Source organism: Arthrobacter sp. NtRootA1, from assembly GCF_019976975.1.
GTDB classification, from domain to species: Bacteria; Actinomycetota; Actinomycetes; order Actinomycetales; family Micrococcaceae; genus Arthrobacter; species Arthrobacter aromaticivorans.
In genome coordinates this window covers 856,278-912,856 of sequence record NZ_AP024630.1, presented here as the reverse complement: position 1 = coordinate 912,856, position 56,579 = coordinate 856,278, and the positions used below count along the sequence as shown (strand labels likewise).

Sequence of the window (56,579 nt, the reverse complement as noted above, 5' to 3'; positions counted from 1 at the left end):
AGCGGACGCCTTGGCAGCATCGACGGATGCACGGTGGATTGCTTCCTCCCGCTCCGGGCCAGGATCAAGCCGGAAGGCCGCACCGAAAGCCTTTGATGCCGTTGCGTCATCGTCAGCCAGCTTCAGGGCGGTTTCGCGGAGGGAGCGGGCCCGGGCGTGCAGCTCGGCCAACTGCTGCCCGGGCGCCTCCGTATAGCCAGCAACCATGGAGGCCAAGGATGCGGCAATGGCCAGCATTACGCCGGTTCCTGCGCCTCCACCAGGTGATCCGCTGGACTCTGCCAGAGCCTTGGTCCAATCCTCAACTGTTGAGCCTTGGGTCGTGATCTCTTGTGAAGATTCCATGCAACCAAGTTTGCCTGAAACGCACACGTGTGGGTCGGCGTCGTTGTCTGATCACGTGGATACACTGGCCAGACCCTGCGGCGTCGACCTGTTAAGGAAAATTCCCCATGAGCATTGACCTTGAAGCCCTCTACCGTGACCTCCACACGAACCCGGAGCTTTCCTTCCAAGAGGTCAGAACAGCCGGGATCATCAGCGGACACCTTGAGGGCTTGGGGCTTCTGGTCCACCGCTCCGTGGGGAAAACAGGGGTTGTGGGAGTCCTGGACAATGGCCCCGGACCCGTGGTGATGCTTCGTGCCGACATGGACGCGTTGCCCGTCCAAGAGGCCACCGGGTTGGACTACGCAAGTACGGCAGTCGGCGTCGATCATGAAGGCCGTGAGGTGCCGATCATGCATGCGTGCGGGCACGACGTACATGTCAGCTGCCTCCTCGGAGCCGTGGAAGCGTTGGCCGCAAAGCGGCAGGACTGGCAGGGCACCCTGATCGCAGTCTTCCAGCCAGCCGAAGAATGGGGTGGCGGTGCCCAGGCCATGGTGGCGGGTGGGCTCTTTGACCTGGTCCCCAAGCCGGACGTGGTCCTGGGCCAGCACGTCGCGCCCTTTCCTGTCGGATGGTTCGGCATCCGTCCCGGCGTGGCCATGGCCTCAGCGGATTCGCTCAACGTGACGTTGCATGGGCGCGGCGGCCACGGCTCCAGGCCTGAAACCACCATTGATCCAGTGCTCATGGCCGCGGCAACCACCATGCGCCTGCAAGGAGTGGTGTCCCGGGAACTCGCCGCAAGCGATTCTGCGGTAGTTACGGTTGGGCAAATCCATTCCGGAACAAAGAACAACATCATTCCCGAGACCGCAACGCTTGGCCTCAGTATCCGATCCTTCAGCGAGCCCACACGGGAGATAGTCCTGAACTCGATCGAGCGCATCGTTCGAAGTGAAGCTGCCGCCTCAGGCTCCCTCAAGGAACCCGACTTCCACTATGAGGAGCGCTTCCCGCTAACGGTCAATGATGAATCGGCCGCCGGAAGGATCGCTTCAGCGTTTCGCGATAGGTTTGGCGCCGCGAGGATCATAGACCCCGGCCCCGTCTCGGGCAGTGAAGACGTCGGGGAACTCGCGACGGCGGCCGGCGCGCCGCTCGTCTTTTGGTTCCTGGGCGGGATCGAGGCCACGCACTTCAAGGACTGGGCGACCACGGGCCGCCTCCCGGAGGACGTTCCGTCGAACCACTCGCCCTACTTTGCCCCGATCATCCAGCCAACACTGGCCCTTGGCACGGAAGCACTGATCACAGGCGCCCTCGAATTCCTGGACGTCCCTAAGCAGACAGCAGGAAACCCCGCTTAACGGGCAATTCACCGCCGCGCGCGGTGAATTGCCTTAAAACGGGGTTCTGCCCAGACCGACGCCTAGACTCTTTCGCGAATGCGGTCGACCTTCGGTTCTGAAACCTCAAATTCCCTGCGGCGACGGGCCAGGAAAGTCCACAACGTTCCTTCTGTCTGCGGGCTCTTTTCGGCAGGGGCCTCAGATGCCTGATCCTTGCTGGTCTCAGGCTTGTGCATCTCGGGCGTACGCACGGAGTCCTTCTTCGTGCGCCTCTCATAGCCCTCATAGTACGAGTAGCACATACCCAACCTCCTTAGTGGCTGTCCTTTAATCGTCCTCGCACCCGGACCGTAAGTCGACTGCTAATTAATGCAACTCACCGTGAAACAAGGCCTTCAACGCGGCTGGCCGCCGTCGCTACCGCCAGCCTGGTTTCAGCCATCATGAGATCCGCATTGATGACTGCACCGGACATGTTTCCCGCCGCCGCGGCAGCCACTACCTGGCCCATGGGATCGGTGACGTTGCCCGCTACCCAAACGCCCGGCACTGATGTGGTTCCCCCTGGGGCAGCCGCTTCAAAATGAAGTCCCACTCCCTGGGGATGTTCCACTGGCTCAATGCCCAAGGATTCGAGCACCCTCGAACGCGCCTCCATGCGTGGACCAGCCACCACCGCTTCAACGGGTATCACCGTCCCGGATTCCAGGACGACGCCGCTCAGAGCGTCGTCAGTGACTTCCAATGACCGGACCTTGCCTTCCACCACGCTGATGGATCTGGCCGCCAGTTGTTCCCACTGCTCTTCAGTCGGTTCAACGACGTCGTTCAGGAACAGCGTGACGTTGGGGCTCCACTGCCGGAACAGCAGGGCCTGGTGCAAGGCCATCGGTACAGACCCCAGGACGCCGATCGCCTTGTTCCGCACTTCCCAACCATGGCAGTACGGGCAGTGCAGGACGTCCCTGCCCCAGCGTTCCCGGATGCCATTCACGTCCGGCAGGATGTCCGTCAGGCCCGTGGCCACCAGTATTCGGCGCGCCCCTACCGTCCGACCGTCCGCCAGGTCCACCTCAAAGGCGGGCTCGGAAGCATTGGTGGGATCCGGCGTCGGACGCGCCGCCACAGCCAGCCCCGAAACGATGTGGCCGCCGTAATGCAGGACTTCAGCCCGGCCAAGCGCCAAGAGTTCCCGGGGGCTGAGCCCGTCCCGGGAAAGGAAGCCGTGGACTCCTGCGGCAGGGGCGTTCCGTGGCTCCCCGGCGTCGATGACCAGAACGGACCGCAACGCCCTACCCAGCGTGACCGCGGCACTTAACCCAGCTGCGCCACCTCCCACAATGACGACGTCGTACTGTTGTTCCATTTTTGCCTCCTGTTCGCTTTGTTGCGGGGCCTGCTCTGCGCGTTATTCCCAGGTTTTGGGGCGCAAAGCGGGCCTCACAACGGCCTAATTCAATGCTCAGACGCACACATCGAAAGCAGCAACAAATTTTGCCAGTATGGCAAACTGAAGCAATGACTCCGGATTTCAGCAAAATGCTCGACGCCGTCGGCCCTCGCCTCCGGGCGCTGCGGACCCAACGCAATGTGACCCTGGCGGAGGCTTCGGCGGCCACAGGCATTTCGGTCAGCACGCTTTCCAGGTTGGAGTCGGGACAACGGAAGCCCACGCTCGAACTACTCCTGCCCATTGCCCGGCTTCACCAGATCCCCCTCGAGGAACTCATCGACGCCCCGGAAACCGGCGATCCGCGGATTCACCTCAAGCCGCACGTGCACGAGTGGGGCACAGCCTTGCCGCTGACACGTCGAGCAGGCGGAATCCAGGCATTCAAGATGGTCCTGCCGGGCGGCACGGGGAAGGAAGTTCCCGATCCCCAATCGCATGAGGGCTATGACTGGATGTATATCCTCAACGGCAAACTCCGGCTTGTCCTGGGCGAGAACGACTTCATTCTCAAAGCAGGTGAGGCTGCGGAGTTCGATACGCGGACGCCGCACTGGTTCGCCAGCGCCACCAACGAACCCGTCGAGCTCCTTACGCTCTTTGGGCAGCAGGGCGAGCGCATGCACGTCAGGGCGCGGCCCAAGAGATAGGTACCTCCCAAGCACGGATAAATGAAGGTAATTCATTTTTGCCCCTTGCATCCGGCCGTGACTACCGCCATACTAAATGAACGCTATTCATTTAGTGACTGTCGTCTCACCGGAGTACATACCCCATGATTGAAATTACCCGCCTCGAAGCCCCAACTTCCCTGGCCCGCACCGAGCCGTCCACACGCACCCCTCTGCGGGTCGGCGTCGTTCAGCACCGCTGGCACGCTGATGAAGCAGTCCTGCATGCCGAACTGAACGAGGGAATCGAACGCGCAGCCAAGCTGGGAGCCAGTGTTGTTTTCCTGCCTGAACTGACTCTCTCCCGCTACCCAGCAGACACCCGCCCGGAGAACAACCCGGCCGCAGGTATCCGCCCTTCAGACATCGCCGAAGACCTGCTCACTGGCCCAACCTTCACGTTCGCCGCAGCGGCTGCCAGGACCTACGGCGTCTCGGTGCACGCATCGCTCTACCAGCGGGCTGAAAACCCGGACGGCACGGACGACGGCTTGGGACTCAACACCGCCATCCTCGTCTCCCCCGCTGGCGAGCTCGTGGCCCGCACCCACAAACTGCACATCCCCGTCACGGCCGGATACTACGAGGACAAATTCTTCCGCAAAGGCCCGGCCGCCGAGGATGCCTATGCGGTCCACGCTCCTGCCGAACTCGGCGGCGCACGCCTTGGCATGCCCACCTGCTGGGATGAATGGTTCCCGGAGCTCGCCCGCATGTACTCCCTGGGTGGGGCCGAAATCCTGGTCTACCCCACTGCCATTGGCTCCGAACCGGACCACCCCGACTTCGATACCCAACCGCTCTGGCAGCAGGTCATCGTGGGTAACGGCATCGCCAACGGCCTCTTCATGATTGCCCCGAACCGCTACGGCAGCGAGGGCACACTGAACTTCTATGGTTCGTCCTTCATCTCCGATCCGTACGGCCGCATCCTGGTCCAGGCACCCCGCGACGAATCCGCCGTCATGGTGGCCGATCTCGATCTGGACCAGCGCAAGGATTGGCTCACGCTCTTCCCGTTCCTGGCCACCCGCCGCCCGGAAACGTACGGCCGCCTCACCGAGCCCGTGAACCCCAACGCCCCGCTCGGCTGCGCAGCAGAAGCCACGCCTTACCAGGCTGTGTCCGCATGAGCGCCTGGCGGATGCCGTCCGAGACCGCTCCCCAGGACCGCGTCTGGATGGCCTTCCCCACGGGCGGCTACACCTTGGGTGACACGGAGGAAGAGGCCCACGCTGCGCGCTCCACGTGGGCTGCCGTTGCCAACGCCATCCTTGAGTTCGAGCCGGTCACCATGGTGGTACACCCCGACGACGTCGACACCGCCGGGCGTTACCTGGACCCTCGCGTCGAGGTACTGACCGCTGAACTCAACGATGCCTGGATGCGGGACATCGGGCCCTCTTTCGTGCTTGATGCCAACAAGCAGCTGGGTGCCGTGGACTGGATCTTCAACGGATGGGGCGGCCAGGATTGGGCTGCGTGGGACAAGGATTCCCTCATCGCGGCGGAGATCAGCGCCCGCGCCGATGCCCACCACATCCCATCGGGCATCGTCAACGAGGGTGGCGGCATCCAGGTTGATGGCGAAGGCACCGTCCTGGTCACCGAGACCGTACAGCTTGACCAAGGACGCAACCCGGGCCTGACCAAGGCCGATATCGAAGGGGAACTTGCCCGCACCATCGGCGCCACCCACGTTCTCTGGCTGCCCCGCGGCCTCACCCGTGACTCGGAGAAATTCGGCACCCGCGGCCACGTGGACATTGTGGCAGCGATCCCGAGCCCCGGCACGCTGCTGGTCCACTCCCAGCAGAACCCGGAACACCCGGACTACAACGTCTCCCGGGAAATCATCGACTTCCTGCGCACTACCCATGACGCAGCAGGCCGGGACTGGAACATCATCGAAGTTCCCGCCCCGGAAACCCTTACCGACGACGAAGGGTATGTGGACTACAGCTACATCAACCACCTCGTGGTCAACGGAGGGGTCATCGCGTGCAGTTTCAATGACCCCATGGACGAGAAAGCACTCCGCCTCCTCGCCGACGCCTACCCCGGACGCCGCGTAGTCAGTGTTGACGCGCGCGAACTCTTTGCCCGGGGCGGCGGTATCCACTGCATTACGCAGCAGCAGCCTACGGCCATCTAGAAAGGGCCTTTCATGAGCCAGACAATCCGTAGCACGGCCGACGGCACCAGCCCGGCCGGCAAGTCGCACGACATCAGCGGCAAGGGACTGAAGACGGGGCAGTTGGGGCTCCTCGCCGTCGTCGTTCTTGGCATTTCAACCATCGCCCCGGCGTATACACTTACCAGCGCGCTCGGTCCAACCGTCAACGAAGCCGGGCTGCAACTGCCCGTGATCTTCCTTATCGGGTTCATTCCAATGATCCTGGTGTCACTGGCATACCGGGAACTCAACGCCGATTCCCCGGACAGCGGCACAACCTTCACGTGGGTCACCAAAGCTTTCGGTCCCTGGGTGGGCTGGATGGGTGGCTGGGGCCTGCTCGCGGCCAACATCATCGTCCTGTCCAACCTGGCAGGCGTCGCAGTGGACTTCTTCTACCTCTTCCTGGCACAGGTTACTGGCTCCCCCGAGCTCGCGGACCTCGCCTCGGACAAGGTACTGAACGTTGCCACCTGCTTCGTCTTCGTTGCCTTGGCCGTGTGGGTGAGCTACCGCGGCCTGCACACCACAAAGATCGTCCAGTACGGGCTGGTGGGCTTCCAACTGCTGGTCCTGGGCCTCTTCGTGGCCATGGCGTTCGCCAACTGGTCCACCTCCGAGACCGCCATTCCGTTCAGCTGGGACTGGTTCGATGTCACCAAGATCGAGACGTTCGGCCAGATCGCGGCCGGCATCTCCCTGTCGATCTTCGTTTACTGGGGCTGGGATGTTTGCCTCACAGTGAACGAGGAAACCGCCAACGGAAAGAAGACCGCCGGCCTCGCAGGCACCCTGACCGCCGTCATCGTGCTGGGCATTTACCTCCTAGTCACCATCGCCACCATGATGTTCGCAGGCGTCGGAGACACGGGAATCGGCCTGAACAACGAGGAAAACCACGCCAACGTCTTCACGGCCCTCGCGTCACCGGTCATGGGTCCATTCGCAATCCTGATGTCCCTCGCCGTCCTCTCCAGCTCGGCGGCTTCCCTGCAGTCGACGTTCACCTCGCCATCGCGCAGCCTGCTGGCCATGGCGCACTACGGCGCCCTGCCTGAGCGCTTCAGCCACATGAGCAAGAAGTTCTCGACGCCGGGCTTCGCCACAGTCGCGGCCGGCGTCCTGTCCGCGGGCTTCTACGCCGTGATGCACGTGATCAGTGAGAACGTGCTTAACGACACCATCCTGGCCCTTGGCTTGATGATCTGCTTCTACTACGGGCTCACGGCCATCGCCTGTGTCTGGTACTTCCGGAACAGTGTGTTCTCCAGTGCCCGGAACTTCTTCCTGCGTCTCTTCTGCCCGCTGCTGGGTGGAGTCGGCCTGTTCGTTGTCTTCCTGCAGACCGCGGTTGACAGCTGGGCCCCGGAGTTTGGAAGTGGCTCGGAAATCTTCGGAGTGGGGCTCGTGTTCGTGCTCGGCATCGGCATCCTTGCCCTGGGTGCGGTGTTCATGCTGATCATGTCCCGCGTCCGTCCCGGCTTCTTCCGCGGAGAGACCATCCGCAAGGACACCCCTGCCCTGGTGGTCCCTGAGTAGCTCCTCAACGCGACGACGCGGGAAAGCGGTCAGTTCGCCGGAAATCCGGTATATATCAAGCTGTTTGTGACAGCTGGGTGGTTTTTCTGTGGTTGATTCCGGCGGTGGGTGGTATTCCTGGCGCGGTGGGTCTGCGGTGGTATCTGTGCGGGTTGCGGGCGTAGCAGGCATCGAGGGTTTGTTGTCGTTGCCTGCGCGCCTGCTCGATCAGCCCGTAGTGGACGGTGTCGGGGGTGTAGAAGTTCAAGCCGCTGTGCCTGTGATGGGCGTTGTAAGCGGCAAAGAACTGGTCCATGTAGTCCCGGGCGTCTTGTAGGTCCCGGAACCGTTGGGGGAATCCCAGGTCGTATTTGACGGTTTTGAAGAGCGCTTCGGAGTACGGGTTGTCGTTCGAGACCCGGGGCCTGGAGTAGGACAAGGTGATGCCAAGCGCCCGGGCCAGGTCCACGGTGGTCCCGGCCCGCATGGGAGCTCCGTTGTCGGCGTGCAGAACCAAGGGCCGCTGGTGAGTCGTGTCCACGGCCTCACGTATGAATGTGGAGGCAAGGGCCGCGGTCTCGTGGTGTTCGACGCGGTGGGCGATGACCTTGCGGGAGAACGCATCGATGATCGCGTAGAGCTTGTAGGTGTGTTTGCCCGGGCCGCGGAGCATGGTGATATCCCAGCTCCAGAGCTGGTTCGGGCCGGTGGCTTCCACGACGGGTTTGATCCGCTTCGGGCTGGTGTTTCCGCGTTGAACACGCCGGTCACCGTTCTGTCCACGCGCAGCAACGAGACGGTGCGCTGTTGCGATGGAGAAGGAGCAGTGTCCGGTATCGAGCATCCGGTAATAGGCCTGGGTGACCGAAAGGTTTCCGTAGTCCTCGGAGTTCAGAGCGGTCATGAACTCCTCAGCTTCGGCTGAGGTAATCCGGTTCGGATACGCCCGGTCGGCATGGGCGATAGTGATCCCGGCCGCTGCCGGCGGGCTCAGATACCGGTACCACGTGGTGCGGTGAAGCCCAACAACCGCGCACGCCTTCACAGCTGACCAGCCAGCAGCGACCAGATTCCCGACAAAGGTCAGGGCAATGTCTTTCCAGATTTTGGGTTCAACCAGTCCGGGCGCTGCGGCTCCGGATCCTTCAGTTCGGGGTCCGTCGCCGCTGCGCTCCTGGCCATGGCATCCAAGAGCGCGGAAGCTTTTCCCAGGATGTCCACCGCGGCCTCGGACTTGGCCAGCTTGGCCTTGAGGATCTCGTTCTCCTTCAAGACCTGCTTCAGTAGCCGCCTGTCTCCTTCTCTCAAACGCTGGTCCTCTTTTCCGGTCATGGCCCGGGATCTCAACTCCCCGGCCTCACGTTGCCTGCCCCAGAGCCGGATCGTTCCATCGGTGATACCAACAGCCCTGCAGAACGCGATCTTTGATCCACGCTCCAAACACTTCTCATACTCATCCAGAATCATGTGTTTCTGGGCCAAAGTGAAGTGACTCCGCTTCGAAGCACGCAAGGGGACAACAAAATCCATGACGGACCTTTCCCCGCCCCGTGTGTCAGGCCGCTACGGACAGCAAAACTGTCACACAACAGCCTGACACACAGGGAATCTCCGGACGAGCTGGCCGCTTTCCCACGTTCTCGCGGTTAGCCGGCTAAGCAATCACCAATGGTGGGCGACGTCCACCACAAGGCGCGAACCGCCGTCGGGCCCGTCCAAAGTGAAGACACGGAACGGAAGCCGGGCCCGGACACCCAAACCGATGCTCGTGGTGCCTTCGAAGCTCCCCGCGTAAACCACCTGCCGGAATGTCTCATACCCGGAAACGTTGGACAACTCCGCCTTGGCTGCGGGAGCGTACGTGAGTTGGCCGTTCTGGTCGTAGGACGGAGCCGTCACCACAACCTGCAGGTCAGCATCACCGAGCACGGGGATTGGATAGCCGGTTGCATCCTGAATCACTACCGGGACGTACTGCACTGAATAGCCGGCCACCTTGCCGGTCATGTCGATCACCAAACGGTCGTAACAGGACTGCTGGCCCGTACGGACGTTGGTGACGTTGGCGGAGCTCATGTCGGGGTCGGCCTTGGCCAGCGAGCCCCACATGATCCCGCAATATGGCGATGCCGAGGCTGGTCCCGGTGCCACCAGACCGAGTCCGGCAGCTGCAAGGACTGCTGCCAAACCCGCTCCAAATTTCCTCATTTTTTGTGCCCCCTTCAGGCGAAGTTGATACTTCAACAGTAGGAGCGACTTGGGTGTTTGGATGGGTTGTGGCCGCTTCGGCGCACAACCGTTAAAACGACTACGGGGTGGTCACGGGAGAGTCATGGAAGCGGGGTTTTACGCCTTTTCACGGACCAGATTGTGGGTGTTCGTGCACGGGTTCGTAATCGAAGATAACGACACCTGGGCGTTACAAAGAGTTGCGGACACGCAAAAGCCCCATCCGGCCATTCATTGGCCTGACGGGGCTTGAACGTTTTGCAGTACCCGGGATTAGCCCTCGCAGTCCTTGCAGAACTTAAGGCCGTTCTTTTCCAGGGCAACCTGAGACCTATGGCGGACCAGGAAGCAGGAAGAACACGTGAATTCGTCAGACTGTTCAGGTACCACCACAACGGTCAGTTCTTCACCGGAAAGATCGGCGCCCGGGAGGTCGATGCCTTCCGCTGTGTCGTTTTCGTCGATGTCGATGACTGCAGTCTGGGCACCGGTGCCGCGGGACGCCTGAAGAGCCTCAAGCGAGTCCGCGGGAGTCTCTTCTTCTGTCTTGCGGGGCGCGTCGTAATCAGTAGCCATTGGGTTCGCTTTCGTTGCTGCATAGTGCCATTTCAGGCACCTCAGTGAAGCAGTTTAGGGCATAGCATCCGCATTGGACGAAAAGTGTGCCCAAAACAACATTCAGCAGCTTTCAAGCCAACCTTTAGGGGTTACGGCGGGCCATTCCCGAGTGGGATTGAATGGCCTGCGCACTGGCGACCCTAACTCCGCTTAGCGCCGGCAACCACGTCCAATCGGCTGGCCGCCCGTGACCCTCTCGGTCCCCAGGATCCGTTGCCGGTTCCACACAATCCAGGACGTATGCGGCCTCAATCCATTGGCCGATCTTGGAGCCAATCTTCGCGCCTTGCCTAGCCAACCAGGATGCTTTCATGCGGCAAAGGTATCCAGCAGTCATGTGGGGCCGGTTTCTGCAGCGTCACGGGCTTGTTAACTTCTGCACTTAGTCCTGCAGGGCCTGCTGCACGACGTACTCCGCAATCGCCATCGACGACGTAGCCCCCGGCGACGGTGCATTCCGCACCAAAACCGTGTTCCGGCGTCGTGAAATCACAAAATCATCCACCAAGGAACCGTCAGCGTTCATGGCCTGTGCGCGGACGCCTCGCGTGCCAGGAAGAATAGTTGCACCCTCCAACGACGGGACAAAGCGTACGGCCTCCTGAATGAACTTCTTCCTACTGACCACGGTCTGGAATTCGCGGACAGCCGAGGGCACATTCTGACGGGCAAAATTCCAGAAGCCAGGAAACAATGTGTAATTCAGGACGTCGCGCACATCGATGTCCTTCCAGGAATAGGCCTCGCGTCCGAACGAGATGAATGCGTTGGGGCCCAGCATCATTTCGCCGTCGATCCTTTTGGTCAGGTGCACTCCAAGGAACGGATGCTTGGGGTCCGGCACCGGATAAATCAAGCCCCTGACTTTTGTGCGGGTTTCCTTGCCGAGGAGGAAGTACTGCCCAAAGAACGGGACGATGCGCGGCGTTGCAGGTTCTCCAGTGGCTTTCGCCAACCGGTCCGATTGAAGGCCGGCGCAGGCCACCACAAGATCGTAGTGTTCGCCCCCGGCCTTCGTGTGGACCACGACGCCGCTCCCCTGCTGTTCCAGTGAGGTGACTTCCTGCCCAAGCCGGATCTGCCCGCCCGCTTGACGGACGTCGTCGGCGAGCGCATTGGTGACAGCCGTGTAGTCCACGATCGCCGTTTCCGGCGAGTGCAAGGCAGAAAGCCCGACGGCGTTCGGCTCCACCTCGCGTATTTGGTCACCCCGCAGCATGCGTGCGCCCGGCACCCCATTGGCCGTTGCCCGCGCGAAGATGTTCTCCAGTCGCTTCGATTCTTCGGGGGTCTGGGCGATCACCAACTTGCCACAGGCCTCGTACGGCAGATCTTTGGCGGCGCAGAATTCCTGAAGCAGGGCAACTCCCCGGCGGCAGAGCGTTGCCTTCAACCCGCCGGGCTCGTAGTACAGGCCAGCGTGGACTACGCCGGAGTTGTGGCCGGTCTGGTGCTTGGCGAGCTGGTCTTCCTTCTCGTAGACGGTGACCTGGACGCCGTCGAGTTTGTTGGCCAATTCCCGGGCCACAGCCACGCCGATGATTCCGCCGCCAATGACGGCGCAGCGCTTGATGCTTTTCGGTTTGGTATCACCGGTCACGGGAACTCCTCGTCGTTGGGGATTGGTCCGCATCACTCCACAGCATTCCATGGAGTGGTTCGCCGGGCACGTAAAAGGGGCGGCACTTGGCGTGCCGCCCCTTTTACGTGGTGCGTGGATTGCTAGACAGCGCTGGGCTGGTCGAAGCGCTGGCCGGCCGGGTTGGACGGCAGGAGAGCGAGAACCAGAATTGCAAGTCCGCCAACGAACGGAATGAGGCCGAGCAAGGCGAGCCAGCCGCTGAAGTTGCCATCGTGCAGACGACGGACCAGCAACGAAATGGACGGAATGAGTACGGCCAGGTAGAACGCAAAGATCAAAATAAGCCCGACAACTGCGCCCGGGCCGGGAACTGCCGTTCCGTTTGCCGAGACCGTAGAACCTGCAGCACCGAGGATGCCAGTAAGGAGCTGCAGTACAAAGCCGATGACACCCAACGCGAGGGCCACCCACCAGTACTCGCTGCGGCTCGCACGGCCGGTGAAGGCGGTGTACTTCTTGAAGAAACGCTTTACGGCGGCGCCGATTGGTGCGCCATAGTAAGGGGCCCACAGCGGCGGTTCGCCGGTCTGTGCGCCATACGGCTGGGTGTGCTGTGGCTGTTGCTGGTAACTCAAGGTGTTCCCCCGGGGTTAGGTGTGAATAATGCAATGAGACCTAAACTCTGTGAAGAGTCGTTGCTCATCGTAGTGGTCTCCGCGGTATTTATGCAGGTCGATGGACAAAATTAACCGGGATTTAGCCCGTTGACGGATTATTTCGGCCCAATCCCTCTCTCACATACCAACCCTTTTGCGGCGACGTTCTCTCACATACGCCCCCGATTTTGAGGCATGCTCTCTCACATAAAACCCCTCGAGGTTCGACGGCGGCACTATCCAACCGTCGCCGTCGAACCTTATGTAGTAGAACGCCCCGAACGGGTCAGGACGCGAACTGTTTCCTGAGTTCGGCCTTGCGGATCTTCCCGCTGGCAGTCCTTGGCATTTCCTCAACGAAAACCACGGACTTGGGGATCTTGTAGCGGGCAAGCCGGCCTTCCAAATACGAGCGCAGCTGTTCCTCTGTCAGGGAAGCACCTTCGAGCAGTGTCACGATGGCTCGCGGAACCTCCCCCCACTTGTCATCGGCAACGCCAATGACGGCAACACTCCGCACCTCCGGAAGTTCAGCGATCAGAGCTTCCACTTCGGCTGGATAAATGTTCTCTCCACCGGAAATGATCATGTCCTTGATGCGGTCCGAGACGAACAAGAAACCTTCGTCGTCCTGGAAACCCATATCGCCGGACCGGAACCAGGACGAACCCGCATAGCTGTCAGCCGTTGCCTCAGGCCTGTTCCAGTACTCCTTGATGACGTTGGGCCCCGAAATCTGGATCTCTCCCACGGCCCCAGCCGGAGCGAGCCCACCGATCGGATCCGCAATCCGCACATCGGTGAAGAAGTGCGGCAGGCCTGCGGAACCGGCCTTCTCCTGCGATCTGGAGACTGGCAGCATCGTGGCGCCGGGAGCTGTCTCGGTCATGCCGTAGCAACTCGTGAAGCCAATGCCCCGCTCTTCATAGGCGTCCAGTACCCTCTGCGGAACAGCGGAACCACCACAGGTGAGCTTGTCCAGGGAGCTGAGATCCGCCGTCGACCATTCCGGATGGTCGCAGAGCATCTGGAAGGTGGTGGGGACCCCATTGAGGGTAGTGACTTTGTGCTGCCCGATCAGCTTGAGGACGCGACCGGCGTCGAACTTGGTCTCGAGTAGCACCGTGGCGCCTTTGAGGAGCATGGGCAGCAGACCCATGTCCAGGGAGGCTACGTGGAAGAGAGGGGAAATCATGAGCGCGACGTCGTCCCGGTTGAGGTCCATGTCCACCACGGTGTTGATGCAGTTCCACGTGATATTGCCGTGCGTCAGCAGTGCACCTTTCGGCTTGCCCGTGGTGCCCGAGGTGTAGAGAATCATGGCGCCGTCGTCCAAAGTCACGGCCACATCCAGCGGCGTCGCAGCTGCCGCGTCAATCACCTCGCCATAGTGCTCGACGCCGGATGGCAGCTTAACGGCGGAACCTTCCGAACCGCCGTCGGGCGCCACCACAAAGCGGTGTGTGACGGCAGTGTCCACCACGGACGCCGCGGCTACGGCTTCCAGCGACGCTGCGCTGATCAAAAGACGCGCCCCCGAATCCTGCAGCTGGAACTGGAGCTCAGGGGCGGTGAGGCGTGTGTTCAAGGGAACGAAGATCGCACCGACCAGTCCGCAGGCAAAGAAGGTCTCCACAAAGGAGGGGTGGTTCTCGCCGAGGTAGGCCACGCGGTCCCCCTTGGCCACGCCCCTGGCAACAAGAGCGTTGGCCAAGCGGTCCGTACGGTTGGCGAGGTCGGCATAGCTCAGTGCCTGGCTGCCTGAGACCAGAGCCGCTTTGGGGCCCGACTTGGCACGGCGCCGGTGCAGCCAGGATCCAACTCCGTTGTTGTCCATGGTGCAGTACTCCTAACTGACCGAAGAAAGGTCGTTGTTCTTAGACTCTCGCGTGAGCAGGATGAAGACAATCGACACCACTGACATGGCAGACAGGAATACCACCACAGGGATGATGCTCTGGCCGGAATCCTTGTAGAGGCCCGCAACGATGCCGGGCGTGAAGCCAGCGCCGATCAGGGTGGCGAGCTGGTAACCGACGGCTGCACCGGTGTAGCGGTTGGTGGTACCGAACTGCTCGGACACAAACGCAGCAAGGGGTCCATAGAGGGATGAGTGCAGGATGAGTGCCACGGTGAATGCAAGGAAGATCAATGCGATGTTGCCGGAGCTGAGCATTCCGAACATCGGGAACAGGTACAGGATGAACAGGGCCAGTCCGGTGACCATGATCGGGCGGCGTCCGAAGCGATCGGACAATCTTCCGCCCAGTAGGACGAAAAGGATGGAGATGGCCGAGGCTCCCGCGAAGGCATAGAGCACGCCCTGCTGCGGTGCGCCCTTGGAGACCGCGTAGGTCACGGAGAATGTGGGCAGTACTACTTGCAAGCCGAATCCTGCGGCGCCGGCAAACATGATCATGATCAGCGCCTTGGGACGCCGCAGCACTTCCAGCAGAGGGATTTTACGCTTGGTGCCCTGGGCGCTTTCCTTGGCGACGGCTTCGGCGAAGATCGGGCTTTCGGAAACACGCAGCCTGACAAACATGCCAACGATCAGGAGCACGAAGGACAGGAGGAACGGCACACGCCAGCCCCACGCGAGGAACGCGTCCTGAGGAAGGGCGGAAAAGATGCCCATGACGACGGTGCCGAGGACGGCCCCTGTTGGCGCTCCTGCGTTCACGAACGATGCCGCGAAGCCGCGCCGCTTGGGGTCGGAATGTTCCAGCGCCATCAACGCGGCGCCACCCCATTCGCCTCCGACCGCAATGCCCTGGCAGACGCGCAGGACCACGAGGAGCACGGCGCCCCAGGGACCGATGACGTTGGCCCCGGGAATCAAACCGATCAAGGTGGACGCAATGCCCATCATCGCCATGGAAACGATCAGCATTCCCTTGCGGCCGATGCGGTCACCGAAGTGGCCGAAGATGATGCCGCCCAGGGGCCGTGCAACGTATCCTGCAGCGAAAGTGGCGTAGGCGGCTACGACGCCCACCCATTCGTCTGTACCGGCAAAGAACACTTTGGGGAAGGCGACCGCCGCGGCGGTGGCGTACAGCAGGAAGTCGTAGAACTCGATGGTGCTGCCCAGATAGCTGGACAAGATGACCGTACGCGCTTCTTTACGCTTCGCGGCCGTGCTCGCAGTTGCGAGTGCAGTGTGTCCTGACATGGCTGTTCCTTGGGAGAGGAGGGATTTGGTGTGGTGCTTTTGCTTATTTGTAGAAGCGTGCGAGGAATTCGGCCACGACGGCGGGGCGCTCCTGGCCTTCGATTTCGATGGTGGCGCTGACCTTGATCTGGGCGCCGCCTTTGACTTCGGTGACGTCGGCGATGGTGCCGTTCATACGGACCTTGGAACCGACCTTGACCGGCGAAGTGAAGCGGACTTTGTCCAGACCGTAGTTGACCTTGGTGGTGACACCGTCGACGTCGAACAGCTCACCCCAGAATGGGATGATGAGGGACAAGGTGAGGAAGCCGTGCGCGATGGGGGCACCGAAAGGGCCGTCCTTGGCGCGTTCGGGATCGGTGTGGATCCACTGCTGGTCGTCAGTGGCGTCAGCGAACAGGTTGATCTGTTGCTGGGTGATTTCGCGGTAGTCGGTGGTGCCGAGGTCCTTGCCGGACATGGTGAGCAGGGTGTCGAAATCGACGACGAGGTTGGGCATCGGTTGCCTCCTGATAGTTGTGTTTTGGTTTAGCGGGTGAAGGCACTGTCGCCGGTGAGGGCGCGGCCGATGATGAGGGCGTTGATTTCGTGGGTGCCCTCGTACGAGTAGACGGCTTCGGCGTCTGCGTGGAAACGCGCGACGTCGGCGGCGAGCGTGATGCCGTTGCCGCCCACCACTTCGCGTGCCAGGGCGACGGTTTCGCGCATCATCAGGCTGGTCTGCATCTTTGCCAGCGCGGAGTCCTGGTCCCGGTAGATGCCCCAGCCCTGCTGTTCGGTCAGCCTCACCACCAGCGAGAGAGACGCGGTGATGTTGCCGAGCATCCGGGCAAGTTTCTCCTGGATTAACTGGAATGAGCCCAGCGAACGGCCGAATTGTTGGCGTTCCTTGACGTAGGCAAGCGCGGCTTCGAAAGCACCGGCTTGGATGCCCGTGGCGATCCACGCAACGTCCGAGCGCATGGCCCGGAGCATCGCTGCAACGTCTTTGAACGAGTTCACGTTGTGCAGGCGCATGGCCTCCGGGACCCTCACGCCGTTCAGGGTGATATGCGCGTTCTGCATCATCCGCAAAGAAGTCTTGCCGTGGATCTTCTCAAGCCTCACGCCGGCAGCCTGCCGGTCCACGAGAAACGCTTTGACCTGCCCGTCGGCGACGTCCCGGGCGAACACGCACAGCACATCGGCCGTTGAGGCGCCCCCGATCCACCGCTTGGCGCCGTCGAGGACCCAGGTTCCGCCGTCGGCCCCTGTACCGCCGGCCTCTCCTGCAACGCCTGCTTCATAGCGTGCGGTGGTGGAGAGCCCGCCGGCGATGTCCGAGCCGTGTTCCGGTTCGGTCAACGAGAACACACCCTTGAGCGAGAAATCCACAACCCGGGGCATCCACTCGCGCTGCTGTTCCTCCGAGGCGCCCACCCGGATCGCGGTCCGGAACAGCCCGGCTTGGGCCGTGTACCAGGTAGCCAGCGAAGCGTCAGTGCGGGCGAGTTCGAAGATCCGGAACCCCTGGTAGATCCCCCGTGCGGCCTCGTCCAAAGGCTCCATCAAGTCAAGATCGATCAGCGGCTGCGCCAGTTGTTCGGGGAACTCGCCCCGTTCCCAGTACTCGGCCAGCAACGGCTTCGCTTCGGCGTCCAGGAAGTTCCGGAGCTGGGCCAAGACGGCGCGCTCCTCGGCGGTGAGGAGGGCTTCGGCGTCATACCAATCCGCCGCAGAATACAGCCGTTGGTCCAAGACGGTCGTGCTCATGTCAACCACCCAATCCGAGCAGCCGAACCGCATTTTCCTTGAGGACCTTCGGGCGGACCTCGTCCTTCAAAGGCAGGTCAGCAAACGCGCCCAACCATTTCTGCGGGGTGATCAGCGGGAAGTCAGTGCCGAATAAAACCTTGTCCTGCAACACGGAATTCGACGCTTTCACGAGGGACTCCGGGAAGTACTTGGGCGACCAGCCGGAGAGGTCGATGAACACGTTCGCCTTGTGGGTGGCGATTGAGTTCGCTTCATCCTGCCAGGGCACCGAGGGGTGGGCCATGATGATCTGCAGGCCCGGGAAGTCCGCGGCAACAGCGTCCAGCAGCAACGGGTTGGAGTAGGCCAGCTTGATTCCGTACCCGCCGGGAAGTCCCGCGCCCATACCGTTCTGGCCGGTGTGGAAAATGGCCGGCAGCCCCAGCTCCTGCAGCGTCTCCCACAACGGGTAGAACTGCTCGTTGGACGGATCGAAACCCTGCAGCGACGGATGGAACTTGAACCCGCGGGCACCGAGCTCCACGGCTTGATGCTTCGCCCCCGCGATCGCTTCCTCCCCCGTTCGCGGATCCACGGACCCGAACGGAATCAACACATCATTGTTCCGTGCTGCACCCGCAATCAGTTCCGGGATGCTGTTCGGCTCGTGCTTGAGCTGGGTCCGCGCGTCAACCGTGAAGACGACGGCGGCCATGTTCAGCTCGCGGTACACCTCCGCGATCCTGTCCAGTGACGGCGTCCTGTCCTCGGACTTGAAATACTTCGCCGAGGCCTCCGTCAGCGCTGCCGGGAGTGAGCCGTGACCGCAACTGTCCACTTCCAGATGGACGTGCATGTCGATCGCGTCCAGCGCCGAAGGGTCGACGCCCAGTTCGTAACGGGCCATGATCAGCGCGCCTGTGCAGGTTCTGGCTGCAGCTCCGCCGGCAGTGGCAGGAATTCCTCACCGTAGCCCTGAAGGTTTTCGTTGCTGAAAAGGTCCTCAGCGTTCTCGCGCAGTGCGTCATAGCTCCAGCCGCCGTCGCGGTATTCGGTGGTCGCCGCCGTCGGATGCGTCCACACCTGCAGCCGGTCACCGCCAGCTCCAATGGCCTGGCCCGTAATCCCCGAGGCCGCATCAGAGGCGAGGAAGGCAATAAGCCCCGCCACATCATCGGCGGTCCCAAAACCAAGATCATGGCGGAAGAAGGACGGCATGGCCTCACCACGCTCGTCGGCCTCAACGGCCTTCTGGAAATACGGGACGGTCTTGGTCATCGCCGTCGCCGCCACCGGGATCACCGAGTTGACGGTCACGCCGGCCTTCTTCATTTCCAAAGCCCACGTGCGGACCATGCCCACGATCCCGGCCTTCGCAGCCGCGTAATTGGTCTGGCCGAAGTTGCCACGCTGGCCCGTCGGCGAACCAATCGTGATGATCCGGCCCGGAACGTTGTTTTCCTTGAAGTACGCAAAGGCCTCACGGACACAGGTGAACGTTCCGCGGAGGTGGACGTTGACAACCAGGTCGAAGTCCTCATCGGTCATCTTCAACAGGCTCTTGTCCCGCAGGATTCCGGCGTTGGTCACCAGGATATCCAGCCGCCCGAATGCATCAACGGCACCGGCCACCAACGCTTTCGCAGCCTCCGTGCTGCCCACCGGAACCACCACCGCGGTGGCCCGGCCGCCGTCGGCCTCAATCTGCGCGACAGCCTGCGCCGCGGTCTCCGCGTTCACATCGTTTATAACGACGGCGGCACCCTGACGGGCCAGCTCCCTCGCGTAAGCGAGTCCAAGACCCTGTCCACTCCCGGTGACGATTGCAACCTTGCCGTTCAAACTCATGGCGTGCTCCTTCGCATGCAGTAACCGGCGGGAGCCGGTGGGGCCGATCCCACTGCCACGTGAGATCCTTGTCATGATCAATGAGATTACGGATCATTGAAAAAGTCAACGATTGTTTTTATTTACTATTGGAGTTGCCATGGGCACGCAGAGCACCAAAGCCGAAACCCCCCGCCTCGCGGCAGCGAAGATTGGCAATGACGTGGGGCTTCTTCTGGCAAAGCTGCATGCCACAGGATCACTGCTGAACAACAAAGCCCTGGCGGATTACGGTCTTCGCGAACGCTCCTTCTCCGTGCTGACCCTCGCCTGCAGTGGCCTGGAACCCACACAGCGTGAGCTGGCGGATTTCCTGAGCCTGGATCCGAGCCAGGTAGTCAGCCTGGTGGACGACCTCGAACACCGCGGCCTGGTCAAACGAGCTCAAGGCAAGCAGGACCGCCGCGCCAAGATCATCGTCTCCACAGCTGAGGGCCGCCGGATCCACAACAAGGCGCGGGCTGCCCTCGAGGTGTGCGAACGGAGCCAGCTCGAAGCTTTGAGTGAAGAGGAGAATGCCCAACTCAGGGAACTGTTGAAGAAGGCGCTGTGGGGATAGTTACGGCCCCGGTCCGAATGCGGTCCAAGCGATAATCGGGCCCGACGCTACGTCGCCAAGGCGCCCGGTGTTGGTGAAGAGCCCGGCTGCCAGAGCCGAACGGGCTTTCGCCAGAGAACTGGACGTTTGCACCGCTTCCGGGCGAGGTGGTATGCAACCGTCCATATCGCGGATGTGGGACATATGTCAGGATCAGAGTTCGCACTCGGCCACATCGCTTTGAATCCCTTTCAAGCGGCTTGTTACCCCGGAATGGACCATGAATCTGCCACTCTTTCACGACCCCCTCAAGGGCCGCGTCACCGTCGACGCGCCCGTGCGTGATCCCAGGATTGGACGCGATGGCGCGTTCCGTCGCGACGCCCGGACACGGATTTCTCCCAGAGCCGCCCGACCCTCCACGCACGCAGCAAAGTCGACACGGCAGCGCGAGGTGGCCAAGGTTGCCGAAGATCTCCAGGCGTTGATCGCCAGGACCACGCCTCGGCCATAAGCACGTTCTCGCGGACTACCATCCACAGCATGAGTATCCGCATAGGTACATCTGGCTGGAGCTACGACCACTGGGAAAATGTGCTCTATCCACCGGGCCTGCCCACGGCCAAGCGCCTGGCCCACTACGTGGCCCGGTTCGACACGGTTGAGCTCAACGCGAGTTTTTACCGTTGGCCGCGGGACACCGCATTCAAGAGCTGGCATGATCGCCTGCCTGCAGGATTTGCGATGTCGGTCAAGGCGCCCCGTGGTCTCACGCATGGGAAAAAGCTGTACAGCCCTGAAGTGTGGGTGGAACGCATTACCCGCTGCTGGCACGAACTGGGTGACAAAAGAGCTGTGCTGCTTGTCCAGCTTCCTCCTGATTTTGCCCGCGATGATGCCCGCCTCGATTACTTCCTTGCAGCCTTACCCCAATGGATTCGCGTGGCGGTGGAATTCCGGCACGATAGCTGGGACCACCCTGACGTCTACGCGTTGCTTGAACGCCACGAGGCAGCTTACTGCGTCATGAGCGGCGCCAACTTGCCGTGCATCCTTCGGGCCACGGCACCGTTCGTTTACATCCGGCTTCACGGACCGGATACTGAGCACCTCTACGGCGGCTCATATTCGGACGCGGATCTTCGCTGGTGGGCGGATCGGATTCGTGAGTGGAACAGCACGGGCAAGGACGTGTACGCCTATTTCAACAACGACGGCGGTGGCAACGCCGTGCGCAACGCCGATACTTTGCGATGGCTGCTTGGGAATGGCCGACTCGCTAACGGCGAGCCATCCGGCGGGTCTTAGCTCAGGCGACCCCGCACGATTTCGCTGACGGTCTTGCCATCGAACCGTCCTGCAACCTTGGCGGTTACCGGCTTCATCACGGCGCCGATTGAACGCATTGAGAGTTCCTGCCCGTCGGCTTTAAGAGCGGCGATGGCTTCGTCGACGATGGCTTCCACTTCTTCGCGGCTTAGCGGCTTGGGGAGGTATTCCTCGATGATCTCAGCTTCCGCAACTTCGGCGGCTGCCCTGTCTACTTCCCCGGCTTCGGTGTAGATGCGTGCGGTATCCCGGCGCTTGGCAGCTTCCTTTTGAAGCAGTGACGTAACCTGCGCATCGTCCAACTCGATGGGCGTTTTGCCCGACTTCTCGCGGGTGCTGATCTCACCCAGGACATTCCGCACGGTGGTGAGCGCTGTTTTGTTGCCCGCCTTCATGTGGCCAACGACGTCTGCTTTGAGGCGGTCCTTCAGTGACATTGTGCTCCTTGATCGGGGTTGCTACTTGCCATCGTAGTCAGTCTCCAAAGTCGACGCTGACCGGAATGAGGGTCTGAAAATTTTCCTTGCGGAGCATTTAGTAAGCATGCTTAGCTTATTGTGCCGCTGGAATTCCTTGAAAGAAACCGGTTGGCTCACCGATCGCACCGAGGAGCCTTAGCGCTACATGGGAGGGACAACCATGCATCTGAACGAACGGGAGCGCAGGGCGCTGCAGCAACTCGAACGGGAACTTTTCATTCAGGATCCGGGCTTGGCCCGTCAACTGGAAACAGGGATCCCCGCGCGTCGCACCTATGAACCGCAGGCCCGCCACGTTCTTGCTGTAGCAGTTGGAGTGCTGATGATGCTGTTGGCCATACCAATCAGTCCGTCCCCCTTGGGATATTGTGGCTTCCTTCTGATGGCGTGGGGATTAGTGGCACATCGCGTTCAGAAGGCCCGTTCCGCTTCCGACTGAGCCTATTCCTTTTCCAGGCCCGCATCGGTTGATGGCGCCGGACGTACTTCGGGAAGAGTCAGCCCGGAGAGCTCCTTCTCGGTTGGGCCACTGACCACCACCTGCGCGGGACTGTGCAGGAGATATCCGTTGAGCCAGGAAAATAGTGCCCGGACTTTCTGCTGGACTCCGGACAATAGGGCCAAATGGACCAAGAGCCAGGACAAGAAAGCGAAAAGGCCCTGCAACTGGATTCGTTTGCGGCCCAGTTCTGCCACGGCAGCACCCCGGCCCACCATGGCCATATAGCCCTTGTCCACGTACCGGAAGGGAGTACGGCTCCCACCGGCTAGGTCTGCAAGGATATTGGCCGCCGCCCACTTTCCGGCCTGTTGGGCTACGGAGCCGAGCTGGGGCAACTTCGCGCCAGTGGAATCGGTGATGTTCGCTGCATCGCCGATGACGTACACACCATCCACATCCGGGGCGGTCAAGTCTGGACGGACATCGACACGCCCACCTTTGCCCTGTGTCAGCCCCGAAGTGCTGATGAGGTCTCCCGCTTTCAAGCCGCCTGCCCAAACAACGATCTGCGCGGGGACAAAGCTCCCGTCAGCCAGCGCCACACCATCGGTTCGCACCTCGGTAACGCCCACTCCCATATGCAGTTGGACGCCCACCTTCTGAAGACGTTCGGTGGCGTACCGCTGGGACTTCGTGGAGAACATGTTCAACACGCTCGGGACCATGTCCACCAGATGCACGCGGCAGCGGGCAGCGAGCTGAGGAGAGAAGTACTTGCGGACCATGTATTTCACGTTTTCTGCCATGGCTCCGGCCGTCTCCACGCCAGTGGGCCCTCCTCCCACCACTACCACATCTACCAAGCCTTCGGAGTTTCTATCGGCGTGGTCCAGCAGCCGGGTAATGGCGGTGCCCAGTCTGGTGGCGTCCGTGACGGAGTACAGCGGAAAAGCATGTTGCCCGGCGCCTGGGGTGTTGAAGAAGTTGGGAACTGCACCTACCGCAATGACCAGGATTTCCGCCTGCAATGTCACGCCATCGGCGGTAGTGACTGACCGTTGCGCAGTATCAATAGAGGCAACACTCGCCGTCAGGACCCTGACAGTTTCATAGCGGCGGAAGACGGAGCGCAGCGGGCGCGTAATGGCGGAAACCCCGATCTGGGAAGTAGCCAGTTGATAAAGGAGCGGTTGGAACTGGTGGTAGTTGTTCGAGTCAATCAACAGGACGCGTACGCCCTTCCGGCCGAGTTTTTTGGCTGCCGCAACGCCTGCAAATCCGGCACCCACCACGATGACTTGGTATGTGTCCTCCATGCGAGCAACTTACTTCACCATGGGTTCCGGCAACAGTACCGGCGGGTCCCCTTATGTCTTTCATGCTCGACGGCGGGTGGACGGCCAGCGCTGGGACGGCAGCTCGCCGTCGTACGTTTATTCTCTGGTCCCGTGGGTACGCAGTGGGTAGTGTTCTGCATTCGGCGAAGCGCGCGAAGGAGTTGGTTTTCTTGAACGACGACGGCCTGACAGAGGCGGTGCAGGAGGCCGGGGCTGTTGAGTTGCTGCTGGTCCGGCATGGAGAAAGCGAAGGCAACGTGGCCGCAACGGAAGCCCGGCTGGCGCGGGCTGAGGTCATTGACGTCCCCGCCAGGGATCCGGACGTCAACCTCTCGGATACCGGCCAGGATCAGGCCAGGGCACTGGGAACTGCGTTGTCCCGGATTGCGGAGGAGTTCTGTCCGGACACGGTGGTCTCCTCCCCCTATGCACGCGCCCTTCAGACAGCGGAAATTGCCGTTCAAACAGCTGGGTGGTCCCTGAAAGTCCACACGGATGAGCGCCTCCGCGACCGGGAATTGGGCATTTTGGACAGACTCACCCGCTTAGGCGTGCAAACGCGTTACCCCGATGAAGCCGAACGGCGCCTCTGGCTGGGCAAGCTGTACTACCGGCCACCGGGCGGTGAATCCTGGGCTGATGTGGCGCTTCGCCTGCGATCCGTCCTGGACGAGCTCAACAATCTGGGAAGAGGACACCGCGTAATGCTCGTTTGCCATGATGCAGTGATCCTGCTGGTCCGATACGTCCTGGAGGGGATGTCCGAGCGGGAGATCCTGGACCTCGCCGCCGGAACGACAGTCCTGAACGCATCGATAACCCGGTATGTGCGCCCCTCTGGTGCTGGACCGTGGACGCTCGAGAGCTTCAATGTGGCCGACCATCTCACCGAACAGGGAGTTACGGTCACCGAGCATGCCGGGGATGCCAGTGTCCACCCACAGTGATTTCAACGGCGCCACGGGCCCCACGCAAGTAACGCCATCCCTTCTGCGCGATTGGCCGCTGCCGGCTCCTGGCGAAGACAAATACTCACGCGGCGCTGTGTTGATCATCGGCGGTGCGCGGACTACTCCGGGCGCCACCGTCCTGGCTGGCATCGCCGCCCTCCGCGCGGGGGCCGGAAAGATTACGTTGGCAGTCGCCGAGTCCGTGGCGGTGCAGGTGGGAGTAGCACTCCCGGAGTGCGGGGCGGTGGGCTTGCCGGAGACTGCCGATGGGTCCGTTACCGGTGAGGGGCTGGACGTCATCTCAAGGTATTTGGAACGGGCAGACGCCGTGTTGGTCGGGCCCGGCTTGGATGATCCGGACCTGGCAGGGGAATTGCTCACCAGGTTGTTGGAGCGGGAGGAGCTCAGAGGCGAAGATCCTGCCATTGTCCTCGACGCCTTCGCCCTCGGCGGGCTGGTGAAGCTAAAGGGGATGCTGGAACCTTGGCGGGGCAGGTTGATCCTCACTCCCAACCCGACTGAGGCGGGAGTCCTGCTGGGACGGGACGTAAACCACCTCGAAACTGACGTGGCCGTCGTCGCCGAACAGTACGGCGCAGTGGTTAGCTGCCAGGGCGTGATCGCACGTCCACCTGGAGAAGGCTCAGGGGACCCTGAACTGTGGAAGATCACCACCGGATACGGAGGCTTGGGTACCTCAGGCAGTGGAGACGTACTGGCCGGTGCCATCACTGGCCTCCGGGCGCGTGGAACCAGCGGCGCACAGGCCGCCTGCTGGGGAACCCACCTCCACGCCGCCGCGGCCGACCGCTTGGCCAGCAAGCTGGGCCCGCTCGGGTTCCTTGCGCGCGAACTCGCCGACGAATTGCCCGCCCTGATGCTGGAGCTGAACACCTGAAAGTTATGCAGGTTTCAGGAGTTCATGCTCCATAACAGCGCTGCGGGAGAGCGTCTTGTACCCTTCCTGCTCGAACAAGACGGTGATGACGTCGTCCTCATGCCTCATCACCAAACCCGGGCCCCATTCCTTGTGAATCACAGCGGACTGCAGCGGGAATGGATCGCTTTCGCCAGCCCGCTGTTCATCTGAGCCGCGCTCTTCCTTTGTGTTGTGAACACCATTGCCGGTTTTGGAAGCAGCGGCGCACACATCACAATTGCCGCACGGCTCCGAAAGTTCCTCACCGAAATAGCCCAGCAGGAACTGCCGGCGGCAGCTGTCCGTCTCCGCATATGCGCGCATCATCGACAGCCGGGACTGGTCAACGCGCTGCCGGGCCTCGGCCAGTTCGACGGCGCGGGCCACCAGGGCGGATAGTTTGGCTTTGGATGCCAAGCGGATGCCGCGCTTGCCTGTGGTGACAGCGCCGGCTTCCTCCAGCTGGTTGACGAGCCCGGTGAGGCGACGGACGGGGAATCCGGTCAGCTCCGCGAGCGCGCTCTTCGGGGCAGGAGCGCCTGCGGCTTTCAGGATCTTCAAAACTGCCAGGAGCGAATCCGGGTCCGGTGAATGCGCGCCGAAGAACTTCCGCAGGCCGAGATCCTCTTCGCGGTAATACAGTGTGGCAGCAGCCGGTTTACCGTCGCGTCCTGAACGGCCGATTTCCTGGTAGTAAGCATCCAGGGACTCCGGAATGTCGGCATGGACGACGAATCGCACATTGGGTTTGTTGATACCCATGCCGAAAGCTGTTGTGGCAACCACGACGTCCAGCTGATCGTCCAGGAACTCCTCATGGATACGCTCCCGGTCAGAATCAGATCGACCGGCGTGATACGCCTCCGCGCGGAGTCCTTCCTTTGCCAGTTTGGCGGCGTACTTTTCCGTGTCCTTGCGGGTGGCGGCGTACAGCAGCCCCCGCTCTCCCCCCTTGGCCAGGGAGGCAACCTGCTCCAGGACTGCTTTTCGCTTGCCTTTGTCTTCTTGATGGCGGACCACGTCAAGGCTGATGTTGGGCCGGTCAAAGCCCCGGACGAGGATCAGCGGGTCCTTCATGCCGAGTCGTTCCAGAATTTCATCGCGCACCGGAGGGGAGGCTGTGGCCGTAAGGGCCGCCACTGGAGGGTTTCCCAATCGTTCGCGGACATTTCCAAGATCGAGGTAGTCGGGGCGGAAATCATGGCCCCAGGAGGAGACGCAGTGGGCCTCGTCCACAACGAACATAGTGATGTCCAGTTTGGCGATCCGGTCCACCGTCTCCTGTTTTGCCAACTGCTCCGGGGCAAGAAACAGGAAAGTGGCTTTGCCGGACTCCGCTGCCTCCCAGGCGTCCTCCACTTCCGCGTCGCTACGGGAGGAGTTAATGGCGACAGCAACGCCGTCACCCAACTGCCCGTTCAGCCCATCCAACTGGTCCTCCTGCAAAGCAATCAAGGGAGAAACCACGACGGCGGGGCGCCCGGTTTGGTTGTAGAGGTACCTGGCTGCCACTTGGTAGGTGGCTGATTTGCCGTAACCAGTGGGCATGACCGCCAGGACGTCGCGGCCGCCTGCGAGCGCGTTCATGGCTGCGAGTTGGCCGGGGCGGAGCTTGGGAAGGGAAAAGGAAGACGCCGCAAGGGCGCCCAGGTCTGGATCATCGGACATTGGAAAACGGCTCCGCACAGTGGGTGTTGCGGCCGCTTGCTTCAGCCGAGGTAACCAGACTAACGCGGGCCGGGACCCGGCGTCGTGCGCTTCTTCCTGCTTGTGGATAACTCTGGCCCCTACCGGGAGTCCGGCGTCATGGCGTCATCGCAGGTGTAGCGGTAGCTTTGGAATACTTTTCCTTCGAAGCGGGCGAGGTACCGGAGGTACCGCTGATGCAGGGCTTGTCTACAACCTTGGTTCTGATCGCTCTACTGGCTGTGGCGGCGCCCTTGGCGGTCCGCTTCCTTGACCGGGTGGTCAAAGTGCCCCTTGTGGTGTTCGAGATCGTCCTCGGAATCCTGTTGGGTCCCAGCCTGTTGGGATGGATCGAATCTACGCAGTTCACGGATACACTGGCCGATTTCGGGCTGGCGATGCTCTTCTTCGTGGCCGGCAATGAGATTGATTTTGCCGATATCCGTGGCCGTCCCGCTATCCGTGCCACAGCCGGTTGGGTGATCTCGTTGGCCGCAGGCGTTGGCGCAGGCTTTCTGCTGGCCCCAACGCCGGAGGCCGCGGTCATCATCGGGGTGGCGCTGTGCTCCACGGCGTTGGGGGCACTGCTGCCCATCCTTCGCGATTCCGGTGAATCAAGATCACCGATGGGGATCGCCGTGACGGCATTGGGGGCAGCTGGCGAGTTTGGTCCCCTGATTGCAATCTCGCTGTTCTTCAGTGGCAGGCAGTTGGGACCGGCTACGGCGGTGCTTCTCGGATTTGTCTTCCTGGCCGGCATTGCGATTTTCCTGGCCTCCAAGGCGAGGCACACGCTCTTCCACTCGCAGGTCACCCGGACCCTCCACACCAGCGGCCAGTTCGCTGTCCGCTCCATCATGTTCATTCTCACCGTGCTCGTGGTGCTGAGCATGGTCCTGGGACTGGACATGTTGCTGGGGGCATTCGCCGCAGGCGTCCTTTGGAAAGTGGCCATTGCCCGTGCACCCGAACGGGACCGGAAGGTGATCGAAACCAAACTCGACGCCGTCGCGTTCGGGTTCCTTGTGCCCATCTTCTTCATCGATACCGGCATAGATTTCGATCTGGGCGCACTCACGTCCAGCCCCTCAGCCCTGGCAATGCTCCCGCTGTTCGTGATCCTCCTGCTGATCATCCGGGGCCTGCCATCGATGCTTGCTGCCCCGCCGAGGTCCACCTTCGCCGAGAAACGGGCAATCATGCTGTTCGGGGCAACAGGCCTGCCGATCATCGTTGCCGTCACAGCCATTGGCAGGGATCAGGGGTTCATTTCAAGCGGAATCTCATCGGCACTCGTCGGAGCGGGCATGCTCTCTGTGCTCCTGTTTCCGCTGCTGGCGCTTCGACAGGGTCAGCGTGGTGGCCGGAGGGCAGCGGAGGCCCGGGTCGCGCAAGAGGAAGTCCCTTAGGACAGCTCTCACCCGTCAACTCCAACCAGGTTTCATCGTCCGGGGCCTTTCGCCCCTACGGCACGGATGGGTCACGGCTGATACTGGGCATGGGCCTCTTTTCGGACCTAATGACGGAGCCGGTTCCACCGGTCACCATGAAAGGACACAACGATGGCACGATGCGACGTTTGCGGAAACGACGCTCCGAGGACTTTCACGGTCACGAGGGGTGACCAAAAGGGCACTTTCGACAGCTTCGAATGTGCCATCCACATGATGGCGCCGGCGTGCGAACATTGTGGCTGCCGGGTGTTGGGACACGGCGTCGAGACCGACGAAGGAATCTATTGCTGCGAGCATTGCGCGCGCGAAGCGGGAGCACAGCATCGGGAAAGACCCCATGCCAATACTGACCTCGTTGCCCCGGCCAGCCCACCGTCTGAAAGCCGGGAGGAATGACAGAAAACATCACCGTATGCCCGCACTGCGCTAAGCCAAACAGGGTTCCATCCAGCGCCAGCGGCCTGCCGCGATGCGGGCACTGCCATCAGCTGTTGCCTTGGATCCTTGCCGCCAGCGACGGAGACTTCGCCGAAGTCGCCGAAGGGGCAACTCTTCCGGTAATTGTCGACTTCTGGGCGGTCTGGTGCGGCCCGTGCCGGACAGTCAGCCCGGTGCTCGATCAATTGGCGCAGGAACGGGCCGGAACGGTGAAACTCGTCAAAGTCGACGTGGACAACTCGCCCCATCTTGCCAGGCGTTTCGGCATTCAAGCGGTGCCCACGCTCATGATCCTGATCGGCGGAAAGGTCCTCGCCCGCCGCGCCGGGGCCGCACCGGCAGCAGCCCTGCGCTCATGGGTTGATGGCGTCGTTTCCCAAAATCGCATGGTCGGCAAGAATAGCTGAGTCTGCAGGATCGGCTCCGCGATGGACTGGGAAAGATGCGAATCCATCCGGGACTTTGTGCCCTGTTGAGTGACCCTGGCCGCAACGTTCCGCACGGTCGGGCTGTCCCTTCCGGCCACGCCAATCGAGCGCTGCCGCAACGGGCGACCCCGGCGGCCGGGGGCCTCGGTCATCGACGAGGACATGCTGGTCTTCCGGACAGGCAGACATTCGCCCCCTAAGCGCTTTGTCCTTCACTCCCAGTCAACGCTTACAAAGGTACGCACGAGCCGCCAGGTTCGAGCGCCGGTCGGTGCGGGGCTGCTTCAAGCATTCGTTTGTGGAGATAATGCCGTCAGGCGGCCGGCACGGGTTTCCGGAGGAAAAGACCTACGACCAACGCGGTCAGGAGGCACAGACCAGCGTTCACCCATATCGCCGTCGTTACGCCGCTCAGGACGGCCGGGGCCTCGTTGTTGCCGATGGAGAGAATCTGGGCAGTGAAGATGGCACTCATGATCGGGATACCCATGGTGATGCCGATCTGCTGGCTCATGGTTGCCAGTCCGGTGGCCAAGCCTTGTTCTTCATTGGACAGGCCGGAGGTTGCGGTGACCATGAATCCGACGATGACGACAAGGTTGGCGACACCACCGATGAAGGTGGCCACTAGCAGCGGACCGATGGAGGCGGGATCGGCCCTGAGCAAGACGAGGGCACCGGTAGCGATCGCCTGGACGATGAATCCGTAGATGATGGCCTTCTTGTTGCCGATCCTGCCTATGACCTTTGGCCCGAGGATGCCACCAATCACGGTGCCGAGGCCAAGGACTGCGAAGGCCAAGCCGGCCCCGAGTGGGGTGTAGCCAAGCACCTGCTGCAGGTACAGGGTCAACAGGAATACCAGGGACGTTTCGGTGGCAAAGGCTAGGATGCCGGCAATGTTTCCCCATGCAACGGTAGAGCGCTTCAGAATCTCCAGCGGTACCAGCGGCGAGGTTGCCCTGCGTTCGACGGCCATGAACGCAACGACGAGCACGACTGCTACGGCGAGCGAGCCCAACGTCAGGGGATCAGTCCAGGAGTGTTCGGCAGCATGGGTAAGACCGAAGACCAAGGCCAGTAGACCCAGGGTCACCGTGATGGCGCCCGGAACGTCCAGTTTCAACCTGGTGGTGGGCTTGCTCTCGGCGAGAACGATGGGGGCGATAACCAGTACTGCGATAGACACCGGCACGTTGACGAAAAACGCCCACCGCCAGCTGAGCAGGTCGGTCAAAAGCCCGCCGAGGATGGCGCCAGTTGTGAAGCCCGCAGCCATCAGCGAGCCATTCAGGCCCAGCGCTTTATCGCGCAGAGGGCCCTCAGGGAAGGATGCCAGCAGCAACGACAGGGCGGAGGGAACAACGATGGCCGTCGCGGTGCCTTGGCCTACGCGAGCAATGAGCAGCAAGGCCGGGTCAGTAGCCAAGCCACCAGCGAGCGATGCTGCGCCCAGCAGGGCCATGCCGAAGATGAACATTTTGCGGCGGCCGACGACGTCCGCGACACGTCCGAACAACAGTGTCAGCCCGGCGGCGCAGAGGGCAAACGCCGTCGCGATCCACTGGAGGTTTTCCAAGCTGAATCCGACGTCGGCGCCGATGGCCGGGAGTGCGACACCGAGGATTGAGAAGTCAACGGCCAGGGTAAAGCTCGCCGCGAGCAGGACAATGAGTGCCAGCCGCTGTCGGCCTGTCATCCGTCCCGCCTGTGCAGTTGTCGGTTTCGCTTCGGTTGAAAGTGGGACACCTTGGCCCGTGGTGACATCCGGTTGAGTGGTCATGACGGCGATCCTTTTCTGGAGGGGGTAGCCGCCCGTTGGCGGCATCTTCACAACTCCACCGTCACGGAATGTCCCGGGAACAACCACACCCCCTCGTGCCTACCCCTGGCAGTGACAGGACACGACCGGTGAACACCGGCAGAATGAGGCTCATGAGTAGTCACAGTGAACTTGGGGAGTTCCTTCGCGTTCGAAGAGCTGCCTTACAGCCTGAGGACGTTGGCCTTCTGAATTACGGTATCCGCCGCGTACCTGGCCTCCGCCGGGAGGAACTCGCCATGCTCGCCGGCGTTAGCAACACGTACTACACCCGACTGGAGCAGGGCCTGAGCAACAACGCCTCCGAGGCCGTCATCGAGTCCATCGCGCGCGCCCTCGACCTCAGCGCAGACGAGCGTGCGCACCTGTTCAATCTTGCCCGGTCCGGGACCACCAAGCGGCGCACCGTGACCAAGCCGGACAAGGTAAGACCTGGCATTCTGAGACTCATCCAGTCAATGTCCGACATACCCGCGGTCGTCCTTGGACGCCGGAGTGAAGTGCTGGCATGGAATGGGATGGGTCATCGGCTTGTGGCTGGTCATTTGGACTTCGCAGCGCCCAGGACGCCTTCAACGAGGCCCAACATGACGCGAATGTTGTTCCTCGACCGTCACACCCGTGAGCTTTACACACGCTGGCAAGAAGAAGCCACCCGCGCTGTAGCATCGCTGCGGCTGGTTGCCGGCCGCTCAGCTGATGATCAGGAACTGGCTTCGCTGGTAGGCGAGTTGACCGTGAACAGCGATGAGTTCGCCAATTTGTGGTCACGGCATCCTGTTGAGAACTGCATGTCCGGCCTCAAGCACATGCACCACCCCGAAGTAGGCCACCTGGAACTCAATTTCGAGGTCCTCACCCCGCCTGATGAATCCGGCCACCGCATCCTGATGTACACCGCCGATCCCGGGACCCCCGCGGCCGAAGCACTGCAACTGTTGACTTCCAGCGACACTGGTTTGGGCGGGGAAGCAAGGTACGCAAGGGCCACGCAGACGTTCCAAGCAACGCTATGACTTCCCGGAAACAAAAGCCCCTCCAATCCGGGCAAAATCGCCGGAATGGAGGGGTTGGTGGAGCCCCCTGTCGGATTCGAACCGACGACCCCCGCTTTACAAGAGCGGTGCTCTGGCCAACTGAGCTAAGGAGGCATGCGCCGAAATCGACGCTAGATAAGGTTAGCCCAGACCCTCCCCCGCACGGAAATCACGAAGCCGGCCAGCCACCCCAGGTTGAACGCAAGGCCCAAACCCAGGGTGACCAGCCGCCGTCGAAAGTTCCTAAAACCTAGCCCTTGGCGTCAACTGCGGTCTGGATCTCAGCGTTCAGGTCCGTGGATCCGTCCCACTGCTTGCCGTCGATAAACACGGTGGGGGTTCCTGTGATGCCGATGGCTGCCGCCTCTTGCGTGGCAACCTTCACATACGGCCGGTACTGCTTGCTATCCACACAGGAGTCGATGTTCGCTGCGCCTACCTCCTTGGCCATGGACTTGAGGTCGTTGTCCGAGATGCCGGCGCTGCCTTCGGCAGGCTGGCGTTCGAAGAGGAGGTTGAAGAAGTCGGCGTACTTCTCAGGGGAAGAGTTCACCACGCACGCTGCAGCATTTGCTGCGCGTGAGGAGTAGTTGGTGGTGGACTGCTGGTCCAGGAAGCCAAGGGGGCGGTACTCGAGGGAAATCTTGCCTTCGTTGCGGAGTTTGGTGAGCGAATCACCGTAGGTTGTCTCAAACCGCTTGCAGACCGGGCAGATGAAGTCGATGTACGCGATCACCTTGACGGGCTTGCCGGCCTCGGGCTCACCACCGGGAACAGAGACAGTTGCAGGCTTGGTTGCCGGGGCCGAAGGGACATCTGCCACGTTCACGGACGAGGCATCGGACTTTACGACGTCGGAGTTGGCCAGCAATGTTACGCCACCGTGCACGTTGCCATTCGCGGGAGTAGGACCTTGATCGGCGATCGGTGCGCTTTGCTGAATGCTGGTGGTCACTACCAGTGCGATAACGGCAAGGATCGCCACCACCGCCACCACGATGCCCCACCCGATCAGGAGCTTGTTGCGCTTTTCCTTTTTCAGCTGTGCTTCGCGGATTTCTCGCGCTTTCTCCCGTGCCTGGGCGGTGCGTTCAGCCTTGGAGAGGCGGGGTTCGTTTGCGGGGCTCATCAGTTCCTCGGATTACTCGACGTCGTAGTGCATAGCTAGGGCAACGGGGCCAGTTTACGGGAGCAAACTTGAAGATTCGGCGCACGCGCAAAGACCCGGTTGTTGAACGATCAACTGCCGCACATGATTCCGCCGGTAGGCTGGGAGGTGAGTCACAGCAACCCCAGGGAGCAGTAATGCAGGATTTGGCAAGCGAAAAACTCAAGACGGAAGACGGCGTTAGGGCCTCTCCCACCAGGAAGCCAACGGCGAGCAAGTTCGACTTCATGGTGGTGTCCAACCGCCTGCCCGTTGACCGCTGCAGCACGGATGGCAACGGCGATGGTGGCGGAGGCTGGCGGCGCTCCCCGGGCGGCCTGGTTACTGCGCTTGCACCGATGATGACAAAGTCCGACGGCGCGTGGGTGGGCTGGCACGGAGCCCCGGATGAAACCGTGCGTCCTTTCAGCCACGAAGCGATGGATCTTGTCCCGGTCCAGTTGAGCAGCCACGACGTCGAGCTGTATTACGAGGGCTTCTCCAATGCGACCATCTGGCCGCTGTATCACGATGTCATCGCCCCACCGGAGTTCCACCGCACCTGGTGGGATTCGTACCGCCAGGTCAACAAGAAGTTCGCAGACGCCGTCATCCGCCATGCCGCGGACGGCGCAACTGTGTGGGTCCAGGACTACCAGCTCCAGCTGGTTCCGCGCATGCTCCGCGAGGCACGGCCTGACCTGAAAATCGGCTTCTTCAACCACATTCCTTTCCCGCCGCCGGAGATTTTCGCCCAGCTGCCATGGCGCCGCGAGATTATTGATGGCCTGCTGGGTGCGGACCTGCTGGGCTTCCAGCGTCCCAGCGACGCCGGCAACTTCATGCGCTCTGCCCGCCGCTTCCTGGGCGCCAGCGTCAAGCAGCAACAAGTGCACGTAAAGGGCCCGGACGGCGAGGTCACCCACATTGCCCGGGCACAGGCCTTCCCTATTTCCATCGATGTTGACCAGATCCGGGAGTTGGCAGGGAGGCCGGACATCATCGAGAGGGCCAAGCAGATCCGCAAGGACCTGGGCAATCCGAAGACCATCCTTCTTGGCGTGGACCGCCTTGACTACACCAAGGGCATCGGCCACCGCCTGAAGGCCTTCGAGGAACTCCTGCGCGAAGGCAGCATCAAGGTGGAGGACGCCACCCTGATCCAGGTAGCGAGCCCCAGCCGGGAACGCGTGGAGCAGTACCGGCTTCTGCGTGAAGAAATCGAAGGCACCGTTGGCCATATCAATGGCACCTACGACACCATCCAGAACACTGCCGTCCGCTACCTGCACCACAGCTACCCCGTTGAAGAAATGGTGGCGCTGTACCTCGCCGCGGACGTCATGCTGGTCACGGCGCTGCGCGACGGCATGAACCTGGTGGCCAAGGAGTATGTGACGGCCCGTTCCGAGGACGACGGCGCGCTGGTCCTGAGTGAGTTCGCCGGCGCTGCCGACCAATTGAAGCAGGCGCTCCTGATCAACCCGCATGACATCGATGGCCTTAAGTCCGCCATTCTCCGGGCGGTTAACCTCTCCCCCAAGGAAGCCCGCCGCCGCATGAAGCTGATGCGCAAGCAGATCCTTGACCACGACGTCGATCATTGGTCAGCGGAGTTCCTGGCCGCCCTCGAGGAGAAGGTAGTGCGCGATGACAGCTGAGCAAACGCCCCTGTCTTTGTCCCCGGAACTGTTGGACGCCATTCGGCGTATCGCCGGCACGGAGCAACTCCTGGTGGCCTTGGATTTCGACGGCACCCTCTCCCCAATCGTGGACCATGCCGATGACGCCCGGCCCCTTCCGCGTTCGGCTGCGGCTTTGGAAGCCCTTGCTGAACTGCCGCGCACGACGACGGCACTTATCTCGGGACGCGCCTTGGACAGTTTGCGCCTGGTCGCCTCGCCTCCTGTGAACACGTTGCTGATTGGCAGCCACGGCGCGGAGGTATGGCTGGGCGAAGGGTCACTGGGCTTGGAGTTGGATGATGAACAACGTGCACGCCTCGCTTCAGTACGTGACGTCCTGGCCGGCATCGTCAACATCGCGCCGGGGACGTTGCTCGAGGACAAGCCCGCCGGAGTCGTCCTTCACACTCGGCTTGCCGACGACGACGTTGCCGAAGACGCGGTAGAGGCCGCCATGCGGGTTCTGCGTGAGCATCCCGGAGTGTACGTAAAGACCGGCAAACGCGTGCTGGAGACCTCCGTTGTCCATGCCTCCAAGGGCGAGGCAGTGGAGTTCCTCCGTCAAGCAACAGGCGCCACGGCCATTCTGTTCGCCGGCGATGACGTGACGGATGAGGACGCCCTGGGCAGGCTGATGGGCGAGGACGTCGGCATCAAAGTCGGCCTGGATTTCACGCAGGCAGAGTACCGGGTGGAAGCCCCGGTGCACGTTGCGGAACTGTTGGAAACGCTCCTGCGGGAGCGCCGCCGAGTCACGGCGGAAGCATAAGCCCCGTCACCGCGGAAGCATGGAGCAGGATCAACATCACATGTGACGTTCGTAACATTTAGGTAGTAAGTCCAAAAGTCTGACATACTCTTGGACGTGATGTGACGCACAGTACCGTGCGACGTCACACGATCCTCCCCGGCCAATGGCCGGGGAGTTCAACTGAAGAAAATGAACCATTCACAACGGATCGTCCGGCACGTACCTGCCGGTGAAGGGATTGATAACTGTGGCTACAGTTACTTTTGATAACGCTACGCGTCTGTACCCGGGCACAGATAAGCCCGCCGTCGATAAGCTCAACATCGACATCGCCGATGGCGAATTCCTGGTCCTCGTTGGACCTTCCGGTTGCGGTAAGTCCACCTCCCTGCGAATGCTCGCAGGACTTGAGGATGTGAACGCCGGCCGTATTCTGATCGGTGACCGCGACGTCACGGATGTTCCGCCGAAGGACCGCGACATCGCAATGGTCTTCCAGAACTACGCTCTTTACCCGCACATGACTGTTGCGGACAACATGGGCTTCGCGCTTAAGATCGCAGGCGTCTCCAAGGAAGAGCGCGCCGAGCGTGTTCGCGAAGCCGCCAAGCTTCTCGACCTCGAGCAGTACCTGGACCGCAAGCCGAAGGCACTCTCCGGCGGTCAGCGCCAGCGTGTTGCCATGGGCCGCGCAATCGTCCGTAACCCCCAGGTCTTCCTCATGGACGAGCCCCTGTCCAACCTTGACGCCAAGCTCCGTGTCCAGACGCGTACGCAGATCGCATCCCTGACCCGCCGCCTCGGCGTCACCACGGTTTACGTGACGCACGACCAGGTTGAGGCCATGACCATGGGTGACCGCGTCGCAGTCCTCAAGGACGGCCTGCTCCAGCAGGTTGACACCCCGCGCAACCTCTACGACCGCCCGCAGAACGTCTTCGTCGCAGGCTTCATTGGCTCCCCCGCCATGAACCTGCTGGAACTGCCGGTCGTCGACGGCGGCGTCCAGTTCGGTGGCACGGTTTACCCGGTCAAGCGCGACGTCCTCGAAGAAGCACACGGACAGACGGTCACCGTTGGTTCACGTCCGGAAGACCTCGAGACGGTCGGCCACGGCGAAGGCCTGCAGGTTGAGGTTGACGTCGTCGAAGAACTCGGCGCCGATGCCTACGTCTACGGCCACACCATCCTGGATGGCAAGAGCCACGACATCGTTGCCCGTGTTGACGGCCGCCGCCCCCCGATGAAGGGCGAGTCCATCTTCGTTCATCCGCAGTCCGGCCACGTGCACCTGTTCGACACCAAGACGGGTCTGCGCCTGGGCGACTAGTCCCCACCGGCACCTGAATCCGCATCGTGACAGCGGCCCGACCCTTCCCGGGTCGGGCCGCTCTCGCGTTAACCATTCTGCAGAAAGAACGGCATGAACACGACGGATAACCTGATCCCCCGGCCCGTACACGTCGCGCCATCGGACGGTCAGGCCTTCACGCTTGCGCCTACGGCACGGATCGCGGCAAGCCAGGCAGCTGTCCCGGTCGCGGAGCAGCTGGCGGTGCTGCTTCGCCGCGGCACTGGTTTCGCTCTTCCCATCGTCGAGACGGCCAATGCCGGCGACATCACCTTGGATTTAGTTGAAACGCTCGACGGCGGTCCGGAAGCCTACCGGTTGACTGTCACCAATGCCGGTGCCCGCCTCGCGGCAACAACTCCCGCGGGCCTCTTCAACGCAGTCCAAACACTCCGCCAGTTGCTCCCGCCTGCCGTTGAACACTCCCTCACAGGCGCGGACGATTCGAACACCAGCACCGACGGCACCTGGGTGATTCCCGCCGTCGAGATCAGGGACGCGCCCAGGTTCGCCTATCGCGGACTCATGCTCGATGTCGCCCGGAACTTTTTCACGGTCGAAGAGGTGAAGCAGCAGATAGATGTCATGAGCCAGTTCAAGCTCAATGCCCTGCACTTGCATCTTACGGATGACCAAGCCTGGCGCATCGAGATCCAGGCGCCCAAGGAGAATCCGTCGGACTTGGACTATGGGAACCTCACCGCTATTGGGGGCGCCGTGAACCACCCCGGTATCGGCCTCACTCCCGGGCACTCAGGTTTCTACACGCAGCAGGACTTCAGGGAGATCCAGGCGTACGCCGCTGCGAGGAACGTGCTGATAGTGCCGGAGATCGACCTTCCCGGACACGTCAATGCGGCCTTGGCAGCGATCCCGCAGCTCAACCCGGATGGTATGGCCAAGCCCATGAATGCGACCGGCGAGGTCGGCTACTCCACCTTGGACGCAGCACTGCCTGCCACCTACGAGTTCGTTCGTGAAGTGCTGGGCCAACTCGCTACCATCACGGATGGTCCGTACCTCCACATCGGGGGCGATGAAGCCCACGTCACCGGCCACGACAACTACGTCACCATGGTCCGGGAGTTTGCCCGGATCGGAGCGGAAACCGGCAAGACCGTGGTGGGTTGGAACGAATACGCCGGCGTCGAACTCCCGCAGGGGTCCGTGGTGCAGTACTGGTTCGGTGATTTCTCCCCGGTTGTCCAGCAGGCCGAAAGCGGCAGCTCCAAGGTCATCATGTCCCCGGCCGCGAAGACCTATCTGGACCAAAAGTACGATCCCAGCAGTCCCATCGGCCTTGAGTGGGTGGACGGCGGGCCGTTCACGTGGTCCGAGTACTACCACTGGAATCCCGCCCAAGGTGGCCTGCAAGATGACAAGGTCCTCGGCGTCGAAGGCCCGCTGTGGACGGAGACCGTCCGCAACAACCAGCAGGCCTATTGGCTCCTGTACCCCAGGGCAGTTTCCCTGGCGGAAGTGGGCTGGTCGCCGCAGGACGCGCGGGACGTTGGTGACTTCCGACGTCGGCTTGGTGCCTTGGGTGAGCGCCTCGCAAGGCAGGGCGTCACGTTCCAGGCAGCACCGGACATCCAGTGGTCTGCGATGCCCGAATATCCCTTTACCGCAGCAATGAACGCCAACACCGGCGAGTACGGAACAATTGAGGCATGAGCGAGCAAAACGGAGCCCAGTGGCACGACGAACCGACCGACTACGGGCAGATCGGCAAGCTCCCCAGGACTGAGGCGGCCAGCGCGCAAGACACAGCACCACCGGCCAGCGTCATCGGTTCCCTTAACATCACCGCCGCCGCAGCGGATCCGGAACTGTTGGACCTGCCGTGGCACATTGCGCTCGAGGACTGGCCGGCCGAGAACCTCGCCGCCCTCCCCCGCGGTATCTCCCGGCACATCGTGCGTTTCGCGCACTTGGGTGGATCGGTCATTGCCATCAAGGAAACGTCCGAGCACGTTGCCCGCCACGAGTACCACATGCTCCGCAAGCTGGCTCGGCTGGACGTTCCGTGTGTCGAGCCCGTGGCCGTCATCACCGGCCGGACCACAGCCGACGGCAAACCCCTGAACCCGGTGTTGGTCACCCGGCATTTGAAGTTCTCCATGCCATACCGGGCACTTTTCTCGCAGATGCTTCGCAAGGACACGTTGACGCGCCTCATCGACGCCCAGGCGTTGCTGCTTGTCCGCTTGCACCTCATTGGCTTCTATTGGGGCGACGTCTCGCTTTCCAATACGCTGTTCCGTCGCGACGCCGGCGCGTTCGCTGCGTACCTTGTGGATGCCGAAACCGGCGAGCTTTACCCGGACCTGTCCATGGGCCAGCGCGAGTATGACCTGGAGATCGCCCGCGTCAACATCGCTGGTGAACTGATGGACCTCCTGGATGGCGGGCTCATCGAGGAAAAGGTCGATCCGGTGGCTACCAGTGAGCTCATCATGGACAGTTACCGCAGGCTATGGGCTGAGCTGACGGAAAAGGAATCCTTCGAACTCGGCGAGCGCTGGCGCGTGGGCGCCCGCATCCGCCGGCTCAACGAGCTCGGCTTCGACGTCGAGGAATATGCCATCAAGACCACGGCGGATGGTTCAACCATCCAGCTGCAGCCAAAAGTCGTCGACGCCGGCCACCACCAACGGCGCTTGCTGCGCCTCACCGGATTGGACGCCCAGGAGAACCAGGCACGCAGGCTCCTGAACGATATGGACCAGTTCAGGGCGGACAACAACCCTGACCTGGACGAGGAAATAAGCGCCCACGCATGGGTCAGCCAGATCTTCGAACCGATCGTACGGTCTATTCCCCGGCACCTTGCCGGGAAGTTGGAACCAGCCGAAGTAGTGCACGAGGTCCTGGAGCACCGCTGGTACATGAGCCAGAAACAGGATCGCTACATCCCGCTGGCCGAGACTGTGCAGTCCTACCTGGACACTGTGCTGCAGCACCGCAGGGACGAGGCTGCCATCATGTTGAACCCTGACACCGAGCTGCTCAAGATCCTTGAGGTTGAGGTGGAGGAGTCAGGCCGGTACGACGAAGTGGACGAGTACCCGGACGCGGACGACTAACTCAGGGTTCCAGGGTCTCCGCGAGGCCTGCCAGCACGGGTTCCCGGCCGAGCTCAATGTGCGTGTACGCCAGCGAGTAGGCCAGGTCCGGCCGGCCTTTCAGGATGGCGTTGCACAGCTCTTTGTGTTCGTCCCGTTGGAGCTCGTTGCTGCGGTTGTGTGCCAATCCGAAGATCCAGCGCATGCGGCCAAACAGCGGCTTCACGGACTCGATGAGCAGCCTGTTGCCGGAGAGACGTACGATTTCGGCGTGGAGCTCGGCACTGATCAGCGCGACGTCGTCTGCGCGGTCCTCGTCGATGGCGGCGTTGGAGGCTTCCATCAGTTCCTCGAGCCTGCCACTGGAATGGCCTTCGGCAACGCGGGTGGCAGCCATCCTCGCGGCGAACGTTTCCAGGCAAAGGCGGACGTCGAAGAGCTCGTTGACGTCGGTGAGCGTGAGTTGCCGGACCACTGCGCCGCGGCGCGGGAAGGTGGCCACGAAACCGTCCTTCTCCAGGCGTTGGATGGCTTCGCGGACCGGGATCCGGGAGACGCCGTACATCTCGGACAGTTCCCGTTCGCGCAAACGCCCACCCTGCGCGAAGGTGCCCGTGACGATTCCCTCCAACACCAGTTGGTAGACGTGCTCCGCGCGGGCCTCGTCATCGCGGCCATTTCCGGTTTCCGGCATCGCCTCAGCCACTGTCAAACTTCCCTTCATGCCAGCGTCCGCTCCATTCGCCGGCCGGCGCCGGTCAGCGTTCCAACCGAGCATACACGGGTGGAAACAGCTCGTCGGAGGGGCGGTTCAGGCCATCCCTGAGTGTGTAGGCCTCACGCATCCTGGCGAAGAGTTCCTGGGCCTTTCCCCGCCAGTAGTCCAGGTCCACTCCCTCTATGAGGCCGTCGGCCATGATGGTCCGGCCGGCCACCACTGAAAGCACTGCCTGGCGTGCTGTTCCGTTGAGCGTGAGGGTCCTTAGTGGGTCCTCGTGAACGCCGTCGCGGATGTCTCCCAGGGAGAAGGCCACCATGTCTGCCTGGGCCCCGGGCTCCAACCGGCCGAGATCGGTACGTCGCAGCGCCCGGGCTCCTCCTAGCGTGGCGGCGTCGAAGTATCCGGCGAGGTCGCCGGCGTCGTTGCTGCCTGCCAGGATCTTGCCCAGCTGCACGCCTGCATCGATGCCCCGGACCAGGTCCGGCGGGAAGGAGTCGGTGCCCAGGGAGATGTTGATGCCGGCTGCTTTGTATGCGTTAAAGGAATCCAAGGTGCTGCCATAGCGCATGGATGTCAGAGGGCAGTGGATGATGCTGGCGCCGCTGTCTGCCAGCCGGGCAAGGTCGCCGCGATCCTCTCCGAAAACGGCGGGGTTGCGGTCCGTGTAGGTGGCATGCGGGATCAGCAAGCGTTCGTTGAGCATGCCCACTTGGTCCAGGAGCTCCAGGGGCGTGACGCCATGCCGGTCCAGGATGAGTTCCCGTTCCACGAGGCCTTGGAGGGAGTGCAGGCGAACCAGGACGTCGTGCTCTTCTGAAGCCGCCGCCGTTGCTTTGAGCAGTTCGATGTCCAGGGTCTCGATGCGGCATGGAAGCAGGACACCGGTGATTAGCGGGTCGTTCAGCTCTGTCGCATGGTCAATGAAGCGCAATGCGTCCGCCAGCCCCTCACGGCCACGGCCGGCGTCGAACATGACCGAGCGTTCGCCGTTCTTCAACACCACATTCACGCCCGAGCGGTATGCGGGCCCAAGGTAGCCACGCAAGCCGAGCCGTCGACTGGTCTCCGCCATCCCCACGAGTTCCTCAAAAGGCTCCGCCCACTCGGAATGGACCTCCGATGCAATCGGCATGTAGGTGGTGATGCCATGAAGGACCAATTGGATAAGGGCGTACTCGCGGATCTGTTGGCGTTCCTCAGCGGTAAAGACGTCCGCGCGGCGGTTGCGGAAGTAGTCCTCGGACCATTGGTGCCCCTTTGCCTGCTCCGGCCCGGCCCAGCTGTCCAGGATGAGGTGGTCGATGTCGGTGAGGGCATCGAGGTCGATCAGCCCTGGCATCAGGAGTGCGTCACCCAGATGATGTTCTTCAGTCACCGGCCCCGTGTAGTCATGGCCGACGTACTCAATGGTGTCGCCGCTATAGACCACGCAGGCATCCTCCAGCAGCACGTGCTGCCCTTTGTTGTGCCCCAGGACGTAGCGGGCAGTTGCCTTTGTGGGCACGTGAACTCCTTTGTTCGAACAAAATAGCTATCTGGTATTCCAAACAGTACATTATTTGTGATTTACATCGCATCGATCCTGATCTAGTCTAGTTTGGTATACAAGAATCGCGGAGTCAGCTCCCTGGATCATGAAACGAGCACAAGCGTTGACCCAGCTACAGTCCATCGAACCGAATACCGGCAGTCCGCCGCCCACTCCGGCAACCTCGCCTGAGGGCAAAGCAGCCGCACCCGCCGAGGCACGCTCCCTGCTCGCCACGGCGTGGATGAGGATCCGGCGGAGCAAGATCGCACTCCTGAGCCTGTGCGTCGTGGTGGCCATCATGCTGTTCGCCATCCTTGCCCCCGTACTCAGCGCGATGTCTGGCAATGACCCCTTCACGTCCAACACCAGCCCCGAGGTACTGGACGACTTCCAGACGCCTGGCCTGCCGCTTCCCGGCTATATGTATCCGTCCGACGAGCACTGGTTGGGCGTTGAGCCCGGCTTGGGCCGCGACCTTTTCGCCCGGCTCGCCTACGGTGGCCAGGTTTCCCTCACCATCGCCCTGCTGTCCACTGCCGTTTCCGTAGTTCTAGGAACAGTACTCGGTGCGGCTGCGGGCTACTTCGGTGGTAAGACGGACGCCGTCATCAGCCGCATCATGGACCTGTTCCTCGCATTCCCGCACCTTCTCCTGGTGCTCTCCCTGACGCCCATCCTGCAATCCCGGCTCCGGGATACACCGCTGGGCGAAGGCAGCTTCCTGCCCATGGCCTCCCTGGTGATCATCCTCGGATTCTTCGGGTGGGCTTATCTGGCAAGGATTGTCCGCGGCCAGGTCCTGAGCCTCCGGGAACGCGAGTTTGTGGAAGCGGCCCGCTCCTTCGGTGCCTCCCACTTGAGCGTCTTGTTCCGCCAGATCATCCCCAACGTCATGGGAGTAGTCCTGGTGTACGCCACCATGTTGATCCCCACCAACATTTCTGCTGAAGCAGCCCTTTCCTTCCTGGGCGTCGGCGTCAAGGACCCCACACCGTCGTGGGGCCAAATGCTGAACGCGGCGCAATCCGGCAACTGGTACCTCAGCGATCCGTGGTTCCTTGCTGTTCCGGGCGTCATGCTCATTGTCACCGTCCTGGCGTTCAACCTCCTGGGCGACGCCGTCCGGGACGCGCTGGACCCCAAGGCTTCCCGCCACTAACTTCCAACATCTCCCTCCACCCAACCCCTTCAAGAGGAGCATCATGAAAACCCCCACGAGAGCACTGGCGCTTTCCGTGCTGATTGCCATGGCCGCAACAGGCTGCGCCGCCGGCCAGAACCAGCCCGGCAACACCAAGTCCGCAGAATCGGTCACGGAGCTGGCACCCAACGTGGTCAAGACCGGCTTCAACACCAAGGGCGGCAACCTCAACGTCCTGATGTCCTCGGACTTCCAGACCCTGGATCCCGGCAACAGCAACTACGTCCAGACCGCCAATGTGGGCCAGTTGTACTACCGGACCCTGACCATGGCCAAGGAAACCGCAGGGCAACCCCCAACAGTGGTCCCTGACCTCGCAACGGACACCGGCAAAGTTTCCGACGATGGCCTCAGCTGGACGTTCACGCTCAAGGAAGGCGTTAAGTTTGAGGACGGAACACCCATCACCTCCGCCGATATCAAGTACGGCGTGGAACGCACCTTCGCGCAGGATGTCTTCACCCAGGCGCCGCAAGAGTTGAATTCAGCGCTCGACGCCGGCGGGTACAAGGGGCCGTACAAGGATCCTTCCGCGTCGCTTCAGGCGGTTGAAGCGCCGGATGACCGAACCATAGTCTTCCATCTGAAAAAGCCGTTCGCTGAGTTCCCTGCGTTGGCGTCCCGCTCCAACACGGCGCCGGTACCCAAGGCCAAGGACACCAAGCTGGACTACACCAACCATCCTGTGTCTTCGGGGCCTTACATGGTGGAGTCCTACAACCGGGGCAAGTCGCTCAAACTGGTCCGCAACCCGCACTGGGACGCCGCCACGGACCCCAACCGCACTGCCCTTCCGGATACCTTCAGTTTCTCCCTCTCCACCTCGCAGGCAACCATCAGCCAGCAGCTGTTGGCTGACTCGGATCCAAATGCCATTACGCTCGATTCCAACGGCGCTCTGCAGACCTCGGATTCCGCCAAGCTGGCCGATGCCAAAGTCAAGGATCGCGTCGCATCCGGCCTCCTGGGCTGCAACGATGTCCTCAGCCTGAACACGGAAAAGATCAAGGACCCGGACGTCCGCAAGGCAATCGCCCTGGCTTTGGACCGCCAATCAATCCTGGTGCAGTACGGCGGACGACGCTTTGGCGAGATCACGCAGAGCCCGCTCAACTCCAAGATGCGTGGTTACGTCGAGACGGAGCTGGAGCTGGATCCTGCGGGCAAGCCCAAGCTGGAAGAAGCCAAGAAGCTCCTTGAAGGCAAGGACTACCCCAAGACCCTCACGTACGGCTACGCCAACAACCGCGACGCCTTCAAGAACACCGGCACCGTAGTCCAGCAAAACCTCAAGGCCCTGGGCATCGATGTTGAGCTGGTGGCCATTCCGGCGCCGAACTACTACTCGGTCCTAGCCAGCGAACAGCTTCCGGACATGGGCCGCTCCGGCTGGTGCGGTGGCGCCGATCCGGCCTCCGTCCGTACTTCAGCAGACCCCTTGCTGGGACCGAACAACGAAGGCACCAGCTACGGCTTCTCCAACACCTCCCGCTACTTCGATCCCGTAGTTTCCAAGACGATGTTTGATCTGCGCAACACGGACGGCACTTCAGAAGAGCTTGGCAAGAAGTGGTCCGAGGCGTTCGGCACTGCCCTGAAGACGTACCCCATCGTCCCGCTCATCCGCAGCCACACCAACAGCGTGGTGGGATCCAACGTCCGCAACGCCCAGGTGGGCTACTTCTTCGGCGGCATCGACCTCTCGATCGTCGGCGTCGAGCACTAACCGGACTTCGACAACACATCGGCATAGTCCAGAAGGAGAAGCGGGCCGCCTGCTCCCAGCGGGCGGCCCGCAACCACCACTATGATGACTTTCATTCTTCGCAGGACCGGATCGTTGGTCCTGCTGCTCGCCGCAGTCAGTTTCATCACTTTCACGCTCTTCCAGCTTGGCCCCTCGGACCCCGCGGCCGCCGCCTGCGGACAGGAATGCACTCCTGAACGCGTGGCCGAGGCCCGCGTTGCCCTGGGCATGGACCAGCCCTTCTTTGTCCAGTACATCGACTACATGCGTGGCCTCTTCTCGCCCCGGATGATCGGTGCGCCCGGAGCCCAAACGCTCTGTGAATGGCCATGCTTGGGCAAGTCTTTCCAGACCAATGAGAGTGTTGCGGACATCATCGCCCGATCGCTCCCCTACACGTTCTCCATGGCCATTGGGGCACTCATCCTGTGGACCATCACCGGCGTCGGCTTGGGCCTTCTCGCCGCGCTGCGCAAGGGTTCGCCAGTGGACAAGTTCATCGTGGGCGCAGCGTCGGTGGGCGTATCGCTGCCCATCCCGGTTACGGGCCTGTTCCTGCTGCTTCTCTTCGTCAACCAGCTACACCTTCTGCCGTTCACAACCAACGAGATCAATAGCCCCTTTGGTCCACAGGGACCGGGCGCATGGGTGGCGAACTACCTGCTGCCATGGATCGCATTGGCCGTGCTGTTCAGCGCCTCCTACATCCGTGTCACCCGGACCAACATGATCGAGACATTCGGCGAGGACTTCATCCGCACTGCCCGCGCCAAGGGCCTGGCACCACGGACCGTGACGTTCAAGCACGGCGTCCGCGCCGGGATCACGCCCGTTGTCACCATGCTTGGCATGGACATCGGATTGCTCCTGGGAGGTGCCGTCCTCACCGAGCAGATCTTCTCCGTTCCCGGCCTGGGCTTCACCGCAGTGCACGCCGCAATTTCGGGTGACCTGCCCGTCACCATGGCCATCACCATGTTGGCCGCGTTCTTCGTCATCGTAGCCAATGTTGTGGTGGACCTCGCCTATGCCGCCATCGATCCCCGAGTGAGGCTCCAATGACCCACACACCACTCACCCAACCGCTCTCCCGGCCTGCGCCGGATCACGGAGCGAGTGCCTTCCTGGACGTCCGCAACCTCTCCGTGAAGTTCCCCACGGACGACGGTCTGGTCTCCGCCGTAAACGGGATGGACTTCACCCTGGAGCGGGGCCAGACCCTTGGCATCGTCGGCGAGTCCGGCTCAGGAAAGTCCGTCACCAGCCAGGCCCTCATGGGCCTCCTGAAGGGCACCTCGGCCCAGGTCACGGGCCGGGCGATGTTCCAAGGCAAGGATCTGGTCACCCTCCCGGAATCTGCCATGCGCCAACTCCGCGGCCGCAACATCGGCATGATCTTCCAGGATCCGCTCTCCGCGCTGCACCCGTTCTACACTGTTGGACACCAGATCGCGGAGGCGTATCTGGTCCACAACAAGGCCAGCAAAAAGCAGGCCCGGACAGCCGCCGTCGACATGCTGGGAAGGGTGGGTATCCCCAGTCCTGAGCAGCGTTTCGACGAATACCCGCACCACTTCTCCGGCGGAATGCGCCAAAGGGCCATGATCGCCATGGCACTGATCTGTGAACCGGAGCTACTGATCGCTGACGAACCCACCACCGCGTTGGACGTGACAGTGCAAGCCCAGATCCTGGACCTGATGTCTGAGCTCCAGGAAGAAACCAATTCTGCGCTCATCCTCATCACGCACGATCTCGGCGTCGTGGCCGAAGTATGCGACGACGTCCTTGTGATGTACGGCGGCCAGTGCGTCGAATCGGGTCCCGTGGATGAGATCTTCTACGACACCCGGCACCCCTACACTTTGGGCCTGCTCAATTCGATGCCCACCCTGAACGGCTCCGCGAGCCAGCTGAACCCCATACCCGGTCAGCCGCCGTCACTCCTTGACCTGCCCCAGGGCTGCATCTTCAGCGCCCGGTGCCAGTACGCCGAACTGGTGGGCGACGGCGTCTGCGCCAAGCAGCGCCCTGAACTGACGGTGGACGACGGGCATGGCAAGCGCTGCCATCTGAGCGGGCCGCAGATCATCACCATCCGGAATTCGCGTTAGGACCCGCCATGGAACATCAACCAATTCTCCAGGTGGAGAACCTCCAGAAGCACTTTCCGCTCAAGGGCGGCCTCCTGCCCGGGGCTCCCAAGCGATCGGTCAAAGCGGTCGACGGCGTCTCCTTCAGTCTCGCTCGAGGCCAGACTTTGGGACTCGTGGGTGAGTCCGGTTGCGGCAAGTCGACCACGGGCCGCATGGTGGCACGGCTTATGGACCCGACAGGGGGCCGAATCGTGGTGGATGGCGTCGACATCAGCCAGCTTCGCGGGCGGGACCTTTACAACTTCCGGCGCAAAGTCCAGATGATCTTCCAGGACCCGTTCGCCTCCCTAAACCCGAGGCAGACAGTGGGTACAGCGATTGCAGCTCCCATGGTGGCGCAGAAGATCAATCCCCAGGGCGGCCTGAAGAACCGGGTCAAGGAACTACTGGACCAAGTGGGGCTCAAACCTGAGCACTATAACCGGTTCCCGCACGAGTTCTCCGGTGGGCAGCGGCAACGCGTCGGAATTGCCCGGGCCATATCCCTGAACCCATCGGTAATTGTTTGTGACGAGCCCGTATCCGCTTTGGATGTCTCCGTTCAAGCCCAAGTGGTGAACCTGTTGCAGCAGATCCAGCGCGACACCGGAGTGTCCTATATCTTCATTGCCCACGACCTCTCCGTGGTCCGGCACATTTCCCACGACGTCGCCGTGATGTACCTTGGCAAGATCGTGGAACAAGGACCGCGGGATGAGCTCTTCCGGAACCCCTTACACCCTTACACCAAGGCCCTGCTCTCTGCAGTTCCCCTGCCGGATCCCCGCGCAGCACGCGGGCAAGTGAAGATCCGGCTCCGGGGAGACCTCCCATCACCGGCCAATCCGCCCAGCGGTTGCGTCTTCCGGACCCGCTGTCCGCTGATCAGCACTCTTCCCGAGGAACAGCGCCAACGCTGCATCAACCAGATTCCCACGCCTGCCCAGCCGGCTGCGCCCGCCTGCCACCACACAGGTATGGCAGCAACGGTCCTGGCCGGCGTGCAATAGATGCAGGCAACAGATTCACGAGTAAAGGAGCATCCATTGAATACCCTGATCCGCGCCGTCCGTCCTTGGGGGAACGCGCTCAGCGACGTCACTCTTGTCGCGGGAGAAGCAGGCGGCAAGATCACCGCCGTCGAACCGCATGACCCTGACCGCGTCGTTCCCGAAGGCGCGACCGTTGTGGAAGGCCGCGGACGCTTACTGCTGCCATCGTTCTCCGATGTGCACGTGCACCTGGATTCCACCCGGATCGGCCTGCCATTCCGCGAACACACCGGCGGTCCCGGTGTATGGACCATGATGATGAACGACCGGCAAAACTGGCGCAGTGCCGAGGTGCCGCTGCAGGATCGTGTCAACGACACCCTGGGCCGGATGATCGCCCGTGGTACTACGCGTGTTCGTTCTTATGCTCAGGTGGATGTGGACTGCAGGCTGGAGCGTTTCGAAGCCGTTGCTGCTGCCAAGGAGAAGTTCGCCGGTCAGGCCTGGGTGGATATCATCGCGTTCCCGCAGGCTGGCTTGCTCCTTGAAGACGGGACGGTGGAGCTCATGGAGGAGGCGCTGAAGGCCGGCGCCAACGTCATGGGCGGGATTGACCCTTGCACTTTGGACAGGGATCCGGCGAAACACCTGGACATCGTGTTTGGCTTGGCTGAGAAGTACCAAGTGCCAATCGACATCCACCTCCACGAGCCCGGCGAACTGGGCGTCTTCAGCACCGACCTCGTTCTGGAACGCACGCGGGCGCTCGGCATGCAGGGCAAAGTCACGATGTCTCACGCCTACCAACTGGGCAGCGTGAACGAGGCCACTACGCGCAGGCTCATTGATGCCTTCGCGGAACTTGACGTGTCCATGGCTTCGGTTGCCCCCGCTGCCGCAGGCCAGCTGCCCATCCCGCTCCTCACCGAGGCTGGGGTGCGCTACGGATTGGGCGAGGACGGCCAGCGCGACTACTGGTCCCCCTACGGCAACACGGACATGCTGGACCGCACCTGGCAGCTGGCATTCACCCATGGCTTCCGCAAGGACGAGTTGATCGAGCACTGCCTGGCCATCGCCACTATTGGCGGGGCGAGCATCCTTGACCCCAGCGCTACCCGGCTGAAGGACACCGCCCACCGTCCCGGCGTCGACGTCGGAGATCCGGCCGAACTGCTCCTGGTGGACGGCGAGACGGTAGCTTCCACGGTGATGGACCGGGGCAAGGACCGCACCGTGATCCACGCCGGCAAGGTGGTAGCCGACCAACTGGAACTGCTCTAGCTGCTACGAAACCCGCTCTTGTCCGCGCTCTTGACCGTAGAACGGTCTGAGTGACGGACAAGGGCGGGTCTCGGCGTTAAGCGCTACTCGCCCCTGGCTGTGGGCGCATCGTCCAGCGGCGTCCACCAGGTCACAGGAGGCGTCACCTTGAAACGACGCCCGGACACGTCCGACGGTACAATGCGGATGAACTGGTCCTTCTGCCCCGCTTCCCAAGGAAACAGGAGGAGACCGATGGTATCCAGCACGTCCTGCGTCAGCTTCACTGCGGAAGCTTGCCCCTTGACCACCACGCTCCAGGCCACTCCGGTTTGCGCATCGACACCGTCAGCCTCGATCGCAACAGGAGCGTCACCAAGCGCTGCATGAAGCTTGGTGCCCTCGCCGGTACGGAAGACCATGGTCCCGTGGTCCACCTTGTAATTCACCGGAAAGATGTCCGGGTGGTTGTCCACCCACACGGCAAGCCGGCCCACGGAAACTCCACGGAGGAGTTCCCAGCATTCGTTGGTCTCCAGGACTTCAGTGGCGGCAGTGTTGTCGCCAGACTTTGAGTTGGTCATATCGCAGAGGATACGCCGGAGCATAGCCCGCCGACAGTCCTCGGCGACCCTCGCGCGCAGCCATAGTTTAGAGCCCGACGACGGCTGGCCGGGTTTCGTCGTCAGCGTTCCTTCGCTGCGGCTCGGGCAACAGCCCCACCGGCTCAACATTCACCACGGGTCCACGTATGGCCAGGAAGCCCGCACCAGCCAGAATCACCGCTTCGGCCGCGAGCGCCCAGAACGTCACTTCCCAGCCTCCGGTCCACGTATGGAGTAGTCCGGCCACCAGTGGACCGAGCGAGGCAAGCGCGAACCCCAGCCCTTGGCTCATGGCCGAGAGCTTTCCCGCTGTCTGCGGACCGGAGGAGCGGATCACTACCAAGGCCATCGCCAGGCCGAACCCGGCGCTCTGGACTATTCCCAGGATCCCCACCATGACGAACTGCAGGCCGGCTGGCGCTGCGAGGACTCCCAAGAGTGCAAGGGCCACTGCCAGTCCGAGGCCAGGTGCCATGATCCGCAGAATGGCTGGACGACCGGCCAGCACGGGAGCCAGCAGGCTCGCGGGGAGGCCCGCCAGGCTGAACCACGCCAACAACGCGGCTGCGTCCGCCGATGACAGCCCCTTGGAGACGAGGTAAACGGCCAGCCAGGACGTGATCGCGAAGTAGAGCATGGCCTGCAGTCCAAAGAAGGCCGTCACAGCCCAGGCTGTGCGTTGCTTACGCAGGGGTGCGACTTGCAGTGGCGACGAAACGGCGCCTGCCGCTGACCCGGCTTTGCCAGCGGAAGTACCTGCCGCCGTCGACCGTCCTCCGGAGCGTTGGATGAGGCACGCTCCCAACAGTGCCGGGATGGCCCACACCGCCAGCGCCCAGGCGAGGCTCCCACCGAAAGCCTCGGCAAGGGGCTGGACCAGCCCTGCACCGAGCGCAGCTCCGAGCCCAAAGCTCATGGTGCAAAGTCCGGTCCACCAGCCGGAGCCGTGGTTCGTTTTGACGATCTGGGGAACGAGCACGCTGGCCGTCATGATTGCCATGCCGGCAAGGAACGTGCCGGCAAGGAGGAGCGCCGGTACAAGGACCCTGACGATCAACGCGGCAGCGAGTACCAACAGTGCAAGCGCCACGGCAGGCCCCGTTCCGAGCCGCCGGGCAAGCCAGGGCCCGATCGGCCCTGAAACCCCGAAGGCCAACACCGGCAACGTACCCAAAACAGGCAGCAGAACCGGATCCAGCTGAAAGGCCCCCGGGACCTGGTTCATAACACCGGCAATGGTGGTGATGGCAGGCCGAAGATTGATCGAAACCAGCACCAAAGCCAACAACACCAGGACGCGGAACGCCCGCCCAGAATTTCCGGAGCCACCACGGCGCTGTTCTTCCACGTCATTCTCCTCATAGTAACTCTGGTATACCAAACAAGACTACGAGGAGCCAGACACAAAGTAAACCCAGCAAACATGCCGCGTCTTATGCGACCTGAAATGAGTAGGTGACTATTTGGAATACCATCCCGGACGGAGAGTGAGGGCCGCAAGGGCGGGGCCGAAACGCGACAGCGCGGACGAGGGGACGAACGCAAGGGCCGCAGGACCGAAACGCGGCAGCGCGCGTCTAAGGGAGGAACGACCGAGCGCGCAGAGCGTTTCGGTCCGGCGGCCCGCCCTGCAGGCCGCCCCAGCGCAGCGGCCCGCCCAGCCCAGCTGCCCTAGATAGCTTTCCCCGGATTCAAGATCCCTGCAGGATCGAACAACTCCTTGATCCGCCGCTGCAATTCCCGCACAGGCTCAGGCTGCTCCAGTCCCAGCCACCGGAGCTTGTACTGCCCCACGCCGTGCTCGCCGGTTATCGTGCCACCCATTTCGAGACCTACCCGGATCGATTCATCCAGTGCTGCGTTGAGGCGTACCAGGGCGTCGGCGTCCGTGGCGGGGTCCACCCTGTCCATCCAGAACGTGGGGTGGAGGTTTCCGTCTCCGGCGTGGGCCACCACTTTGAGGCGGACTTGGAAGCGGTCAGCCATGGCTTCGAGTTCTGCCACGAAGTCCACCAACCGGGAGCGTGGAACAGCGATGTCCTCGCCCACCCTGAATTCGTCGTCCATTTCCACGCCGCGGCTGTTGCGGCGTAGTTCGACCAGCATTTCGGCTTCTTCGCTGGCTTCGGTGGTGACGGTGGCTCCGCCTTCGGCGAGTACTTGCCGGACGACGTCGGCCTCGGCGGCTGCTCCAAAACCGTCTGTTTGGATCAACAGCAGCGATTTGCCGCGGGTTTGCAGGTCTGAGCCGTTCATCTCATCGAGCTGTGTGAGTGTCCCGTTGTCCAGGAGTTCCATGATGGCTGGCTGGACCCGGGCTTTTCCTACTGCCAACACGCCTGCGGCGGCGCTGCGGAAGTCTTGGTAGAACGCGGCGATGGTGTGGACTTCGCGTGGAAGGTACTTCAGGCGGACCGTCACGCCCACAACGATTCCGAGTGTCCCTTCGGAGCCCACCAGCAGCGCAGTGAGGTCGTATCCGGCAACGCCTTTGAACGTTTGGTGGCCGGTGTGGAGCAGTGAACCGTCGGCCAGCACAACGTCCAGCGCAAGGACGGAATCCCGTGTCACACCGTATTTTGCGCAGCGCAGTCCACCGGCGTTTGTGGCTACGTTGCCACCGATGGTGGACATCTTGTAGCTGGCTGGATCGGGCGCGTACATGAGACCGTGTTCGGCGGCTGCGGCATTCAGTTCGGCGTTGATGACGCCAGGTTCGACGACGGCGGTCTCGTCGTCGTGGTTGAGGTCCAGGATGCGGTTCATTCGTTCCAGGCTGAGCACGATGCAGCCTTGGGTGGCGTGAGCGCCTCCCGAGACACCCGTTCCGGCACCACGCGCGACGATTGGCACCTGGTGGGCGGCGCAACTTCGAACGATGTTTTGAACGTCTTCCACGGATTCGGCCCAGACGACCGCGAGCGGCAGGTGCCGCTCCAGCAGCGGTCCTTGATCTACGGAATAGGCCGTGCGGGTGGCTTCATCTTCGGCGATCTGGCCGGGCCGAAGTCCGCCTGCCAGGCTCGCCAAGAACGCGCGCTGCGTATCACTGTGGCCGGCGACCGTTTGCTGGTCAGCTTCCTGACGGCCGACTGTGCGGCCTTTGATGCTTTCCTCTGTTGTTCCGGCCATAGCCGTTTCGTCCGACAAGGTGGTCCCTCCACATGAGCTCCGCGGACACGCCAAATCGGCAGTCTTCGCAGGGTTTTCAGTGATCCCAGTCTAATCAGCGCCGCCCACCACCGTGGGAACGCAGGTTCCGGGAAGGGACCAGATACCAGCAGAAATGCCGTCTGCGCACAGCAGTACATCGCCGTCATTCCCCCAACTCGTGGAGATGTTCCCAAAGCTGTGCAGGGGTGGCGCGAACAACGATTCGAGTTGCCGCTGGGAAAGGACGGCGTTATCTACGCAGACCCGGGCAGAGTCGCGGACGGCCATGACCAGAACTGCGGAGTCAGCGGTCTCACGCACGAATACCAGGGCGTCCCCCTCGGCGTGGATCCAGCGCAGCCCGCCTTCGGTGAGTGCCGGCAGCCCGCTCCTGAGCCTCCCCAGAGCCGAGTAGAAGGAACGCATATCCTTGACGGGGTGGCGGCTGGATTTTCCTTCCTGCCAGTCCCATGGCATGGGTGTCCTGGAGTCCTCGCCGTTGAAGCCTTCAAGGCCGAACTCGTCTCCCGCGAACAACACCGGAACGCCTGGCAGGGTGAAGGTGAGCAGAGCGCCAACTTCCTGGCCGCCGTCGAGCATCACTGTCGCGGCGCGTGCGGTGTCATGTGTGTTGAGGGCATTCATCGTGTTATTTAGCACACCCCAGCTAAATCCCGCAGCGAGGTCCTGATGCGTGGCCAGGAAGGTTTCGGCCTCGATCTTGTTGGGTCCTGCCTGGGGCGAGCCGAAGAAGTTTACGTGCGGTGCATCCCCCGCAAGCCAGGACCACAGTGGCCGGGTGAGGTTGGAGTACGTCATGGCACCGTGCCAGTGCTCACCCGTGAAGTCCGGCGCGGCATCGGAGGTGGACTCGGCAAACAAAGCTGCGTCCGGGTTGATCTCACGAACCCGCTCGGCGATGAGCCGCGCAACCTCGTGATTCAGGTCCACGGCGCCAAGGCGTCCGGTCATATTGCCAACGTCTATCCTCCAGCCGTCCAGGTTGAAGGGCGGTTTGAGCCACCGGGCAACCACCGAATCGTCGTCAGTCACGAAACGCCGCCGGAGGGCGTCCGAAGACCAATTAAGTTTCGGCAGCGACGGCACACCCCACCACGACTCGTACCTCGAATGGTCCTCGCTGAAGTAGTAGTACCCTGCCTCCTCTGAGCCCGGATCGGCGAGAGCCTTCACGAACCAGTCGTGTGCATCGCCAGTGTGATTGGCGGTGAGGTCACCCATCACACGAATGCCCCGGGAATGCGCCGCCTCCACCAGCTCCACCAGCGCTTGGTTCCCGCCAAGGAGTGGGTCCACGGAGTCGAAGGTGGAGGCGTCGTAGCGGTGGTTGGAACGGGCCGGGAAGAATGGCGTCAGGTAGAGAACGTCGATGCCCAGTTCCTCGAGATGGTCCAGTTTCCCCGTGATTCCAGGCAGGTCGCCACCGTAGAACTGAATGGGCGTTTCCCGCCCGGTAGCCACCACTGGTTCTTCCCACGAGCTGCCCACAGCCCAGTCCGGGAGGGGGTGCGCATCCGCCTGGGCAGAGCGGGCGAAGCGATCCGGAAACACCTGGTACATGGTGGCCTGATGCAGCCACTGCGGTGCGGGAGCAAACGTGGTGAGGCGGAAGTCCGCTGCATCAGCAACATCCCGGTTGAAAAGCCCTTGGGCGTTGAGGTTCCAGTAGTGCCGCCCACTTGCGCTGTTGCTCTCGATTTCCAGCAGGAACCGGTACTTGGCCACGGGATTGGCCACGAGCATCGCCGTTTCCCACCAGTCCCAGCCATCGATGCTGCCGAGCCGGACCGCAGCGTCGTACCGCGGCTCGCCGTCCTGTACGGAACGGACCCAAACCCGGGACGCAGAACCCCACTCCTGCGGAACCCGTAGACGAAGCCGAACAACCTCGCCCAGTGAAATCCGTCCGGGAGCATGACCCGAAAGATAAAGGGCGGATCCGTCGTGATGTGGAACGGCAAGCGACATAGTCATCCTTTCACTGAGCCAGCCGTAAGGCCGCTGACGATGTACTTCTGCAGGAAGAGGAACAGAGCCATGACCGGGATAGCCGCGATGACGGCGCCAGCGGCGAAGACGCCCCAATTCTCGGAACGCTGCTGTGCCACGTAGGAATAGAGCCCGACGGCGAGTGTCTGGCTATCAGGATCGGTGAGGACAACGCTGGCGATCACGAATTCACTGGAAATACCGATGAATGCCAGCAGTCCAACAACGGCCAGGATGGGAGTGACCAGGCGCAGGATTATGCCGAAGAAGATCTGGACGTGGCTGGCACCATCGATCTTTGCAGCTTCGTCCAGGGACTGCGGGACCGTGTTGAAAAAGCCGTACATGAGGTACGTGTTCACGCCCAGCGCGCCGCCGAGGTACACCATGATGAGCCCCAGTTGGCTGCCAAGGCCCAGGGCGGGGATCACCTGTGAGATACCGCTGAGGAGGAGGAAGATTGCGACGACGGCCAGCAGCTGCGGGAACATCTGCAGCAGGAGCAGGGTCAACAGTCCCACTCGTCGGCCTTTGAAGCGCATGCGGGAGAATGCGTACGCGGCCATCGCCCCCAGGAAGACTGTGGCGGCGGAGGTCACCAGGCCCACCACCAGGGTATTGAGGAACCAGCGCCCGAAGGGACGGCTCGGATCGCTGAAGAGCGCAGTGAAGTTGCCGGTATCGAACCTGGAGAACAGACCGTTGGAGCCCACCAAGGTGCCGTTGGAGTCCAGCGCCGCCGACAAAACGTAGAGCAGCGGGAACACGGCGAAGATGGTGGTGACGATGCCGACGGCGTGCCGCCAGCCTTTGTCCTTGAACCAAACCCCAAAGGGACGCCGCTTTGGCACCAACGGTGCGGGACCGCCGTCGTGCGCCTGTTCAATGCTGGGGAGGGTGCGTACCTGTGCCTCGCTCATTAGTTCACGTCCTCGAGTGCTTTGGTCTGCTTGAAGCTAATGGCCGAAATCGTGGCCACGATGATGAA

At 62.1% G+C, this 56,579-nt stretch carries 54 protein-coding genes and 1 tRNA gene (2 of these 55 cut by a window edge); 26 read left to right on the top strand and 29 right to left on the bottom strand.

All coding sequences use genetic code 11. The features are described 5' to 3' along the window. Positions 1-345: the 5' portion of a cyclodeaminase/cyclohydrolase family protein gene (locus tag LDN90_RS04375; RefSeq protein ID WP_223948056.1), read on the bottom strand. 306 nt of this gene lie to the left of the window's left edge; 345 of the gene's 651 nt are visible here — the first part of the coding sequence; its start codon is at positions 343-345; its stop codon lies off the left edge, out of view. Positions 346-452: 107 nt separating this feature from the next. On the opposite strand from LDN90_RS04375, the gene LDN90_RS04370 reads away from it, so the two are divergent. Next, a complete protein-coding gene (locus LDN90_RS04370; protein WP_223948055.1) occupies positions 453-1,697 on the top strand; it encodes an amidohydrolase in 1,245 nt (414 codons plus the stop codon). A gap of 62 nt (positions 1,698-1,759) precedes the next feature. Here the strand turns inward: LDN90_RS04370 and LDN90_RS04365 are convergent, their stop codons facing one another. Together LDN90_RS04365 and LDN90_RS04360 are read right to left on the bottom strand one after the other, a co-directional pair. After that, a complete protein-coding gene (locus LDN90_RS04365) occupies positions 1,760-1,981 on the bottom strand; it encodes a hypothetical protein (RefSeq protein WP_223948054.1) in 222 nt (73 codons plus the stop codon). Between the two features lie 74 nt (positions 1,982-2,055). Next, positions 2,056-3,045: an NAD(P)/FAD-dependent oxidoreductase gene (locus LDN90_RS04360; protein ID WP_223948053.1), complete on the bottom strand. Its 990-nt coding sequence runs from the start codon at positions 3,043-3,045 to the stop codon at positions 2,056-2,058. Positions 3,046-3,197: 152 nt separating this feature from the next. Between LDN90_RS04360 and LDN90_RS04355 the strand changes: the two genes are divergently transcribed. The 4 genes from LDN90_RS04355 (at position 3,198) to LDN90_RS04340 (ending at position 7,515) form a co-directional block, all read left to right on the top strand. After that, on the top strand, positions 3,198-3,779 hold the full coding sequence (locus LDN90_RS04355) for an XRE family transcriptional regulator (RefSeq protein WP_216926981.1): 582 nt from the start codon (positions 3,198-3,200) through the stop codon (positions 3,777-3,779). Positions 3,780-3,904: 125 nt separating this feature from the next. Beyond that, positions 3,905-4,933, top strand: coding sequence for a nitrilase-related carbon-nitrogen hydrolase (locus tag LDN90_RS04350; protein ID WP_223948052.1), 1,029 nt, complete (start codon positions 3,905-3,907; stop codon positions 4,931-4,933). Continuing rightward, complete coding sequence (locus LDN90_RS04345; RefSeq protein ID WP_223948051.1) at positions 4,930-5,955, top strand: agmatine deiminase family protein; 1,026 nt, start codon at positions 4,930-4,932, stop codon at positions 5,953-5,955. The genes LDN90_RS04350 and LDN90_RS04345 overlap by 4 nt, the downstream gene beginning before the upstream one ends. 12 nt (positions 5,956-5,967) lie before the next feature. After that, entirely contained in the window at positions 5,968-7,515 is a 1,548-nt protein-coding gene (locus tag LDN90_RS04340) for an APC family permease (RefSeq protein ID WP_223948049.1), read from the top strand. A 55-nt stretch (positions 7,516-7,570) separates the two neighbouring features. Here LDN90_RS04340 and LDN90_RS04335 read toward each other — a convergent pair whose 3' ends face one another. The 12 genes from LDN90_RS04335 to LDN90_RS04280 form a co-directional block, all read right to left on the bottom strand. Further along, a complete protein-coding gene (locus LDN90_RS04335) occupies positions 7,571-8,539 on the bottom strand; it encodes an IS3 family transposase (protein WP_223946634.1) in 969 nt (322 codons plus the stop codon). Positions 8,540-8,577: 38 nt separating this feature from the next. After that, a complete protein-coding gene (locus tag LDN90_RS04330; RefSeq protein ID WP_223946635.1) occupies positions 8,578-9,024 on the bottom strand; it encodes a hypothetical protein in 447 nt (148 codons plus the stop codon). 132 nt (positions 9,025-9,156) lie between these two features. Further along, a complete protein-coding gene (locus tag LDN90_RS04325; protein WP_216926977.1) occupies positions 9,157-9,702 on the bottom strand; it encodes a hypothetical protein in 546 nt (181 codons plus the stop codon). A gap of 294 nt (positions 9,703-9,996) precedes the next feature. Beyond that, a complete protein-coding gene (locus LDN90_RS04320; RefSeq protein ID WP_223948048.1) occupies positions 9,997-10,299 on the bottom strand; it encodes a DUF4193 domain-containing protein in 303 nt (100 codons plus the stop codon). 424 nt (positions 10,300-10,723) lie between these two features. Then, positions 10,724-11,941, bottom strand: a complete 1,218-nt coding sequence (gene lhgO, locus LDN90_RS04315; protein WP_223948047.1) for an L-2-hydroxyglutarate oxidase — start codon at positions 11,939-11,941, stop codon at positions 10,724-10,726. A gap of 122 nt (positions 11,942-12,063) precedes the next feature. Continuing rightward, complete coding sequence (locus LDN90_RS04310) at positions 12,064-12,558, bottom strand: DUF805 domain-containing protein (RefSeq protein ID WP_216926975.1); 495 nt, start codon at positions 12,556-12,558, stop codon at positions 12,064-12,066. A gap of 307 nt (positions 12,559-12,865) precedes the next feature. After that, complete coding sequence (gene menE / locus LDN90_RS04305) at positions 12,866-14,416, bottom strand: o-succinylbenzoate--CoA ligase (RefSeq protein ID WP_223948045.1); 1,551 nt, start codon at positions 14,414-14,416, stop codon at positions 12,866-12,868. 12 nt (positions 14,417-14,428) lie between these two features. After that, complete coding sequence (locus LDN90_RS04300) at positions 14,429-15,754, bottom strand: MFS transporter (protein WP_223948044.1); 1,326 nt, start codon at positions 15,752-15,754, stop codon at positions 14,429-14,431. 43 nt (positions 15,755-15,797) lie between these two features. Beyond that, a complete protein-coding gene (locus LDN90_RS04295; RefSeq protein ID WP_216926972.1) occupies positions 15,798-16,253 on the bottom strand; it encodes a MaoC family dehydratase in 456 nt (151 codons plus the stop codon). Between the two features lie 29 nt (positions 16,254-16,282). Continuing rightward, a complete protein-coding gene (locus tag LDN90_RS04290) occupies positions 16,283-17,506 on the bottom strand; it encodes an acyl-CoA dehydrogenase family protein (RefSeq protein ID WP_223948043.1) in 1,224 nt (407 codons plus the stop codon). A 1-nt stretch (position 17,507) separates the two neighbouring features. Further along, positions 17,508-18,398, bottom strand: coding sequence for an amidohydrolase family protein (locus LDN90_RS04285; protein WP_275964102.1), 891 nt, complete (start codon positions 18,396-18,398; stop codon positions 17,508-17,510). Next, positions 18,398-19,336, bottom strand: coding sequence for an SDR family NAD(P)-dependent oxidoreductase (locus LDN90_RS04280; protein WP_223948041.1), 939 nt, complete (start codon positions 19,334-19,336; stop codon positions 18,398-18,400). The genes LDN90_RS04285 and LDN90_RS04280 overlap by 1 nt, the downstream gene beginning before the upstream one ends. 139 nt (positions 19,337-19,475) lie before the next feature. On the opposite strand from LDN90_RS04280, the gene LDN90_RS04275 reads away from it, so the two are divergent. The 3 genes from LDN90_RS04275 to LDN90_RS04265 all read left to right on the top strand — a co-directional run bounded on the left by LDN90_RS04275 (position 19,476) and on the right by LDN90_RS04265 (position 21,221). Next, a complete protein-coding gene (locus tag LDN90_RS04275; RefSeq protein ID WP_223948040.1) occupies positions 19,476-19,934 on the top strand; it encodes a MarR family winged helix-turn-helix transcriptional regulator in 459 nt (152 codons plus the stop codon). Between the two features lie 259 nt (positions 19,935-20,193). Beyond that, the gene (locus LDN90_RS04270) at positions 20,194-20,427 is read left to right on the top strand and encodes a hypothetical protein (protein WP_216926967.1); all 234 of its coding nucleotides are present in this window, start codon (positions 20,194-20,196) and stop codon (positions 20,425-20,427) included. 29 nt (positions 20,428-20,456) lie between these two features. Next, positions 20,457-21,221: a DUF72 domain-containing protein gene (locus LDN90_RS04265; protein WP_223948039.1), complete on the top strand. Its 765-nt coding sequence runs from the start codon at positions 20,457-20,459 to the stop codon at positions 21,219-21,221. Here the strand turns inward: LDN90_RS04265 and LDN90_RS04260 are convergent. Next, positions 21,218-21,679 carry a GatB/YqeY domain-containing protein gene (locus LDN90_RS04260; RefSeq protein ID WP_223948038.1) on the bottom strand — a complete coding sequence of 154 codons (462 nt, stop codon included), beginning with the start codon at positions 21,677-21,679 and terminating at the stop codon, positions 21,218-21,220. The two genes, LDN90_RS04265 and LDN90_RS04260, sit on opposite strands and share 4 nt — an antisense overlap. A 202-nt stretch (positions 21,680-21,881) precedes the next feature. On the opposite strand from LDN90_RS04260, the gene LDN90_RS04255 reads away from it, so the two are divergent. Continuing rightward, positions 21,882-22,160 (top strand): DUF3040 domain-containing protein, encoded by a 279-nt coding sequence (locus LDN90_RS04255; protein ID WP_223948037.1) that lies wholly within the window; start codon positions 21,882-21,884, stop codon positions 22,158-22,160. Between the two features lie 2 nt (positions 22,161-22,162). Here LDN90_RS04255 and LDN90_RS04250 read toward each other — a convergent pair whose 3' ends face one another. Further along, positions 22,163-23,479 (bottom strand): FAD-dependent oxidoreductase, encoded by a 1,317-nt coding sequence (locus LDN90_RS04250; RefSeq protein WP_223948035.1) that lies wholly within the window; start codon positions 23,477-23,479, stop codon positions 22,163-22,165. Positions 23,480-23,661: 182 nt separating this feature from the next. Here LDN90_RS04250 and LDN90_RS04245 point away from each other — a divergent pair, with 182 nt between their 5' ends. Together LDN90_RS04245 and LDN90_RS04240 are read left to right on the top strand one after the other, a co-directional pair. Next, positions 23,662-24,447 carry a histidine phosphatase family protein gene (locus tag LDN90_RS04245; RefSeq protein WP_223948034.1) on the top strand — a complete coding sequence of 262 codons (786 nt, stop codon included), beginning with the start codon at positions 23,662-23,664 and terminating at the stop codon, positions 24,445-24,447. Beyond that, a complete protein-coding gene (locus LDN90_RS04240; protein WP_223948033.1) occupies positions 24,425-25,348 on the top strand; it encodes an NAD(P)H-hydrate dehydratase in 924 nt (307 codons plus the stop codon). Before LDN90_RS04245 ends, LDN90_RS04240 begins: the two co-directional genes overlap by 23 nt. A gap of 3 nt (positions 25,349-25,351) precedes the next feature. On the opposite strand, the gene LDN90_RS04235 is transcribed toward LDN90_RS04240, so the two are convergent. After that, complete coding sequence (locus tag LDN90_RS04235) at positions 25,352-27,037, bottom strand: ATP-dependent DNA helicase RecQ (protein WP_223948032.1); 1,686 nt, start codon at positions 27,035-27,037, stop codon at positions 25,352-25,354. Between the two features lie 167 nt (positions 27,038-27,204). Here LDN90_RS04235 and LDN90_RS04230 point away from each other — a divergent pair, with 167 nt between their 5' ends. From LDN90_RS04230 to trxA, 3 genes are all read left to right on the top strand, one after another. Further along, entirely contained in the window at positions 27,205-28,464 is a 1,260-nt protein-coding gene (locus LDN90_RS04230; protein ID WP_223948030.1) for a cation:proton antiporter, read from the top strand. Positions 28,465-28,617: 153 nt separating this feature from the next. Continuing rightward, complete coding sequence (locus tag LDN90_RS04225) at positions 28,618-28,905, top strand: hypothetical protein (protein ID WP_216926960.1); 288 nt, start codon at positions 28,618-28,620, stop codon at positions 28,903-28,905. Next, positions 28,902-29,354: a thioredoxin gene (trxA, locus tag LDN90_RS04220; protein ID WP_223948029.1), complete on the top strand. Its 453-nt coding sequence runs from the start codon at positions 28,902-28,904 to the stop codon at positions 29,352-29,354. Before LDN90_RS04225 ends, trxA begins: the two co-directional genes overlap by 4 nt. Before the next feature lie 334 nt (positions 29,355-29,688). Here the strand turns inward: trxA and LDN90_RS04215 are convergent, their stop codons facing one another. Further along, positions 29,689-31,074, bottom strand: coding sequence for an MFS transporter (locus LDN90_RS04215; RefSeq protein WP_223949235.1), 1,386 nt, complete (start codon positions 31,072-31,074; stop codon positions 29,689-29,691). 236 nt (positions 31,075-31,310) lie between these two features. On the opposite strand from LDN90_RS04215, the gene LDN90_RS04210 reads away from it, so the two are divergent. Continuing rightward, positions 31,311-32,213: a helix-turn-helix transcriptional regulator gene (locus LDN90_RS04210; protein WP_223948028.1), complete on the top strand. Its 903-nt coding sequence runs from the start codon at positions 31,311-31,313 to the stop codon at positions 32,211-32,213. Between the two features lie 58 nt (positions 32,214-32,271). Here LDN90_RS04210 and LDN90_RS04205 read toward each other — a convergent pair. Then, positions 32,272-32,348: transfer RNA gene (locus LDN90_RS04205), tRNA-Thr, on the bottom strand. 136 nt (positions 32,349-32,484) lie between these two features. Further along, positions 32,485-33,363, bottom strand: coding sequence for a thioredoxin domain-containing protein (locus LDN90_RS04200; protein ID WP_216926958.1), 879 nt, complete (start codon positions 33,361-33,363; stop codon positions 32,485-32,487). Positions 33,364-33,539: 176 nt separating this feature from the next. On the opposite strand from LDN90_RS04200, the gene LDN90_RS04195 reads away from it, so the two are divergent. The 5 genes from LDN90_RS04195 to LDN90_RS04175 all read left to right on the top strand — a co-directional run bounded on the left by LDN90_RS04195 (position 33,540) and on the right by LDN90_RS04175 (position 40,254). After that, a complete protein-coding gene (locus tag LDN90_RS04195; protein ID WP_216926957.1) occupies positions 33,540-35,042 on the top strand; it encodes a trehalose-6-phosphate synthase in 1,503 nt (500 codons plus the stop codon). Beyond that, positions 35,032-35,835 carry a trehalose-phosphatase gene (gene otsB, locus LDN90_RS04190; RefSeq protein WP_216926956.1) on the top strand — a complete coding sequence of 268 codons (804 nt, stop codon included), beginning with the start codon at positions 35,032-35,034 and terminating at the stop codon, positions 35,833-35,835. The genes LDN90_RS04195 and otsB overlap by 11 nt, the downstream gene beginning before the upstream one ends. A 229-nt stretch (positions 35,836-36,064) precedes the next feature. Then, positions 36,065-37,147, top strand: coding sequence for a sn-glycerol-3-phosphate ABC transporter ATP-binding protein UgpC (gene ugpC / locus LDN90_RS04185; protein ID WP_223948027.1), 1,083 nt, complete (start codon positions 36,065-36,067; stop codon positions 37,145-37,147). Between the two features lie 93 nt (positions 37,148-37,240). After that, positions 37,241-38,842: a beta-N-acetylhexosaminidase gene (locus tag LDN90_RS04180; protein WP_223948026.1), complete on the top strand. Its 1,602-nt coding sequence runs from the start codon at positions 37,241-37,243 to the stop codon at positions 38,840-38,842. After that, positions 38,839-40,254 carry a DUF4032 domain-containing protein gene (locus tag LDN90_RS04175; protein ID WP_216926953.1) on the top strand — a complete coding sequence of 472 codons (1,416 nt, stop codon included), beginning with the start codon at positions 38,839-38,841 and terminating at the stop codon, positions 40,252-40,254. Before LDN90_RS04180 ends, LDN90_RS04175 begins: the two co-directional genes overlap by 4 nt. 1 nt (position 40,255) lies before the next feature. Here the strand turns inward: LDN90_RS04175 and LDN90_RS04170 are convergent, their stop codons facing one another. Together LDN90_RS04170 and LDN90_RS04165 are read right to left on the bottom strand one after the other, a co-directional pair. Continuing rightward, complete coding sequence (locus LDN90_RS04170) at positions 40,256-40,957, bottom strand: GntR family transcriptional regulator (RefSeq protein ID WP_223948025.1); 702 nt, start codon at positions 40,955-40,957, stop codon at positions 40,256-40,258. A gap of 34 nt (positions 40,958-40,991) precedes the next feature. Then, entirely contained in the window at positions 40,992-42,458 is a 1,467-nt protein-coding gene (locus LDN90_RS04165; protein WP_223948024.1) for a chlorohydrolase family protein, read from the bottom strand. Positions 42,459-42,588: 130 nt separating this feature from the next. Here LDN90_RS04165 and LDN90_RS04160 point away from each other — a divergent pair, with 130 nt between their 5' ends. The 6 genes from LDN90_RS04160 (at position 42,589) to LDN90_RS04135 (ending at position 49,844) form a co-directional block, all read left to right on the top strand. Further along, on the top strand, positions 42,589-43,644 hold the full coding sequence (locus tag LDN90_RS04160; RefSeq protein WP_223948023.1) for an ABC transporter permease: 1,056 nt from the start codon (positions 42,589-42,591) through the stop codon (positions 43,642-43,644). A gap of 43 nt (positions 43,645-43,687) precedes the next feature. Further along, positions 43,688-45,412: an ABC transporter substrate-binding protein gene (locus LDN90_RS04155; RefSeq protein WP_223948022.1), complete on the top strand. Its 1,725-nt coding sequence runs from the start codon at positions 43,688-43,690 to the stop codon at positions 45,410-45,412. A gap of 81 nt (positions 45,413-45,493) precedes the next feature. Continuing rightward, positions 45,494-46,495: an ABC transporter permease gene (locus LDN90_RS04150; protein WP_216926949.1), complete on the top strand. Its 1,002-nt coding sequence runs from the start codon at positions 45,494-45,496 to the stop codon at positions 46,493-46,495. Continuing rightward, positions 46,492-47,547 (top strand): ABC transporter ATP-binding protein, encoded by a 1,056-nt coding sequence (locus LDN90_RS04145; RefSeq protein WP_223948020.1) that lies wholly within the window; start codon positions 46,492-46,494, stop codon positions 47,545-47,547. Before LDN90_RS04150 ends, LDN90_RS04145 begins: the two co-directional genes overlap by 4 nt. Positions 47,548-47,555: 8 nt before the next feature. After that, a complete protein-coding gene (locus tag LDN90_RS04140; protein ID WP_223948019.1) occupies positions 47,556-48,578 on the top strand; it encodes an oligopeptide/dipeptide ABC transporter ATP-binding protein in 1,023 nt (340 codons plus the stop codon). A 36-nt stretch (positions 48,579-48,614) separates the two neighbouring features. Next, entirely contained in the window at positions 48,615-49,844 is a 1,230-nt protein-coding gene (locus tag LDN90_RS04135; RefSeq protein WP_216926946.1) for an amidohydrolase family protein, read from the top strand. 83 nt (positions 49,845-49,927) lie between these two features. Here LDN90_RS04135 and LDN90_RS04130 read toward each other — a convergent pair whose 3' ends face one another. From LDN90_RS04130 to LDN90_RS04105, 6 genes are all read right to left on the bottom strand, one after another. Continuing rightward, positions 49,928-50,407, bottom strand: coding sequence for a pyridoxamine 5'-phosphate oxidase family protein (locus LDN90_RS04130; protein WP_223948018.1), 480 nt, complete (start codon positions 50,405-50,407; stop codon positions 49,928-49,930). A 67-nt stretch (positions 50,408-50,474) separates the two neighbouring features. Beyond that, entirely contained in the window at positions 50,475-51,776 is a 1,302-nt protein-coding gene (locus LDN90_RS04125; RefSeq protein WP_223948016.1) for an MFS transporter, read from the bottom strand. 323 nt (positions 51,777-52,099) lie between these two features. Beyond that, on the bottom strand, positions 52,100-53,560 hold the full coding sequence (locus LDN90_RS04120; protein WP_223948015.1) for an FAD-linked oxidase C-terminal domain-containing protein: 1,461 nt from the start codon (positions 53,558-53,560) through the stop codon (positions 52,100-52,102). Positions 53,561-53,650: 90 nt separating this feature from the next. After that, a complete protein-coding gene (locus LDN90_RS04115) occupies positions 53,651-55,570 on the bottom strand; it encodes a glycoside hydrolase family 13 protein (RefSeq protein WP_223948014.1) in 1,920 nt (639 codons plus the stop codon). Between the two features lie 2 nt (positions 55,571-55,572). Beyond that, the gene (locus LDN90_RS04110; protein WP_216926942.1) at positions 55,573-56,511 is read right to left on the bottom strand and encodes a sugar ABC transporter permease; all 939 of its coding nucleotides are present in this window, start codon (positions 56,509-56,511) and stop codon (positions 55,573-55,575) included. Continuing rightward, positions 56,511-56,579, bottom strand: the 3' end of a protein-coding gene (locus tag LDN90_RS04105; protein ID WP_223948013.1) for an ABC transporter permease subunit. 1,605 nt of this gene lie beyond the right edge of the window; 69 of the gene's 1,674 nt are visible here — the last part of the coding sequence; the start codon falls outside the window, past its right edge — the gene reads right to left on this strand; it ends in the stop codon at positions 56,511-56,513. Before LDN90_RS04105 ends, LDN90_RS04110 begins: the two co-directional genes overlap by 1 nt.

What these genes read in the sequence shown, in the direction of transcription:
- LDN90_RS04370 (WP_223948055.1), top strand. Translation starts at nt 453, where the DNA reads ATGAGCATTGACCTTGAAGCCCTCTACCGTGACCTCCACACGAACCCG.
- LDN90_RS04365 (WP_223948054.1), bottom strand. Translation starts at nt 1,981, where the DNA reads ATGTGCTACTCGTACTATGAGGGCTATGAGAGGCGCACGAAGAAGGAC.
- LDN90_RS04360 (WP_223948053.1), bottom strand. Translation starts at nt 3,045, where the DNA reads ATGGAACAACAGTACGACGTCGTCATTGTGGGAGGTGGCGCAGCTGGG.
- LDN90_RS04355 (WP_216926981.1), top strand. Translation starts at nt 3,198, where the DNA reads ATGACTCCGGATTTCAGCAAAATGCTCGACGCCGTCGGCCCTCGCCTC.
- LDN90_RS04350 (WP_223948052.1), top strand. Translation starts at nt 3,905, where the DNA reads ATGATTGAAATTACCCGCCTCGAAGCCCCAACTTCCCTGGCCCGCACC.
- LDN90_RS04345 (WP_223948051.1), top strand. Translation starts at nt 4,930, where the DNA reads ATGAGCGCCTGGCGGATGCCGTCCGAGACCGCTCCCCAGGACCGCGTC.
- LDN90_RS04340 (WP_223948049.1), top strand. Translation starts at nt 5,968, where the DNA reads ATGAGCCAGACAATCCGTAGCACGGCCGACGGCACCAGCCCGGCCGGC.
- LDN90_RS04330 (WP_223946635.1), bottom strand. Translation starts at nt 9,024, where the DNA reads ATGGATTTTGTTGTCCCCTTGCGTGCTTCGAAGCGGAGTCACTTCACT.
- LDN90_RS04325 (WP_216926977.1), bottom strand. Translation starts at nt 9,702, where the DNA reads ATGAGGAAATTTGGAGCGGGTTTGGCAGCAGTCCTTGCAGCTGCCGGA.
- LDN90_RS04320 (WP_223948048.1), bottom strand. Translation starts at nt 10,299, where the DNA reads ATGGCTACTGATTACGACGCGCCCCGCAAGACAGAAGAAGAGACTCCC.
- menE (WP_223948045.1), bottom strand. Translation starts at nt 14,416, where the DNA reads ATGGACAACAACGGAGTTGGATCCTGGCTGCACCGGCGCCGTGCCAAG.
- LDN90_RS04300 (WP_223948044.1), bottom strand. Translation starts at nt 15,754, where the DNA reads ATGTCAGGACACACTGCACTCGCAACTGCGAGCACGGCCGCGAAGCGT.
- LDN90_RS04295 (WP_216926972.1), bottom strand. Translation starts at nt 16,253, where the DNA reads ATGCCCAACCTCGTCGTCGATTTCGACACCCTGCTCACCATGTCCGGC.
- LDN90_RS04290 (WP_223948043.1), bottom strand. Translation starts at nt 17,506, where the DNA reads ATGAGCACGACCGTCTTGGACCAACGGCTGTATTCTGCGGCGGATTGG.
- LDN90_RS04280 (WP_223948041.1), bottom strand. Translation starts at nt 19,336, where the DNA reads ATGAGTTTGAACGGCAAGGTTGCAATCGTCACCGGGAGTGGACAGGGT.
- LDN90_RS04275 (WP_223948040.1), top strand. Translation starts at nt 19,476, where the DNA reads ATGGGCACGCAGAGCACCAAAGCCGAAACCCCCCGCCTCGCGGCAGCG.
- LDN90_RS04270 (WP_216926967.1), top strand. Translation starts at nt 20,194, where the DNA reads ATGAATCTGCCACTCTTTCACGACCCCCTCAAGGGCCGCGTCACCGTC.
- LDN90_RS04265 (WP_223948039.1), top strand. Translation starts at nt 20,457, where the DNA reads ATGAGTATCCGCATAGGTACATCTGGCTGGAGCTACGACCACTGGGAA.
- LDN90_RS04260 (WP_223948038.1), bottom strand. Translation starts at nt 21,679, where the DNA reads ATGTCACTGAAGGACCGCCTCAAAGCAGACGTCGTTGGCCACATGAAG.
- LDN90_RS04255 (WP_223948037.1), top strand. Translation starts at nt 21,882, where the DNA reads ATGCATCTGAACGAACGGGAGCGCAGGGCGCTGCAGCAACTCGAACGG.
- LDN90_RS04250 (WP_223948035.1), bottom strand. Translation starts at nt 23,479, where the DNA reads ATGGAGGACACATACCAAGTCATCGTGGTGGGTGCCGGATTTGCAGGC.
- LDN90_RS04240 (WP_223948033.1), top strand. Translation starts at nt 24,425, where the DNA reads ATGCCAGTGTCCACCCACAGTGATTTCAACGGCGCCACGGGCCCCACG.
- LDN90_RS04235 (WP_223948032.1), bottom strand. Translation starts at nt 27,037, where the DNA reads ATGTCCGATGATCCAGACCTGGGCGCCCTTGCGGCGTCTTCCTTTTCC.
- LDN90_RS04225 (WP_216926960.1), top strand. Translation starts at nt 28,618, where the DNA reads ATGGCACGATGCGACGTTTGCGGAAACGACGCTCCGAGGACTTTCACG.
- trxA (WP_223948029.1), top strand. Translation starts at nt 28,902, where the DNA reads ATGACAGAAAACATCACCGTATGCCCGCACTGCGCTAAGCCAAACAGG.
- LDN90_RS04215 (WP_223949235.1), bottom strand. Translation starts at nt 31,074, where the DNA reads ATGACAGGCCGACAGCGGCTGGCACTCATTGTCCTGCTCGCGGCGAGC.
- LDN90_RS04210 (WP_223948028.1), top strand. Translation starts at nt 31,311, where the DNA reads ATGAGTAGTCACAGTGAACTTGGGGAGTTCCTTCGCGTTCGAAGAGCT.
- LDN90_RS04200 (WP_216926958.1), bottom strand. Translation starts at nt 33,363, where the DNA reads ATGAGCCCCGCAAACGAACCCCGCCTCTCCAAGGCTGAACGCACCGCC.
- LDN90_RS04195 (WP_216926957.1), top strand. Translation starts at nt 33,540, where the DNA reads ATGCAGGATTTGGCAAGCGAAAAACTCAAGACGGAAGACGGCGTTAGG.
- otsB (WP_216926956.1), top strand. Translation starts at nt 35,032, where the DNA reads ATGACAGCTGAGCAAACGCCCCTGTCTTTGTCCCCGGAACTGTTGGAC.
- LDN90_RS04180 (WP_223948026.1), top strand. Translation starts at nt 37,241, where the DNA reads ATGAACACGACGGATAACCTGATCCCCCGGCCCGTACACGTCGCGCCA.
- LDN90_RS04175 (WP_216926953.1), top strand. Translation starts at nt 38,839, where the DNA reads ATGAGCGAGCAAAACGGAGCCCAGTGGCACGACGAACCGACCGACTAC.
- LDN90_RS04170 (WP_223948025.1), bottom strand. Translation starts at nt 40,957, where the DNA reads ATGAAGGGAAGTTTGACAGTGGCTGAGGCGATGCCGGAAACCGGAAAT.
- LDN90_RS04160 (WP_223948023.1), top strand. Translation starts at nt 42,589, where the DNA reads ATGAAACGAGCACAAGCGTTGACCCAGCTACAGTCCATCGAACCGAAT.
- LDN90_RS04155 (WP_223948022.1), top strand. Translation starts at nt 43,688, where the DNA reads ATGAAAACCCCCACGAGAGCACTGGCGCTTTCCGTGCTGATTGCCATG.
- LDN90_RS04150 (WP_216926949.1), top strand. Translation starts at nt 45,494, where the DNA reads ATGATGACTTTCATTCTTCGCAGGACCGGATCGTTGGTCCTGCTGCTC.
- LDN90_RS04145 (WP_223948020.1), top strand. Translation starts at nt 46,492, where the DNA reads ATGACCCACACACCACTCACCCAACCGCTCTCCCGGCCTGCGCCGGAT.
- LDN90_RS04140 (WP_223948019.1), top strand. Translation starts at nt 47,556, where the DNA reads ATGGAACATCAACCAATTCTCCAGGTGGAGAACCTCCAGAAGCACTTT.
- LDN90_RS04130 (WP_223948018.1), bottom strand. Translation starts at nt 50,407, where the DNA reads ATGACCAACTCAAAGTCTGGCGACAACACTGCCGCCACTGAAGTCCTG.
- LDN90_RS04120 (WP_223948015.1), bottom strand. Translation starts at nt 53,560, where the DNA reads ATGGCCGGAACAACAGAGGAAAGCATCAAAGGCCGCACAGTCGGCCGT.
- LDN90_RS04115 (WP_223948014.1), bottom strand. Translation starts at nt 55,570, where the DNA reads ATGTCGCTTGCCGTTCCACATCACGACGGATCCGCCCTTTATCTTTCG.
- LDN90_RS04110 (WP_216926942.1), bottom strand. Translation starts at nt 56,511, where the DNA reads ATGAGCGAGGCACAGGTACGCACCCTCCCCAGCATTGAACAGGCGCAC.